We start from the raw sequence: 55,270 nt of genomic DNA, 5'->3' as shown, positions 1-55,270 counted from the left end.
ACTATTATCAGAAAGGGCGCTCGCGGGCTGGGAGGCGGGGCGTAACGGCATGTCGTTGGCTTCCTTTTTTATCGATGTCTGTTGAAAGGCCGCGGGCAGGCGGTGCGGTACACGCACCAGTGGTCTAGACGACTGTGGGGTTTTAGTCCGTAACCTGACAATTTGCAACCATGCAATACCGTTTGGATACTAAGTGGGTGGATGGCCCCGCGCAGCGATGTGGCGTGCCGTTTGAGGCTTCCGCGTGGCGGCCGTGCATCGACTTGTCAGAAGGCACCCCGCTTTCAGCGCCACTACGCGCGCACGGTGGTGTGGGACGATGCCCAGGAAAGGGAACAGGTGCCGGCGGCACGGCGGGCAGGTAAATAGGGGGTGACCCGGTTTCGCGAGGCCTTGGTTTCGAAGACAATGTCGCGTTCGCGAAGTGTCGCGGCCTGCAATGGCCGGCCGCTACAGGAATTCCCGCTTGAAACTTCCCCTGTCCGACATCACCGCCTTGCCGTGCCCGGCCGCTAGCCTGTCGCGCGGCAGCGCACGCCGGGCCGGGCGCGCGATGGTTGGCCGCGTGGCGCCGCCGGCGCCCGGCATCTTGCCGTTTTGCCAGAGGCTGCTGTGCTGCGCCTAGTGCTGGTCGACGATGAAGCGCCTGCACGGCGCTATCTGCGCCGCATGCTCGAGTCGCTGGATGGCCCTCGGGTCGTGGCGGAAGCCGACTGCATTCATGGCGCGATCGAAGCGATCAATCAGCAGAAACCTGATGCGGTATTTCTCGATATCGAGTTGACGCGAGGCACCTCGTTCGACGTTCTCGAATCGCTGGCATGCCAGCCCTGCCTGGTGTTTGTGACGGCACACCCACCCTACGCGACACGGGCGTTCGAGGTCGACGCCGTTGACTATCTGCTGAAGCCGGTCGGTATCGAGCGGCTGCGCCATACGGTCCAGCGGTTGTATACGCGCCTGAACCGACCCTGGGGCGACAATGCGTTTCTCACCGTGCGACATCAGGGGCAGAGCCAGATCATTCGTGCACAAGCCGTTGCGGCGCTGGTGGCCCAGCGCGATTACGTCAAGCTGCATGTCGCCGAGGGGCAGTCGTTCCTGATGTATGCCACGCTCAAGGGCCTGTTGCCCCAGCTGGGCAGCCTGCCTTTCGTGCAAGTGTCGCGCTCGGTCGTGGTGAACCTGGAGCAGGTCGGACGCGTCGTGGTCGAAGGCGGCCTGACGGCGCAGGTGGAATTCGTGAATGATGCGCCGCCGCTGCAGCTGGGGCGCACCGCGTACGTGCGGCTGCGCGAGGCGCTGGAGGAGCGGCGCCGAGCGGCATAGGCCCGCAGTCGCCAGGCTGCTGCCGCGCCGGCAGAGGCGCGTGCGAAGCGGACATCGGGAAGCCGTACGCAGGTGCGCTTGTGGTTTACCGGCCCGGGTTTTTCAGATGCGAGGTGTCGAGCACGTCGTCCTCGGGCTTGATCACGCCGGGGTCCCCGGGTTCGGACACGGCCCGACCCTGTCGCGAACGCCCGGCCACATCAGGCGCATCGTCGGGCATCGGCATTTCACGCGTGCCATGATCGGCTTGCGTGCGCGTTCGGCTCGGTCGTTGGTCCGGCTTGTCGGCGGGCTGGTTCTCTCTGGCAGTTTTGTTCATGACGGTCTCCAGCAGGGCAGGGCGCATAATGCGCGCTGCGGCAGGATTCATCTTAGGCCGCCCGTGGCTGCTCGGGGTTGACGGCATGTGTCGATTGCAAGGGGCTGTTGCAACGTATCGGCTCTTATAATCCAGGCTTCGCCACTGTTCGCTGCGCGCCGCTTTGACCGACCCTATTGAACGCTCCGTTTCCACCGAACTTGTCGCCGTGCTGGTGGCCGTCAACCAGGGCCAGCCGCGCGTGCTGACCACCGAAGACGCCAGCGCGCTTCCCGCAGGGCCGTTCGAACTGGAACACCGAACGTTGCAAGCCGGACTGCGGGCGTGGGTGGAAACCCAGACGCATCATCCCCTGGGTTATATCGAGCAGCTCTATACCTTCGCCGACCGCGATCGCTCAGACGACGAGGGCCACCGCACCATTTCGGTCAGCTATCTGGGGCTCACTCGCGAAGCCGGCGAGACCGGCGTGGCGCAGGTCGGCTGGCAAGACTGGTATCGTTATTTCCCGTGGGAAGATTTCCGCGAGGGGCCCCCCTCGCTGATCGGTGATCTGATCGCGCCCCGCCTGATGGCGTGGGCCCGCGCGGCGAGCGACCGCGCGACCCAGGCACACCGACGGCAACGCGCCGCGCTGACCTTCGGCCTCGAGGGCGCGGCCTGGAACGAGGACCTGGTGCTGCAGCGCTACGAACTGTTGTTCGAAGCCGGGCTGGTTCCCGAGGCAACGCGCGGTTCGGGCGGCGCAGGGCGCGCGCAGGGCGCAGGCCCGACAGCCCAGTCCGGCGCGATCTTGCCCGGGCAGGCCATGCGCCATGACCATCGGCGCATACTCGCCACCGGCATGGCGCGGCTGCGCGCCAAGATCAAGTATCGGCCGGTGGTTTTCGAGCTGATGCCTCCTGAATTCACGCTGCTGCAATTGCAGACTGCCGTCGAGGCCCTGGCCGGCCGGGGCCTGCACAAACAGAATTTCCGCCGCCTCATCGAACAGCACGCGCTGGTGGAAGAAACGGGAGACATGGCCACAGGCACCACCGGACGGCCCGCCAAACTGTTTCGCTTCCGCCGCGACGTGCTGCTTGAGCGTGCCATCGCTGGCAGCAAGCTGCCCCTGGCGCGCCACACCGAATAGCCGCCGGCCGTTAAAGGGCCAGCAGCAAGCCATGGCCAGGGATGGCGTTCGGGTGACCCCCCACCTGACTCTGCAGAGGCCATTGACGGCGATTGGGTGGCAAGGTGATTCTGCCCTTCTTGACACTCGTTATGCTCAGTATTAGCATAAGTGCTCGGCCATCGCGCCGTGTTTTTTGTCCCACAAATACTCGATGTGAGCATAAAAATGGCCAATGCCTCTTCGTCTGACCATGCCCTGCCCGTGGCGCCGCTACCCCTCGTGATGCTCGAGCCGCTGGTGCGCGCGGCGCTGCTCGAAGACCTGGGGCGAGCCGGCGACATCACTACTGACGCGATCGTGCCCGCCGACGCACAGACGCGTACGCGGCTGGTTGCACGACAGGCGGGCGTGCTCGCCGGGCTGGACCTCGCCCGCCTGGCGTTCCGCATGATGGACCCGGCGATCGAGTTCAACGCCGTACTGGCCGATGGCGCGCGCCTGCAGCCGGGCTCGGAAATCGCCGTCATCAGCGGCCCGGCCAGGGGGATGCTGACCGCCGAGCGCACGGCGCTGAATTTCCTGTGCCACCTGAGCGGCGTGGCCACGGCCACAGCCTCGATCGCCGACGCCATCCGGCCCCACGGCGCCAAAGTCACCTGCACGCGCAAGACGATGCCCGGGCTGCGGGCGGTGCAGAAATATGCGGTGCGGGTGGGCGGCGGCAGCAATCACCGCCACGGCCTGGACGATGCCGTACTGATCAAAGACAACCATGTGGCGGTGGCCGGCGGAGTGCGCCAGGCCGTGCTGCGCGCCAGGGCGGCCATCGGGCACCTGGTCAAGATCGAACTGGAAGTCGATACCCTGGACCAGCTGGACGAGGCCCTGGAAACCGGTGTTGACGTGGTGCTGCTGGACAATATGGACCTGCCCACGCTGCGCGAAGCCGTGCGGCGTGCGCAAGGCCGGGCCGTCACCGAGGCCTCGGGCGGCATTACGCCGGAAACGGCGCCAGAGGTGGCGGCCACCGGCGTGGACCTGATCGCGGTAGGCTGGCTCACGCACAGCGCACGCGTGCTGGATATCGGCCTGGACAGCTGAGGCGCCTCTTGTGACCGCCGGCTCGCGGGCGTGCCGGCGGTCACAGGGCCAAGCCGGCGGCAGTGTGGCCTCAGGCCGCCGTTCTGACCTGGGACTCGAGCTGCGCCTTCAGGTCGGGCGGCAGCTTCAGCTGGCGGGCAAGCTCATCGAGATAGGCGCGTTCCATAAAGCTTTCTTCGTCGATCACCAGCAGGCTCGCCAGGTACATTTCGGCCGCCATCTCGGGGGTCTGCGCAGCGGCGGCCACAGCCACCGGATCCACGGGCCGGCTCAATTCGGTTTCGAGCCAGTTGCGGTCGGATGCGTCGCCCAGCTTGCCCAATTCGGTTTCCAGCAGCTGCCTTTCTTCGGGGCCGATATGGCCGTCGGCCTTGGCCGCGCCGATCATGGCCGAGAGAATGGCGCTACTGTGCTGCTCGGCCTGGGCCGGAGGCAGCCGGTCGAGCGTCTGCGGAGGCTGCGCGGGTGACTGCGCCTGCTGGCGCTGCCAATCGCCGTAGGCGCGGTAGGCCAGGGCACCCAGGGCCGCCATTCCCCCGTACATGGCCACCTTGCCGCCGATCTTGCGGGCCTTTTTGCTGCCCAGCAGCAGCCCCAGCGCACCCGCGCCCAGGGCGCCGCCGCCCAGGCCAGTGAGAAACGACGGGCCGTGGGTGCCGGCCGCGGCCGACTGGGCGCGCGTGCTGGCGTCTCGAGCCAGGCTCTGGCCGGATTGCAGAAGTTGATCAAGTAGCTGGCGGGCGCTCATGGGGTGCTCCAATCGGTGTTCAGACTTCGTCTGACAACCGCCGGGCTTCAGAGTTCACCGGGAAGGGCGGATCGGCGCGCGGCGCGCGGCGTGCGGCACTGTCGAAGGCGCCCACGCCTGGATAGGGAAGTGCTACAAAGATGCACGGCCTGCGAGGCCGCAACGCCGGAGATCCAGATGACCATACGCATACGCCAGAACGCTCCCAGCAGCGTGCAGTTCACCGCCACGGCCGAGGGCCACGCTTTGCCGCTCGATATGCCGCAACCGCAGGGGGCGGGCCCGGACCCGCACGACTATTTCGATACGGCCCTGGGGGGATGCAAGGCCATGACGGTCATGCTGTATGCGCAGCGCAAGGAAATTCCGCTGGAGTCGGTCGACGTGGATGTGGTGCGGGATGCCGGCGAAGAACGCAAGGGCGTGTATCGGCTGACCGCCAAGCTGACACTGCACGGACCGCTCAGCGACGAGCAGATCGACCAATTGTTTGCCGTGGCGGAAAAGTGCCCGATTCACAGGCTGATGACGGCGGTGGATGTGCAGGTGTCCACGCTGGTGGTGCGCCCGGCCTGAGCGCCTGGGGCGGCGCCGACGAGATTTCGCCGGCAAAGCCGCGTGCGCGCGGCGCCTGCGATGGCAGGACGCCGCCGCGCGTTTCAGCCTTCCATGCCAGCCGTGACAGTGGAAAACCCGGCGTCGACGTGCGTGATTTCGCCGGTGACGCCGGCCGCCAGATCGGACAGCAGGAAGGCGGCCACGTTGCCGACTTCTTCGATGGTGACATTACGGCGCAGGGGCGCCTGGCTTTCGACGAACTTGAGAATCGCCGAGAAGTCCTTGATGCCGCTGGCAGCCAGCGTCTTGATGGGCCCCGCCGAAATGCCATTGGCACGAATGCCGCGCGGGCCCAGGGCCGAAGCCAGGTAGCGCACGCTGGCTTCAAGCGAGGCCTTGGCCAGGCCCATGGTGTTGTAGTTGGGCACCACGCGTTCCGCGCCCAGGTACGTGAGCGTCAGTACCGAGGCGGCGCGGCCCTGCATCAGCGGCAGCGCGGCCTTGGCCATGGCCGGGAAGCTGTAGGCCGAGATGTCGTGGGCAATGCGGAAGCCTTCGCGTGACAGCCCGTCGAGGAAGTTGCCGGCGATGGCTTCGCGCGGTGCAAAGCCGATGGAGTGCACCAGGCCATCGAGGCCGTCCCACCGCTGGCCCAGCTCGGTGAATGCGTTTTCGATCTGGCTGTCTTCGGCGACGTCACAGGGCAGCACGATGTCGCTGCCGAATTCCGTGGCGAACTCGCTGACACGGTCTTTGAAGCGGTCGCCCACATAGGTGAAAGCCAGTTCGGCGCCCTGCTGGTGGCAGGCTTGCGCAATGCCGTAGGCAATGGATCGGTTGGAAAGCACCCCGGTGACCAGGATGCGCTTGCCTGCGAGAAAACCCATGTGTCGTGTCCTTGAAATTCCGTGCGGAAGGCCGCTATTTTAGAGCGTAACGGGCCGGGCCGGGCCGGCCGGGCCGGCCCCCGCCGGGGCTCAGCCCCGTGCGCCAGTGCCCGGAATGCGCAGTTGCGAACCGACCTTCAGGTTGTTGCCCTTCAGGTTGTTCAAAGCGCGCAGATTCTCCACCGACGTGCCGTAGCGTTGCGCCAGCCGGTACAAGGTGTCGCCGGCCTGTACCTTGTGGGTGCGGACATTGGGGCGGCGGCTGTTGGTGCGCGTGGCGGGCGTGGCGCGAGCCGGTGCCGAGTCGAGCGCACCCGCCGGAGTCGACAGCGATGCCAGTTGCACGCCGCCTGTCTGCGCTGCAGCGGGCACCAGCAGGGTGCCACCGCTGGCTACCTTGCTGCGGCGGGGCACGTCGTTGGCGCGCCGCAGTTCGGCTTCGGACACGCCGAAGCGTTTGGCGATCGAGGCGTACGATTCGCCACGGCGCGGCTGGTATACCTTCCAGGAGCTCAGGTCGCCCTTGTAGGCCATCAGGTTGGCATTGAACGTGGCCACGCGGTCGGTGGGCAGCAACAGGGTGGGCCGGTGTTCGCCGCGTATGACCGGGCGATTGAACGAGGGGTTGAGCGCCTTGAACTCTTCCAGCGGCATTTCGGCCAGGCGGGCTGCGACTTCGAGGTCGATGTCGCGGTTCTTGCGCACCATGGCGAAATACGGCGTGTTGTCGACGGGCGGCAACGCTACCGCATACTTGCGCGGATTGGCGATGATGTTCTTGATGGCCTGCAGCTTCGGCACATAGTTGCGCGTCTCGTCGGGCATGTCCAGCGACAGGTAGTCGGTGGGCAGGCCCGCCGCTTCATTGCGCGCCATGGCGCGCTGTACCGAGCCTTCGCCCCAGTTGTACGAAGCCAGCGCCAGGTACCAGTCGCCCTGCATTTCGAAGAGCTTTTCCAGGTAGTCGAGTGCGGCGTAGGTCGAGGCAATGGGATCGCGGCGCTCATCGCGCCACCAGTCCTGCTTCAGTTTGAAATACTGGCCCGTCGTAGGAATGAACTGCCATAGTCCGGACGCTTGAGACCGCGACAGGGCCGTGGGGTTGTAGGCACTTTCCACGAACGGCAGCAGAGCCAATTCAGTGGGCAGGCCGCGACGATTGATTTCTTCGACGATGAAGTACAGATACTTGCCGGCCCGTTCGGCCATGCGCTGCACCGATTCCGGGTGGGCCGCATAGTATTCGGTCCATTCCTGGGCCAGCTGGGTGTTCAGGTTGGGTACCGCAAAGCCGCGGCGGATGCGGTCCCAGGCGTCGGCCGGGGGGCTGGTGAGGTCAACCGTGCGGGAAGTGTCCTGGGCGACGTAGGGTTGTTCGGCGGTGTCGGCTGTCTGTACCGGTTGGCGCGTAGTGCCGGCGCAGCCGGCGAGCATGGCAAGAACAAGGGGTATCAGGAGTCGGAAAAGGGTCATCGGAGGGCGGTCACTTGAAATCGTTCTTCCATAGGCGCAAGGCTGCAAACACGGCAGCGGGCGTGTGCAGGGCACGTCCGGCATGTACTGCTGCAGCCTGGGCAACTTCGGCTTGCTGTGTACGCAAGAACGGATTCGTGTCCCGCTCTTGCCGCAGGGTGGACGGCAGCGTGGGACGCTCTTGTTCGCGCAACTGCCGGGCCCGCTGATACCACTGTTGCAGGGTGCGGTTGGCGGGTTCGACCGCCATGGCCCAGCGCAAGTTCGCTAGAGTGTACTCGTGTGCGCAGCAAACCTGTGTATCGGCCGGTAATGCGGCGAATTTCTCCAGCGATTCATGCATCTGTTCGGGCGTGCCCTCGAACAGCCGGCCGCAGCCTCCGGCAAACAGGGTGTCACCGCAGAAAAGCAGGGGCGATTGGCCTGCCGCCCTGCCGTGGTAGGCGATATGCCCGGCCGTATGGCCCGGCACGTCGAGCACCGCGAGGTCCAGGTCGAGCTCGGGCAGGGTCACGCGGTCGCCTTCGGACATTCGCACATCGCAGTGCGGCAGGGTTTCGCGGGCGGGCCCATAGACCGTCACCGGGGTATGTTGCAGCAATTCAAGCACGCCGCCGACATGGTCGCCGTGGTGATGGGTGAGTAGAATGGCGCGCAACTGCAGCCCGTGTCGGTCCAGCAGGTCGAGCACCGGCCCTGCCTCGCCCGGGTCGACCACGGCGGCCATCCCGTGGCGCACAATGGCCCATATATAGTTGTCGGAGAAAGCCGGCAGGGGTACGACGGCGCCTTCGCCGTCGAAGGCGGGCATGGCTGGCATCATTTCAGGAACTCACCTTGACCGAAGAAACTCCGCCGATTGTAGAACTGGCCGAATGGTTTCAGACCCCCCCCGGCGAATATGTGCTGGCTTGGGAGCGCGCCCAGTTCGACGCCATGGTGGCGGATGTCTTCGGATATTACGCCTGGCAGGCCGGTCTGGCCGAAACCAACCTGCTGCAGGCGAATCGCATGCCGTTCAAGGGCTGGGTGGGAACCGAGATGCCCACGCCGGGGCAGGCGGCGGCCTGGCAGGGCTGCGTGATCGCACGCCCCGATGCGCTGCCCTTCGAAACCCAGAGCGTCGATCTGTTGGTGCTGCCGCATGCGTTCGAATGTACCGATGCGCCGCACGACGTGCTGCGCGAAGCCGAACGCGTGCTGGTGCCCGAAGGTCGGCTGGTGATCTCGGGCTTCAACCCTTGGAGCCTCTGGGGGGCGCGCAACCGCATGCCGGCCATGGAACAGTGGCTGCCGCACCCGCCTTCGGCTCAGGTATCCTTGCCGCGCCTGAAAGACTGGCTGAAGCTGATGTCGTTCGACGTCGGCCCCGGCCGGTTCGGCTGCTACAGTCCCGCGTGCCGCACCGAAAAATGGCTGCGGCGGTGGAATTTCATGGAAACCTACGGGCGGCGCTGGTGGGCCGTGGGCGGCGCGGTCTACGTGGTGTCCGCAGTCAAGCGGGTGGCCGGCATGCGCCTCATCGGCCCGGCCTGGAAGAAATCCCGGCGCAGACGGGCCCGGGCGGCGTCCGTGGCGGTCAACCGCCAGGCCGGGCCCGGCAAACCATGACGAACGGCGGCGCCCTGGGCGCCGTCACGTCCACAACATACCAAGACGATGCAATCTGACAGCAACAACGACGGCCAGCAGGTCGATATGTGGACCGACGGCGCCTGCAAGGGAAACCCGGGGCCGGGCGGCTGGGGCGTGCTGATGCGCGCCGGCGCGCACGAGAAAACGCTGCATGGCGGCGAGCCCAGCACCACCAATAACCGCATGGAACTCCTGGCGGTCATCGAAGGGCTGCGCACGCTGAAGCGGCCGTGCCGGGTGGTCATCCATACCGACTCCCAGTACGTCATGAAAGGCATGACCGAATGGCTGGCAAACTGGAAGCGGCGCGGCTGGCTCACCGCCGATAAAAAGCCGGTAAAGAATGCCGAGCTATGGCAGGCGCTGGACGAGCAGGTGGCCCGGCACACGGTTGCGTGGCGCTGGGTGCGCGGGCATGCCGGCGACCCCGGAAACGAGCGGGCCGACGCGCTGGCCAACCAGGGCGTGGAAGTCGCGCGCAAGAGCATGCGGTAGCCGCGGGCTCGGCCGCCGCGCCGGCCGCCAGCCGGGGCCGGGCGGCAAGCCCGAAGGTCTGACGACTTGGAAGAACACGGATTCCTCGGGGTATACCCGGAAAGCCGGTCACCGGGCGCACCGGCGGCCCGGTATTTGTGCCAGTATGTAAAGAGCTGGTGCTACAGTGCCAGGCCACGTATTTCTTCTTCCGAATGCGTCCGGAACGTCCCCCCCGGGCGGCGGCTCCGATGCATTGCCACCAATACGCATGAAAAAAGTTGTTCTGCTGGCCGCTGCGGCGGCCGGGCTCGCCGCGGGTGCAGCCCTGGGTTTCTGGGCGCCGCGCTGGCTGGGCCCTGCCGGCGACCCTGTTTCTCCAGCCCCCGTGGCCACTGTTGCAGCGCCGTCCGCCATTCGCGTCGAGGTCGCGGATGTGCAGCAACTGACGTTCACGCGCGGCATTTCCGCGGTGGGCAGTCTGCGTTCGGACGAGTCCGTCGTGTTGCGGCCCGAAGTCGCGGGCCGAATTCAGCAGATCGACTTCAAGGAAGGTCAGCCCGTTGAGCAGGGCCAGGTGTTGATCCGCCTGGATGCCTCGGTGCCACGCGCCGAACTGGACCAGGCGCGCGCCAACCTGGCGCTGGCGCAGAGCCACTACCGGCGAGCGGTGGAATTGCAGGGCCGCGGCTTCGTCAGCCAGCAGGCGCGCGACGAGGCGGCCAGCAATCTGAAGGTGCAGCAGGCCGCCGCGGCGCTGGCCCAGGCACGGCTCGACAAGATGACCATACGCGCACCCTTTGCCGGCATCGTCGGCCTGCGCACCATGTCGGTGGGCGACTATGTCGACCAGGGGCAGGACCTGGCGCCGCTCGAAGCCATCGATCCGCTGAAGGTCGATTTCCGGGTGCCGGAAATGTACTTCGGCAAGGTGCGGGTCGGACAGGCCCTGACCGTGCGGCTCGACGCCCTGCCGGGCGAAGAGCGCGAGGGTCGCGTGTATGCCGTGAGCCCGTTGGTCGACGCGGGCGGCCGATCGATCCTGTTGCGTGCCACGGTGCCCAACCCCGATTCTCGCCTGCGGCCGGGCATGTTCGCCAGGGTGCAACTGCTGTTCGGTGCCGATCAGGTGCTCGCCGTGCCCGAGGCCGCGCTGGCGCCGTCCGGCCAGAGCCAGTATGTATTCAACGTGCGCGACGGGCGTGCGCATCGGGCCGAAGTCACGCTGGGCGAGCGCCGCGATGGCAAGGTCGAGATCCTGACGGGCGTAGCGGCTGGCGACCAGGTGGTGGTGGCGGGCTTCCAGCGCCTGACCGATGGCGCGGCCGTCGATGTCGTTCGAGACGCGGCAAGCGCCGCAGGGCCGGGTCGATCATGATCCTGTCCGAGGTCTGCATCAAGCGCCCGGTGTTCGCATCGGTGCTGTCGCTGATCATCGTGCTGATCGGGCTGATCTCGTACAGCCGCCTGACGGTGCGCGAATACCCCAATATCGACGAACCGATCGTCTCGGTGAACACCACCTACAAGGGGGCGTCGCCGGAGGTCATCGAATCCCAGGTGACCAAGCCGCTCGAAGACCAGTTGGCGGGCATAGAAGGGGTCAACGTGATGACCTCGCGCAGCCGCACCGAGCGCAGCCAGATCAACATCAAATTCGATCTCACGCGCGACCCCGACGCAGCCGCAGCCGAGGTGCGCGACAAGGTGTCGCGCGCACGCCGCTACCTTCCCGACGAAATCGATGAGCCGATCATCGGCAAGGTCGAGGCCGATTCGCTGCCCATTATCTATATCGCCGTCGAATCCGGATCGCTGTCGGCCATCCAGACGTCGGACTACATCAACCGCTATATCAAGACGCGTCTTTCCGTGCTGCCCGGCGCGGCCGAGGTGCGGGTATATGGCGAACGACTTCCTTCCATGCGGGTCTACGTCGACCGCGACAAGCTGGCCGCCTACAACCTGACGGTGCAGGATGTCGAGACGGCGCTCGCCAGCCAGAACGTAGAGATTCCCGCCGGGCGCATCGAGTCGCGAGATCGCGAGTTTTCGGTAGTGTCGTCCACCGACCTGCAGACCCCGCCGCAGTTCGCCGCCATCGTCGTGGCCAACGTAAAGGGGTACCCGGTCCGTCTGGGCGACGTCGCCAAAGTCGAAATCGGCGCGGCCGAAGACCGCATATTGTCGCGTTTCAACGGGCGCCCGGCCATCAACATCGGCCTGACGCGCCAGTCCACCGCCAACCCGCTGGATCTGTCCAAGGCGGTGCGGGCCGAGGTGGCGCAGCTCAATGAGACCCTGCCGGCCGGCATGAAGCTGAACGTCGCCTACGATTCTTCGGTGTTCATCGAGAGGTCCATTCAATCGGTGTTCCAGACCATCGGCGAAGCCATCGTGCTCGTGGTGCTGGTGATTTTCTTTTTCCTGCGCAACCTGCGCGCGAGCATCATCCCCATCGTAACCATCCCGGTGTCGCTCATCGGCGCGTGCGGGCTCATGTACCTGTTCGGCTTTTCGGTCAACACGCTGACGCTGCTTGCGATGGTGCTGGCCATCGGCCTGGTGGTCGACGACGCCATCGTGGTGCTGGAAAACATATTCCGCCACATCGAAGAAGGCATGCCGCCACGGCAGGCGGCCTTCCGGGGCTCGAAAGAAATCGGTTTCGCGGTGGTGGCCATGACGCTGACCCTGGTCACGGTGTATGCGCCACTGGCGTTTGCCACGGGGCGCACGGGCCGGCTTTTCATCGAGTTCGCGCTGACGCTGGCCGGGGCAGTGCTCGTGTCGGGATTTGTGGCGCTGACGCTCACCCCCATGATGTGTTCTGCGCTGTTGCGGCATCAGCCGCGCCACAACCGGTGGTACAACCTGGTGGAAGGCTGGCTCGAGGCGCTGGGCCGCGGCTACCGGCGTTCGCTGGGCATGGCGCTGCGACATCGCGGCGCGGTGGTCGTGGCCGGATTGCTGGTAGCCGGGGCCAGCGGCGTGCTGTTTTCAGTGGTCAAGAGCGAACTCGCTCCCGTCGAAGACCGCGGTGTGATCTTCGGCACCGTAAGTGCGCCCGAAGGCGCCACACTGAACTACACGCTCGACAGCATGCTCGAGATCGAACAGTTCTACAGCCAGATTCCCGAGGGCGCGGCGCACCAGGTGTCGGTGGGGTTTCCCACCGTCAGCGACGGCACGGCCATCCTGCGCCTCAAGCCCTGGGAAGAGCGCGACCGCAAGCAGCAGGACATCGCGCGCGAACTGCAGCCGAAGTTCGCCAACCTGCCGGGCGTGCGCGCCTTCCCCACCAACCCTCCGTCGCTGGGGCAGTCGGCGCGGTCGAAACCCGTGGAGTTCGTGATCATGAGCCAGGCCTCGTATCCCGAACTGGCCACGATGGTCGAGGTGTTCCTGGCCGAGCTGCGCAAATATCCTGGCCTCGTCAACCTGGACACCGATCTGCGGCTGAATACACCCGAACTGCGCGTGCAGGTCGACCGCGACAAGATGGCCGACGTGGGGGCGGGCGTGGATGTGGTCGGCCGCACCCTGGAATCCATGCTTGGCGGGCGCCAGGTGACCCGCTACAAAGACCAGGGCGAGCAGTACGACGTCATCGTCCAGGTGCTGCCGCGCGATCGCGCCAACCCCGCCGATATCTCGGGCATCTACGTACGAACCCGCGACGGCAGCATGGTGCAGCTGGATAACCTGCTGTCCGTGCACGAAAGCGTGTCGCCTCAATCGCTCAATCACTTCAACCGCCTGCGCGCCGTCAAGGTCGAGGCCGCGGTCGCGCCCGGATACGCATTGGGCGAAGTGCTGGAGCACATGCAAGAAGTTGCACGGCGTGTCCTGCCGCACACGGTTGTCACTGATCTCGACGGGCAGTCGCGCGAATTCCGCGATTCGTCCGGCAGCATCTATCTGGTTTTCGCCATGGCCCTGGCTTTCATCTACCTGGTCATGGCGGCGCAGTTCGAGAGCTGGCGCAACCCGTTCGTCATCATGCTCTCGGTCCCCTTGTCCATGACCGGCGCGCTGCTGGCGTTGTGGGCCACCGGGGGCACACTGTCCATCTATAGCCAGATCGGGCTGATCACGCTGGTGGGGCTGATTACCAAGCACGGTATTCTTATCGTCGAGTTCGCCAACCAGCTGCGCGACGAAGGGCGCGAGCTATTCGAAGCCGTCACCGAAGCCAGCGTGCTGCGCCTGCGGCCCATCCTGATGACCACCGGCGCCATGGTGCTGGGAACGCTGCCGCTGGCGGTGTCGCAGGGCGCCGGCGCCGAGTCGCGGCAGCAGATCGGCTGGGTACTGGTCGGCGGGCTGACGCTGGGTACACTACTGACTTTGTTCGTCGTACCGGTGGCCTACACCCTGGTGGCGTCCGTGCGGCGCAAGCCAGGCCAGGCCGATATGGCGGCGGGCGCCACGCCGCCTCACGCCCCGGCCCCGGGCACGCACCACCCCATTACCAAATAGTCAGACATGCGCCAAATCATTTTCGACACAGAAACCACCGGCCTGGACCCCGCCCAGGGGCATCGCATCATCGAAATCGGCTGTGTCGAGATCATCAATCGTGTGGTTACCGGCAACACGCTGCATCTGTACCTGAACCCCGATCGCGAGAGCGACCCCGAGGCCCTGGCGGTGCACGGCCTGACCACCGAGTTCCTGGCCGACAAGCCGCATTTCCCCGATGTGGCCGACCAGTTCCTGCAGTTCATCGAAGGCGCAGAGCTCATCGCGCATAACGCGTCATTCGATGTCAAGTTCTTCAACGCCGAATTGGCCAGGATAGGGCGGGGCGACCTGTCGAAGCATTGCGGGCAGATCACCGATTCGCTGCTGCATGCGCGGACCTTGTACCCGGGCAAGCGCAATTCCCTCGACGCCCTGTGCGACCGCTACGGTATTTCGAACGCGCACCGCACGCTGCACGGCGCCTTGCTCGACTCGCAACTGCTGGCCGAGGTCTGGCTGGCCATGACCCGCGGCCAGGACGCTCTGCTGATCGATGTGGACGACGCCAGCCAACCTGGGGGCGCAGGCCTGGCGCTGGGCGCCTTCGACGGCACCGTGTTGCCCGTGCTCGCGGCCACACCCGAAGAGCTGGCCGAGCACGAGGAGTATCTGGCTGCGCTGGACAAGGCGGCGGGCGGCACCAGCGTATGGCGCGCCCTGACTGAACCGGTGGCGGCCGCCGCCTGACAGCCGCCGCCCGGGCCCGCCGTGGCCTAGCGTTTGCGATCCTTCTATGCGCGTGCTAGAATTTCGCCTCTTTGGGTGGTTAGCTCAGTGGTAGAGCACTGCCTTCACACGGCAGGGGTCACAAGTTCGAACCTTGTACCACCCACCAGTATCCAAAGAAAAATGCCGGCTGACGCCGGCATTTTTCTTTGTGTGGGACGATGCGCATTCCGCCCGCATCCATTGTCCCAGGGCGTGCCTGGCACGCCGCTGCGGCCTCTATTGCCGGGCCACATCGAATTCCGGCACCGGCCCTGGAACGCTCTGCGCGATATGCATTGCAACCGATGTGGCAACCGATACGGCAGCCAATGTGGCAGCCAATGTGGCAAGCGCGGCGGCACCCGATGCGTCTGACCGATTCCAGCTTGTGTGGTCATGACGCGCTGGCTGCCCGAACAGGGGCTGCGATTCGTGGCCGCCGGGGGCCTGTGGGGCGGTGTTGCGCCTGTCTCCTGCGGGGCCCGGGCGGGCGGGCCGTTTGATTCAGGATCCAGCATGAGTTTTGTTTGGCGCCCCACGACGGCAGGGGACATAGACGCCGTCATGGCCCTTTCCGATGAAGCGCACCCCGGGCTGCCGGAAAGCCGCCATACCCACGTTCAACGCCTGCGCATATTTCCCCAGGGGTGTCTTGTGCTGGCCGATGGCGCCGGCCCCGCGCGGGGCTATGCGTTCGCCCATCCGATCTTCCCGGATCAGCCGCCCAGGCTGGACTGTGCTCCCGAGGCGCTATATGGCTCGGAAAGCCACCTGTACCTGCACGATTTCGTGGTGTCGCCTGCGCTGCGCGGCGGCGGTTACGCGCGGGCAGGCGTGAACCTGATCCTGGCGTTGGGCAGCCATTACGAGGCGGTGTCCCTGATCTCGGTAAATGGCACGGCGGACTTCTGGGCGCAATTCGGATTCCGGGCGTGGCCATTTGCCGCGAAAGAAAAACTGGCCAGCTACGGCGCCGGTGCCCTGTTCATCGCGGCGCCGGCGCGAACGTTGAACCGGCGCCGGGAAAGGATCCCCGGCGCGTTTGGCGCGCAGCAGCATGAGCGGACGCCCCGTGCGGCCCCGGCTTGCGTTGCGGATGTGCGCCTGCATCCAAAGGGGCGCTCTCGATGATCCGGTATTGGTCAGTGCTGACCTGAAGCGGATTTCGCAGGCGCGTCCTCACGGCTTTTCGGGCTGTGGGTCACCCTGACGTATTCCCAGGACGCTTCGATCAGCGCGCGCGCGGCCTCTTCGCTGGCCCTGCTGTCTCGTGCCGCCACGGCTTTCGCCAGCGCCAGCCAATCCTGCGCGGATCGCTGGCGCCTTTCTTTGGAGGCGAACACGGCGTTCTTGCCACGCACCATGACCCGCCAAAGCGACTGATTGGATATCAGCTGGTACATATCGGCCAGCCAGTTGCTGCTCGCCATGCGTATCAGCTTCGCCTGAACCAGGAATGCCTCGCGCTGATAGATCGAGGCGCCCGCGTCGCCGTCGGCCAGCAGCGTCAGGCTGGAGGCCAGCTCCAGGAACTCCGCGACTTCGTCGTCGGTTGCCAGTCGCGCCGCGCGGGACGAGGCCAGACCCAGCAGCATCGCGCGCATTTCGTATAGCTCGGCGATCTCCCCCATGTCCACGCTCACCACCCGGCAACCGAAGCGGGGCAGTTTCTCTACAAAATGATGGCGCTCCAGTTGTGCCAGGGCATCCCTGATAGTCGCACGGCTGACCTTATGTTCTTCAGCAAGTGCGATTTCCGGCAATCGTGCGCCGGAAGGAATTTCCCCGTCAAGAATGGCTCTCAGCAGTCGTTCCGCGACCTGTTCAGCCAAGGACGGTGCCGTGTGGCCAATGGCATCGGAGCGTTTCGTGGATCTACGCAGGGCGTTGATTGCTTCGGTCATAGGCAATTTTGAATGGGCCGTTGGCCTCAGTGGAAGTCGCGGAATATTCGATAGGCGAATCTTAACGCCCGCGCCTGCAGGCACACGGCACGCTGGCCCGCGATCCGTGGCGGGCGGAGCCAGTCTGCCGGCCCCTCGCTGGCGACACGGTCAAGGGGAAATCCCTTATATGCCGAAATTGTCGACATGTCGACAATAGCGATGGCTTTGATCGGGTGCAAGACCAGCGGAGCCTGCTCTGCGCAGGGGTGGGCCGCCGGCAAGAACACCAATGACTTGGCAATCAGCAAGGGGAAACGCGTGAAACGCAGCAATTTCAAAAGCACCACATTTTTCGGATGTCTTGTTGCGCTGTTCGCCAGCGCAGGCGCGCTCGTGCCGAGCGCCGCGCCAGCTGCGGACATCTGTCCGAATGGCCCAATCCAGCTCGTCGTACCCTGGCCTGCCGGCGGGGGAACCGACCTGCAGGCCCGGACGATCGCCGGGCCGCTGGGTCAACGCCTGGACAAGCAGATTGTTGTAGTCAACCGGCCGGGGGCCGGCGGAGTGGTCGGCACCAATAGCTTTGTGCACAGCGCCGCGGCAGATGGATGCACATTGCTGCTGGCGACCGGGGCCACGAACGCGGCGGCGCCCTTCCTGTTCAAGGACCTGCGGTTCAAGCCTCTGGCGGATTTCACTCCCGTGGCTTTCGTGGCCGCCGCACCCAATGTGCTGTACGTGAACAGCAAGTCGCCTTACCGCACTGCCGAAGAATTCATCGCCGAGGCCCGTGCACACCCCGGGAAATTCACGTATGCATCGGGGGGCATCGGCGCGTCCAGTCATCTTGCGGGAACGCTGTTCGTAAAAAGGGCAGGGCTCGATATGGTGCATGTGCCCTTTCAGGGGGCCGCTCCTGCTCTATCGGCATTGCTCGCCGGGCAGGTAGACATCGCCGTCGATACGGCCGCGCAGATCGGGCATGTGCGCTCGGGGGGATTGCGTGCACTTGCCGTGGCGTCGGCCGCGCGTCTGGAAGCACTTCCGGATGTGCCGACGTTTGATGAGCTGGGTTTTTCCGGGTTGCACTACGCCTTCTGGGGCGGGATTGCCGGTCCGAAGGATTTTCCGGCCGATCTGGTGGCGCAGCTCAACGACGCCGTGAACGACGTACTTCGCCTGCCTGCAGTGCGAGATTATTTTGTGAACAACGGCGGGCAGCTCAGGCAGATGACACCCGCTGAGTTCGCTTCGTTCTGGTCGGCCGAACTCCAGCGAAATAAAGAGATCGTGGCGGCGGCGGGCATCAGCGCCGACTGATCGAGGCCGCTCACAGGGGCCGACGCGGAGGCTCGTCCGCCCGCCCGCAAGTCGTCGCATCGGCACGAATCTCCAGCATTCCCCGACTTCAAGGAAAAACGGGTTTATCGGTGAAGGAAATATCAATGAAACAGATCTATGTAGTGGTCACCATGGATTGCGAGCCGAAGAAGCAGGCGGCACATCCAGAGGCAACGGGTCCGGCGGACTGGGACCTGGGACGGCGCGCCGTGGAAGGCTACGCCAGCATTGCCACCCGCCACGGACTGCCTGTCACCTACTTCATCCACCCGGAAACCGCGCTGGAACAGGCTTCGATGTTCGACCGCTTGCGTAGCCAGGGCGCCTGCCTGGGGTTGCACGTGCACGCGTGGAAGTACGCGATGGCGTATCACGGCGGAGCGCGCTATATGTCGCATTACGGAGCCCTGTCCGATGAGCAGCAATATGGTGTTCTGGGCGAGACTGCCGCGCTCTGGAGGCACGCCCTGGGCGAATGGCCGCTGTATTTCCGGCCCGGCACATTCTCGGCCAATGACAGCATGTTCCGGATCCTGGCCGACATGGGATTTCGCGGGGGCTCGTGCTCCGTTCCCGGGCGGGTCATGCCTGCGATGCAGGCCGTCTGGGCAGGCGCGCATCCCGACGCGCACCGCGCCCACGCCCAGTTCCGCCAGATTCCGGGGGATCTCGACTTCGTGAACATGCCCTTGGCCGTGGACTTCTCGCGTTCGCTGCGCGCGCGAAATGGGTGGAGCATCCATCCCGACCTGCGTCCGGATATCGACTGGCATAATCAATATGGGCTGACATATGCCGACATCGCCAAGAGCCTCGTGAGCCAGGTGATCGAACGGGCTCCGCGGGTGCCGACCATCAGCCTGGTCTCGCACAACCACTTCGACTTCGGCGACGAGGGCGATCCCGCGCGGGTCCGCTTCGAGCAAGCGTTGAATGCTTTGCGCGAAGCGTGCGACACCGCAGGGGTACGCATGGTCGGGGCGACGCTGGAGCAGGTGGTGAATGACGTGCTGGCCTTGCCGCTGGAAATCGACCAGCCTGTCTTCGAGGGAAATGTGGTCGACAAGGCGCCGGCGCCCGATGCGCCGCGCAAGCCCGTACTCTGAGGAAGAAACATGCCATACGTCAGAATCGAAATGCTCGAAGGGCGCTCGACGGAGCAAAAGGCGGCGATCGCGGACGCGGTCACCCAGGCCCTGGTTCAGCACGCGGGTGCCTCGCCACAAAGCGTTTTCGTGGTGTTCGAATCGGTTCGCCGCGATGACTGGGCCGTGGGTGGGCAACTGATCGCCGATCGCTCACCGGCGGTGTCCTGAGCCGAGGCGCCAGCCTCGTCCGAAGCGGCCAGCAGTCGCTCGTTCATAGTGCAGAGGCGGCTGGGTGGCCACGCAAGGGGTTGCCCATGAGTGCAGACAGAGGGGTCATGAATGTCCGGGCGCTGGAAGCGTTCAGGGCCGTGATGCGCACAGGTTCGATGACCGGCGCCGCGCGCATCATCCATACCACGCAGCCCAATATCAGCCGCTTGATCTCCATGCTGGAAGCGGACCTCGATCTGCAGCTCTTCATACGCGAAGGGAACAAGCTGCATGTCACCGATGAGGGCGTCGCCTTCTTCAAAGAAGTCGAGCAGCATTACTCGGGCCTGCGGGCGCTGAAGGATGCCGCAAGGACGATCAGACAGCTAGGCGGCGGGCGCCTGCACATTGCCGTCGCGCCGGCATTGAGTCACGGTTTCCTGGCGGGTGTCGTCGCCGCCTTCACGCGCCGGCATCCACAGGTGACGGTGTCTATCCGTACCTGCAACTCACACATGGTCGAGCAGCTGGTAAGTTCGCAGCTGTGCGACCTGGGGCTCGCGGCCTTCATTGGCCAGCATGTGGTGGAGCCCGGGCTCGAGGCGGAGCGTATAGCCAGTATCAGGGGCGTATGCATCATGCGCGAAGATCATCCGCTGGCGCGACGCCCCGCCGTCCATGCACTGGATCTCGAGGGGGAGCCCTTCATATCCATCGCGCGCCAGAATGGCAGTCGCGAGCACGTGGATAGTCTGTTCGAACAGGCCAAGGTCACGCGCAAGATTGAAATAGAAGCCGAGAACGCCTCCACGATCTGCCATCTCGTCGCGCAGGGGCTGGGTGTGAGTGTGCTCAGCGCGCTCATTGCCGAAGACTTTTCATGTCACGGGCTGGTGGTCAAGGAGTTCCGTCCCGCGCTCGATTTCCCCATCACGCTTCTGAGGTCATGCCACCGGCCTCGCAGCCTGCTGGTCGCGGCGTTCATTGCATGTCTGTCGGAAGCATTGACCCAGCGCGTGGGGGCATCCCCACTGGCCCCCGTGGTGGAAGTGGTGCGCTAGCCGGGCAGGCGCGGCGGGGCATACGAAAAATATATGAAGCCCTTCTATTTATTGATTTGACGGCTCTCCGGCCCTGCAACACCATAGCTGCAGTACCCGAGATCGGCGCCTCGCCACGGCGCAAGCACCGGTCGAAGATGTTGTTGTTGACTTGCAGACAGCCCGGCGTCGACCCAGGTGCACACCTGAGACCTTTTGCCGGTCGCATACTGAACAGGACAAACATCATGCACACGGCAGCTCGGCGCACGTTTATCAAGAAAACCCTGGGCCTTGGCCTGGCAACCATTGGCGGCAGCTATCTGCGCACAGGCCGGGCTGCCGAAAAACATATCTACGTCACCAGTTCGGGCGGGTCGTTTCTCGAGAACGTCCGCAAACACATGGCCGAACCCTTCGAGAAGCTGTCGGGCGTGAAAGTGACGCTGGTGCCCGGAACGAATCCGGCGCATGCCTTGAAGATACTGTCCAGCCGTGGCACGCCGCCCTATGACGTGGCAGCGTTCGGCGGCATGGACATGTATCGTTTGATAAGGGCGAAAAAGCTGGTGCCCGTGGACGAGAAGAGCGTACCCAGCCTGGCCGACGTGCCCGACAAGTTCAAGGCTGACTGGGAAGGCTGCGGCGCCATGTATGACTACAGCAGTGTCGGTATCGCCTATCGGCCGGACAAGATACCGGGCGGGGTGAAGTCGTGGGATGAGTTCGTCCAACGCACCGCCAAGGGCGAATTCGGCAAACAGGTGTTTTTCAACAACCTGAGCTCCAATGTGCGAGGCGCTGAAGTCCTGTCGATGTTCGGCCGGATCTATGGAAATGGCTATAGCGACATCGAGGCGGCCATCTCGGCGCTCGAGAAGATGAAGCCTTACATCTTCAAGTTCTTTACGGCCTTCAATGATCCCGTCGTCTTGCTGACCAGCGGCGAAGGCGCGATCGGGCCTGGGTGGGACGGCCGCACGTTCATCGCCGAAGACTCGACGAACGGGCTGGTCAAGTGGGTCAACCCCGCCGAAGGCGCGGTATCAAGCGGACCGGTCATGGGCGTGGTCAAGGGCGGCAAGGAAGAACTGGCCAAGGAATTCATGAACTATGCCCTGGGCGAAGAAGCGCAGACGGCCTTCTGCGAAGCAATGCTGTACGGCGCGGTGAATCGCAAGGTGCAGTACAGCGAAAAACTCAAGCATCGCCTGCCCAGCATCGATTCTGTGCAGCTGGTCGACACCCCTGTACTGATGCAGAACATGAGTGCTCTGCTCGACCTCTGGAACAAGCGCATCGCGATCTGACGCAGTCTCGCCGCCGGCCGGGCGGCTCGCCAGGCCGGAATCTCCCGTACGCATGTATACCCTCGCGGCGCCAGCGCGCGGGCATGGAGTGTTCGCACAATGAAGCAAGGCGTGTTGTTCCTGACCCCGGCGCTATTGTTCATCACCCTGTTGCTGTTCGTGCCGTTCGCGTACCTGCTGTACCTGAGCTTTATGGACGCGGACTATCTTTACGGCGGCCCTGCGCTGCCGAGCGTGGACAACTACGTCGAGGCCTTCAGCAATCCGATCTACCTGGAAAGCATCTTCAATACGTTCCGAATTGGTACCACAGTCACCGTGGCGACCTTGATAATAGGCTTTCCGGTTGCCTACATTATTTCGGTGGCGGGCAAGACGCTTGCCGCCACGCTGACGGTGGTGACCGTGCTGCCGTTGTTCGTCAGCGTCGTCGTGCGCGGATTCGGCTGGATCATCGTATTTGGCCGGGAAGGGCCGTTCAACGCAACGCTGCTGTGGTTGGGGCTGATCGACGAACCCGTGCAGGTTCTCTATACCGAGTCGGCGGTCGTCATCGCATTGGCGCACCTTCTGCTGCCCTTCATGGTATTGCCCGTGCTGGCCAGCCTGCGTGCCATCGACAAGACCGTCATCGATGCCGCAATGGTGCTGGGGTCGCGTCGGCGCGATGTGTTCATGCGCGTGATCATCCCGCTGTGCGCGCCGGGATTCGTCGTGGGATCGCTGCTGGTGTTTCTCCATGTGCTGGCCACCTTCGTGCTGCCGGCGATGCTGGGTTCGATCAACATCAAGATGATCGCCACGCTGATCTACCAGCAGGTGATGATAGTGGGCAATGTTCCCGCAGGCGCGGCGCTGGCGGTCATTCTGTTTACGGTCACCATGCTGATTTTCGTTTTGATCGGAGCCATCAAGAACAGATTGACGTTCGAGGCGAAACCGCTGGGGAATGAAGGGAGCGCGCCATGAAGAAAGTACTGAGCGCGCTGTACATCATCTTTATGTGCAGCCCCCTGGTAATCGTGATCGGTGCCGCGTTCGAGCCTCAGGAAATCCTTCGGTTCCCGCCGCGCGGATTTTCGCTGACCTGGTTCGAACGCGTGATCCAGGATCCGGCTTTTCTCGATGCGGCCACAAACAGTCTGGTCATTGGAGCGTCGGCGATGGTGCTGTCGGTGGTGCTGGGCCTGCTTGCGGCGTACGCCCTGGCGCGGGGCGGCGGCCGGTATCGAGAAGCCATCCTCGGACTGCTGCTGTCTCCGCTGGTGATACCGGAATTGGTAATCGGCCTGGCGTTGTTGCAGATGCTGACCCTGATGAACGTGGCCACCGATCTGCTGGTGCTGGTATTGGCTCACACGGTGATCTGCCTGCCTTACACCGTGCGCCTGCTGTTCAACGGGGTCAGCGCCGTCAACGCCAACCTTGAAAGCGCCTCGCTGTTGCTGGGCGCAAGCCGCGCCGGGACCATTGCGCGTGTGACATTGCCCCTGATGAAGAATTCGATCGTGGCGGCTGCCCTGTTCGCATTCCTGGTCAGCTTCGACAACACCGTCATATCGCTGTTCCTGGTCGATGCCTCGACCATGACGCTGCCCATCACCATTTACAACTATGTGGAATTCAGCCTGGATCCGGCCATCGCCGCGCTATCCACGCTTCTGATCCTCATGTCGTGCGTCGTGGTGGGAGTGATCAGCAGGGTTTCCGGACTGGACAACGTGGGGCCAAGAAAATGACCGCAAGCGCAGACTATTCGATCGAGCTCAGGAACCTGGCGCTGGGCTACGGCGAACGCGACATTATCTCGGACCTGAACCTGCAGGTCAGGCGTGGAGAGATACTGTCGCTGCTCGGGCCGAGCGGTTGCGGCAAGACGACGACCCTGCACGCCATTGCGGGTCTGATAACGCCCCGAAAAGGCGAAGTCATTATCGACGGCGCCGATCAGACCAAAGTGCCGATCAACCGCCGAAATGTCGGCATGGTGTTCCAGGGGTATGCGCTGTTTCCCCACATGACGGTTTTCAATAACGTTGCTTACGGCCTGCGAATCAAGTCGGTGCCCAAAGACCAGGTGCATGACCGGGTTGCCCGCGCTTTGAAGCTGGTGGGAATGCAAAGTTTTGCACACCGGAGGCCTAAAGAACTTTCGGGAGGCCAGCAGCAGCGGGTCGCAATTGCCCGCACGATGGTATTGGAACCGCGGGTGCTGCTGCTCGACGAGCCTCTTTCCAATCTGGATGCAAAGCTGCGCCAGGAAATCCGCGGAGATCTGAAGCGCATTCTGCGCGAGCTGTCGATTACATCGGTGTTCGTCACGCACGACCAAGAAGAAGCGATGTTTCTATCAGACCGTATCGTGCTGATGAAAGATGGCGCCATTTCTCAACTGTCGTCGCCGCGCGAAATCTACAACCATCCGGCCAACTCGTTCGCGGCGGCGTTCCTGGGACATACGAACTTTATCGCGGCAACGCTCTTGAGCCAGGCCGAAGATCACACCCGTTGCGAGGTTGGCTCGCTGGAAACCGGCCAGGTCTTCAGGGGGCGGTCGGCCTTGCGCTTCGATGTCGGGCAGCGGGTTCACCTTTCCGTGAAGCACGACCGAGTCGGGTACACGCTCGACCGTGAGGAGTTCCTGGACCTGCAACGCCAGGTCGGAATTTCCACGATGGAATGCCGCGTGTCGGACGTGCACTTTCTGGGTCATGTCACAAAGATCGATTGTGTCGCCGGCGAACAGATGATGACCGTGTTGCAGCCGTCCTCGGCGGTGACGGCGGATCTCTTGGCTGGAACCGATATTTACCTGCATTGGCCGGAGGACGAAAGTCTGGTGCTGGCGTAATGAAGTCCATGGTCGCCACGTCTCCCTGCATGGCGCCGACCCCAACTAAACCGGAGGGCACGCATATGAGCAACACATTTGGGCTGGAACTTTCCGAATCTGAACAGGAACGGGTAGCACGCATCCGCAAGGAGGCTGTGTACTGGAATCTATGCGATTCCACCACGCGCGAGTGCGGAGACGACATCTATCTCGAGCAGGTCAAGGCGTCCAACGTCACGGCGATCAACCACACGGTTTGCTATACCGTGGATTTTGCCGAGGGCATCAAGAATATTGCCCACTGGACCCGGCTCTACGATTCACGGCCCGATGTGGGCTTTATTGCGAAGTCCTATGCCGACATCGCCCGCGCCCAGCGGGAAGGCCGCACCGCCATCTTCATGGGCTTCCAGGACGTCACCGCACTCGAGGGTGATATCGACAGGATGGAGGTGTTCTACAACCTGGGCATTCGCTTCGTGCAGCCTACCTACCAGGATCGCAACCTTTTCGGCGACGGCTGTGGCGAACGCTTCCAGTCCGGCCTCAGCAATCTGGGTATCAAGTTCATCAAGACTCTGGACGATCTGGGTATCGTCATCGACACCTCTCATGTGGGCGCGGGCACCACGATCGACTGCGCCAATATGTCGGTCAATCCCATCATGGCTACGCACACGGCGGCGCGCGGCATTGTCGATACACCGCGGAACAAGTACGACGATGAAATCAAGGCCATTGCCGCCAAGGGAGGCGTCATCGGCATCGCGGGAAAGTCGGGCTTTCTGAAGCCCGACGGGCTGGCCACGGGCAGCACCATTAACGACATGATCGATCACGTCGTCTATATCGCCAATCTGGTCGGCATCGAGCATGTGGGCATCGGCACCGACGTGGGCGATCTGCGCAAGTACAGCCCCGACAGAATGGCGGAATTCCATTCGAGGCACCCTGAAGTCGCGATCATTGGTCCTGATCTGCGCACCGATCTGATGCATCCCAAAGACGTCGGGCCCGGAACCTTGCACTACGTCATCGCCTATCTGGTGAAGCGGGAATTCAGTGACCAGGAGATCCGCATGGTGCTTGGCGAAAATGCCAATCGAGTGGTCAGGGCGGTCTTCAAAGACTGATGCAACGCGGGGTGGAGACAGTCATGCCTAATACTGCTGCGGCGGGCTCGGCGACCGGCCCGGCGCCGGTTCCCCGGCATTCCGCCTACGACGCCATCGTGGTCGGGGGGGGACTGGTTGGCTCGGCGCTGGCGTACGGCCTGCGAAGCCGGATGGATCGTATCGCGGTGCTGGACGAGGACGATGTCGCCTATCGGGCATCCCGCGGCAATTTCGGCCTGATATGGGTGCAGAGCAAGGGTATGGGCATGCCGCAATATGGGGTGTGGACCATGAACTCGCAGCGGGCCTGGCCGGAACTGGCACGCCGGCTGCAGGAAGAGTCGGGAATCGACGTGCATCTGGAACAGCGCGGCGGCTTGCATGTGCTGCTATCCGATGAAGAGGTCGAGGCGCGCGTGACGTTCATGACGAGTCTGCTGGCGCAGCCCGGGATGAGCCGTTACGACTGGAAGCTGCTCGACCGCCATGAACTGGCCAGCCTGGTGCCCGGCATCGGCCCCGAGGTCAGGGGCGCCAGCTGGACAGCCGTCGATGGCATCGCGAACCCCCTCAAGCTGCTGCGCGCTTTCCATGTCACTTTCGGGCGCAATGGGGTGGACTATCTTCCGCGCTGCCCGGCGCGGAAGATCGACTACAGGTCCGACGGTACGTTCGTGGTCGATACCCCGCGTGGGGCACTGCACACGCAGCGCCTGGTTCTGGCCTGCGGCTTGGGCAACAGGGCGCTGGGCGCGCAGGTCGGATTGGATGTGCCAGTCCGTCCGCAGCGCGGCCAGATCGTCGTGCTGGAGCGCACTCGCAGAGTTCTGGATACGCCGATCAGTACCTTGCGGCAAATGGACGAAGGCAGCTGGCTGATCGGCGACTCTCAGGAAGAGGCCGGTTACGCCGACAACGCCGTCAGCTTGCCGGTACTGGGAACGCTTGCTGACCGCGCAGTGCGCACATTGCCGGCGTTGCGTGACGTTAACGTCGTTCGTACCTGGTCTGCGTTGCGCGTCATGTCGCAAGATGGTTTTCCAATCTATGCGCAGTCAGGGAAGTGCCCGGGCGCATTTGTGGCCACCTGCCACAGCGGCGTCACCCTGGCCGGGGCGCACGCCCTGGTGCTGGCCCCAATGATTGCAAACGGCGCACTGAGCGAAGAAATGGCGCCGTTCGCGCCCGGGAGGTTTCATGTTCAAGCGGCTTGAGTCGGAGGCTGGGCAGGTCGCCGAGCAGGAAGTCCACATCGACTTCGACGGACAGACCATTCTTTGCCGGCGGGGCGACAGCGTCGCCGCAGCCTTGCTGGCGTGCGGCCTGGACGCCTGTCGAGACACCGTGGCGGGCGGGGTTCCGCGCGGGCCGTATTGCCTGATGGGAGTCTGCTATGACTGTCTGGTGATGATCGACGGGCAGCCCAATCGCCAGGCGTGCATGACGCCGGTGCGCGATGGGATGCGTGTGCAACGACAGAACCGGGCCCGGGAGGTGCTTTGATGTCGCGCAGCTGCGAGTTGTTGATCGTGGGCGCCGGCCCGGCCGGCCTGGCCGCGGGCTGCCAGGCGGCCAGACTGGGCGTGGATACGCTGGTGCTTGACGAGCAGAACGCCCCCGGGGGCCAGATATATCGAGCCATCACGTCCACGCCGTTGACCGATCAGAGCATTCTGGGCGCTGACTACTGGCACGGCGCCAGCCTGGTCGAGCCGCTGCGAACCAGCGGGGCGGCGTATGTGCCGGGCGCCACAGTATGGGCGGTGGCGCGCCCGCCGGAAAGCGGATCCGGATTCGAGGTGGCGTATTCTGTCCAGGGCAAGACCGACATGCTGCGCGCGCGCCACATCTTGCTTGCGACGGGCGCTCTCGAACGGCCTTTCCCTATCCCGGGTTGGACGCTGCCCGGTGTGGTTTCCGCCGGGGCGGCGCAGATTCTGTTGAAGTCGTCCGGCCTCGTGCCCGACGAGCCCGCCGTTCTGGCCGGATGTGGGCCGTTGATGTACCTCGTCGCGTGGCAGTATCTGAATGCCGGCGTCCGGTTGGCCGGGCTGCTCGAGACCACGCCGCCAGGCCAATTCGCCCGGGCGTTGCCGCATGCGCTGGACTTTCTCCGCTCGCCTTACCTGGCCAAGGGGCTCAAACTCATGCGTGCGGTGCGAGCAAGCGTGCCCATCACCCGGCACGTCCGGGATCTGCGGGCACATGGAACCGACCGGTTGGAGTCCATCAGCTACCACGCCGGCGGACGCGAACACCGGCTGCCGGTCGGCCATCTCCTGTTGCATCAGGGCGTAGTGCCCAATGTGAACCTGACGCGCGCGCTGGGGGTGGAGCACGCCTGGAACGAGTCGCTGGCGTGCTGGCAGCCACGCACGGATGAATGGGGCTCCACCTCTCTGCCGGGTATCGGCATCGCCGGCGATGGAGCGGGTATCGCGGGGGCTCACGCCGCCGAACATCGCGGTCGCCTGGCTGCCCTGCAGGCGGCGACGGTGCTGGGACGCATCGACACTGCACGACGCGACCGTGAGTCCCGGGTGCCGCGCCGGGCGCTTGCCCGTGCGATACGTGGGCGGGCGTTTTTCGATGCGCTTTATCGTCCGCCGAAGTCTTACCGACTTGCGCACGGCGACACCATCGTGTGCCGTTGCGAAGAGGTGACGGCCCGCCAGGTGCGCGATACGGTGCAGCTGGGCTGTTCCGGCCCCAACCAGATGAAAGCGTTCCTGCGCTGCGGCATGGGCCCGTGCCAGGGGCGGCTGTGCGGCTTGACGGTAAGCGAGGTCATTGCCGATGAGAGGGGCGTCTCTCCTGACGACGTGGGCTACTACCGGCTGCGTTTTCCGACCAAGCCCGTCACGCTGGGAGAACTCGCCTCTCTGCCGCAGACAGACGAATCGCGCGAGGCAGTGGTACGCCTGAAGAAGTAGGGCGCCCCGCGTCGACGGTCGTTCCCGGCCCGCAACAAACGGCCGAACAGGGCCGTGTTATGCCCGGTGTTCTCGCCGTTGCCCCGCGCGGGCGCGGCTACGCTGCTGTAGGCCGTCGCACACGTACGCACAGGAGCACGCATGCGCGCGCCGGGCGCGGGGCTGCCGCGATTCTCGCGATCGTCAGGGCGCAAGGTCTGCGCCGACCGGCCGCGTCTGAAAAATGCGACAAAATAAAATAATTACAAATAAATTTAAATATATTGTTTATTATTGACGCAAATAAGCGCCGGTCCCGAGGCTTGCACGCCTCCGGTATGGCTGCATGGCCCGTCTATCCGTGGAGTGCTAAATGCGCGTCAATCTGCCCGTCACTCAGAACAGCTATGCGTTCCCCCCGGACCAGACGCTGATCTCGATTACCGATCTCAAGGGGCGTATCACTTATTGCAACGCCAACTTTGTGGAGGTCAGCGGGTTTACGCGGGCCGAGTTGATCGGGCAGCCCCACAACCTGGTGCGTCATCCCGACATGCCGGAAGAAGCCTTCCGGGATTTGTGGACCACCATCCAGGCGGGCATGCCCTGGACGGCGCTCATCAAGAATCGGCGCAAGAATGGCGACTACTACTGGGTTCGGGCCAACGCGACGCCGGTGCGCAACGGCGAGAGCATTGTTGGCTACCTGTCGGTGCGCACCCATGCCCCCGAAGCCGAAATTCGCGCCGCCGAAGCGCTTTATGCCGCCATGCGCGACGAGGCCGAGCGTGGCCGTCGCGTGCACGTGCTGGAAGGCGGGGCAGTGCTCAACAACAGCCTGTACGGACGGCTCCGCCGGCTTTTTTCGATGGGCCTGCGCGGCCAGATCATTCTGGCGTCATTGTTCATGGCCGCGGTGCCGCCGCTGTCATATGTGGTCGGCAAGGCTTACGGGGCGCCGCAATGGATGCCCGCCGTGGCCGGCCTGGTGGGCGCCGTGCTGGCCGCCGGCCATCTCATCCGTATAGGTGTGCGGCCGCTGCGCGATGTCATTGCCACGGCCAACGTGCTCGCCGCCGGCGATCTGACCCAGCACGTGCAGGTCGATGGCAAGGCCGAGATCGCCCAGCTGCAATTGGCTCTGGCGCAACTGGCCGTCTCCATGCGCACTGTCGTGCGCGACGTGCGCGAGGAAGTCATCAATCTGCGTGGAGGCGCGCGCGAGATCGCCAGCGGCAACCACGATATGTCGGCCCGCACCGAGGCCCAGGCCGCAAGCCTCGAGGCCACCACGACGGCCATCGAAGAAATACATGGCACCGCGCGACAGACCACGGGTATGGCGGAATCGGGCGCCAGTCTGGCCCGCGAAACCGTCGGCGCGGCCCGACGCAGCCATGAGGCGGTGCAGAATGTCGTGACCACCATGCACGATATCTCGCAGGCGTCGCAGCGCATCGGCGACATCATTCAGGTGATCGAAGGCGTGGCGTTCCAGACCAACATTCTGGCCCTGAACGCCGCCGTCGAGGCGGCGCGTGCCGGTGACCAGGGCAAGGGGTTCGCCGTCGTCGCCAGCGAAGTGCGCGCGCTCGCCCAGCGCACCAGCCAGGCCGCCAAAGAGATACGGGTGCTCATCGAAGAATCGGGCCAGCGTGTGAATCAGGGCGAGCAGCGGGCTGACGAGGCTCGCACGCGCATGGACGAGGTGATGGCCGCCATTGAACGGGTCACCGATTCGCTGGAGCGCATCAATGAAGCCAGCCAGGAACAGTCGGCCGGAATCGGGCAGATCAATGCATCGATCGCCCAATTGGACGGCATTACGCAACAGAACGCCGCCATGGTGGAAGAGCTGGCGGCTGCGGCCAGTTCGCTGGATGATCAGGTCAGCGCCGTGCACGACACCATACGCGTGTTCCGCCTGACCGAGCAGGACGCCTCACTGGCGGAAGTCGATGCCGTTGCCCTGCGCAAGCAGCACCGGGCGCTGGCCGAGGCGCAAACCAGTGGCGAGCCGTCCCGGCTCGGGTTACTGGCCGCCTGAGGCGGCAGCTAGCGCAGCGCGGCCACGCTGCCCGTGGCGTCCTGATAGGCGCGGCTGGCGTCGCGGACAAAGTCGCGCACGGCGGCCTCATAGATCTGGCCGCTGCGTATCGACCCCGAGTGCGACGCGCCGTCGATTTTCACCAGGCGTTTCAGCTCGGGGGGCACCTTCAGCGCCGCCTCGAACAATTCATCGCTCATGGTGTGGGGCACCACCCGGTCTGCGGTGCCGTGCAGCAACAGCATGGGCGTGGTGAGCGTGGCCAGCTTCTCGACAGACGAGAACGGTTGCGTGACCAGCAGGCTGGCACCGGGCAGCTTGCCCCATTTCAGCGTGCCGAGCATGGCGGCAATGCTGGTAAAACTGGACTCGACAATCAACCCGGCGAAGGCCGGCAGCTCGGGGCGCGTGGCCAGGTCGATTGCGACGGCGCCGCCCAGGCTGTGGCCATACACGAAACGGCGCGCGGGGTCGGGCTGGCGGCGCGCCAGTTCGTTCAGCGCTGCGGCCGCGTCTTCGCTGGCAGTTTCTTCCGATGGCAGCAGCGGCGTGGATTCGCCGAAGCCGCGATAGTCGATGGCCAGCACCGAATAGCCCATGCGGGTCCAGCCTTCCATGCGGAAGGCGCTGCCATTCAGGTTCCAGCGGGCGCCGTGCAGGTACAGCACGGCGGGGGCATCGGCGTCGGGATGCTGCCAATACCACGCGTGGACTTTATGCCCATCGGGCAGGGCCAGGTCGAACATCTCGGTTCCGTCGGGGGGCTCGCGCCACCAGCGCTGCTGGTCGGTTTCGGGTGAAAAAATCGCCTGGCGCTGCCAGGCGTCCAGCTGCGTGCAGCCGACCACGCTGGCCGCGGCAAGCAGGCCGGCGCCCAGCAGGCGGCGTAGGGAAAGGCGAGGCAGCAGCGACATAAACCATGTGACCGGCCAGGCAGCGCCAGGTTCCCGGCGCCGATCAGGCCAGGCGCCAGAGATCCTCGGCGACCGGATACAGTGACGCCACCAGCAGCAAGGCCATGCCCACATTGAACATGCGGATGGCCCGCGGGCGGTGCAGCAGGCGTTGCAAGGCGGCGCCGAAGGCGGTCCATACGCCGATGCTCGGCAGGTTCACCACGCAGCATACTGCCGCCGCCATGGCCAGGTTCCAGTAGAAGTGGGTTTGCGGTGTATAGGTGGCGATCACGCCGACGGCCATGACCCAGGCCTTCGGGTTCACCCATTGGAACAACGCCGCCTGCAGGAACGTAAGCGGCCGGCCGCGCTCGCTGCCGCCATCGATGGGCCCCGACGACGCGATCTTCCACGCCAGGTAAAGCAGGTAGACCGCGCCCACGTATTTCAGCACGGTATATAGCCAGGGCAATTGCTGGAAAAGCGTCCCCAGGCCAAGGCCAACCAGCACCAGCATCAGGGTGAAGCCGAAATTGACGCCCAGCATGTGGGGTATGGTGCGCCAAAAGCCGAAAGTCAGGCCCGACGATGCCAGCATGATGTTATTGGGCCCTGGAGTGATCGAGCTGACCAGCGCAAACAGCGCCAGCGGACCCAGCAGAAGCCAGCTCGATTCTTGCAAGAGTGCGCTCATGGAGCTTTGCGTATGATGGCCTGGCGTCCGCCGGCGATGATGGCGATGACGGCAAGGGCGAACACATAGGTCAGGGGGTCTACCGTCTCATTGAAAAGCAGCGCGGCCGCGACGACAGTCAGGAACGGCTGCAGCAATTGCACTTGCCCCACCCGTGCGATGCCACCCACTGCCAGGCCACGATACCACGCGAAAAACCCCAGGAACATCGAGCCAAACGCCAGGTAGGCGAACGATGCGGCCACGGGCATCGAGGGCAAGGGGGCGCGGGCGGCCATCCACATGACCGGCGCAAAAATGAACGGTGCGCTGACCACCAGGGCCCAGCAGATGGTGCGGGCGCCCCCGAGCGTACGCGCTGCCCGGCCGCCCTCGGCGTATCCCATGCCGCCCAGCAATACCGCCAGCAGCAGCCACAGGTCGCCGGGTTGCAGGCTTCCGTGGCCCTGCCGCAATGCGTAGGCCATGACCAGTACGGCGCCGACCACGGCCCAGGCCCAGAATGTGGCCGAGGGACGTTCGCCGCTGCGCCAGGCGGCGAAGGCTGCCGTGGCCAGGGGCAGGAGCCCATTGAACACCGCACCGTGTGCCGCCGCTACTGTGGACATCGCCATGGTCGAGGCCAAGGGCCAGCCCACGACGATGCCCAGCGCGGCAAGCAGGACACCCGACCATTCCTGCCGGCGGGGCAGCCGGCTGCGTGTCATGCCGAGCAGCAGCGCCGCTGGAATCGCCGCCAGCAAGGCCCGGCCCAGGCCGATCAGGACGGGCGACAGTTCGGTGACGGCGACGCGCGTCATGGGCAGCGTCAACGAGAACACCAGCACGCCCAGCAGGCCGTAGCCATAGCCCTCCCAAAGCGTGGGAGCGACGGCGGAAGGGGGGGCCAAGGGGGCGGGGCGAGACATGGTGTCGGTTGGACGGAGCATCTTGCGCGGTAGCGCGATTCCTGCCACTCTACGCAAATTGGTCAGTACAGTACCGGTACACTTTTTCATATCAGCTTGAATACTGGCCTGGTAAAACCACCATGACAGTCACGACTTCCACAGAATCAACCGCGGCGTGGCGCCCGGTGCGGATGGCCGATGCCACCCTGGTGGCGCAGCTGGCCGACGATGTGGCGCGCCGCATCGACGACCAGGGCCTGCGCCCGGGGTCGCGCCTGCCATCCATACGCAAGATGGCCGAGCAGGCAGGGGTGAGCCGCTTTACCGTGGTCGAGGCATATGACCGGCTGGTCGCGCGCGGGTTGGTGCAGTCCCGCCGCGGCGCGGGGTTCTTCGTGCGTGCGCGACGCGGGGCGCTGGCCGCGGCGGCCGGCGAGCCGCCGGCTGGCCTGGCGCCGCCGGCACGCATCGATGTGTCCTGGCTGCTGCGCAGCATGTTCCGCGAATCGTCTGCGGCGTCTATGCCGGGCGGGGCGGGCCTGTTGCCCGCTGACTGGCTCGATCCCGAAATGGTGGCCGCCGCCGTGCGCGCCGTCGGGCGTTCCGTGCGGGGCCATCTGGTCACCTACGGGTCGGAACTCGGTTATGGCCCCCTGCGCCAGCAATTGGCTTCGCGCCTGCAGGCCGAGGGCGTGCCCGCCCACCCCGACCGCAATCTGCTGACTACCAATGGAGTCACCCATGGGCTTGACCTGGTGGCCCGCCACCTGGTGCGTCCGGGCGATGCCGTGCTCGTCGAAGATCCGGCATGGTTCGTTATTTTCGGACGGCTGGCGGCATTCGGTGCGCGGCTCATCGGCGTCCCGCGCGGTCCGGATGGCCCCGATCTCGAGCAGCTGGACCGATTGGCCGCATTGCACAAGCCGCGCCTGTTCATCGTCAATTCCGCCGTGCACAACCCTACCGGGCACACCCTGTCGGCGGGCGCCGCCTACGACATACTGCGCCTGGCTGAGCGCCACGATTTCCTGGTGGTCGAAGACGATACGTACGGGGAATTGCACCCGGGCGGCGCCACCAGGCTGGCCTCGCTCGACCGCCTGAACCGCGTCATTCTGGCGGGCGGGTTCTCCAAGACGCTGGCGGCCAGTCTGCGCGTCGGCTTCCTGGCCGCCAATACCGAGGTGCTGCGCAAACTGGCCGACCTCAAGATGCTGGCCGGGCTCACCACCCCCGAATTGAGCGAACGCGTGGTGCACCGCGTGCTGGCAGAAGGCCAGTACCGGCGCCATATCGAGCGCGTGCGGTCCCGGGTGAACGTGGCGCGACAGCAATGTGTGGAGGCGCTGGCAGAACTCGGTCTGTCTATCCCGCATGAGCCGCATGCAGGGATGTTCGTCTGGGCCGATTGTCACCGCGATTCGGAAAGCCTCGCGCGCACGGCCGCCGACCGGGGCCTGCTGCTCGCGCCGGGCAGCCTGTTTTCACCGTCGCAGGCGCCATCGACGATGATGCGGTTCTCGGTCGCGATGATCGATACGCCGGGAATCTGGAACGCCCTTGGCGATGTGCTGGCCGCGCCGGCCAACTGATACGCTTGCGGCGCAGGAGCCCTGCTTCACTGCCGACGCCACGGTGCGCGGCGCGAGATGCATTCCTGAGATGTCCGAGTCGATCGGAAGTCATATACTGTTCTTCTATCTATCAAGCTACATTTTTCAAGGAACAGCCATGGCCGACGTCACGATCAAACCTTTGACCGAACAATTTGCGGTCGCGCCGCAGCTCGGGCCCCAGGACATGGCGGCCGTCGCTGCGGCGGGCTACAAGAGCGTAATCATCAACCGCCCCGATTTCGAAGGCGGGCCCGATCAGCCCACGGCGGCCGACGTTTCGCGCGCGGCGCGCGAAGCGGGCCTGCAGGTGGAATACCAGCCCGTCATCGGCAGTGCCATGACCTCCGAAGACGTGGCCCGCTTCGCCGAGCTGCTCCGTACCATGCCGGGTCCTGTGCTGGCCTATTGCCGCACCGGCACGCGTTGCACTAATCTCTTCGTGGCATCGCAGCAGATGCCTTGATGGCTCGCAAGCTGCGGGAATTCCGCCATGCGCCACGCTGGCGATTCCTTTAGCATGGGCTTACCTAATCAGCAGACAGGAGCGCAAAACATGTTTAAAAAAGTCCTGATTCCCACCGACGGGTCTCCGCTATCGGCTCAGGCCGCCAACGCCGGCATCTGCTTTGCACGGTCGGTTGGCGCTGAAGTCGTCGCCCTGCATGTCACGCAGCCTTTCGCCGCCACCATCGGGTTCGATGGCATGGCCGCCGCATATGCCATCACCGACGAAGACTACGAAAAGGCCTCGTCCGAACAGGCCGAAAAATACCTGAAGCAAATCCTTGATCGCGCCGACACGGCTGGGGTCAAGGCGCAGTCGCGGGCGGTATCCAATTTCAACGTGGCCGATGGCATCGTGCAGGCCGCAGGCGAAAACGGCTGCGATCTCGTCTTCATCGGCAGTCATGGCCGCAGCGGCCTGTCCCGGCTGCTGTTGGGAAGCGTGACCGCCAAAGTGCTGTCCCTGGCGACCACCGCGGTGCTGGTCTACCGCGTCAAGGAAGACAAAGAAAAGAAATAACGGCCGTACAGGCTGTGGCGCCGGCCGGCCGCCCGATGGGTGGCCGGCCGGTGTCGTTTCCGCCCCATACCTGCGGCGAGGGCAGGGCTATATGGCGTTCGCTGACTCCGCGCGCGTAATATTCTTCCAGGCGTGGCCCCGCCGGGCGTTGCGCCATTCACCTCACCAGGGGGCGCCATGACTCGCAAGACGCGCATCGAACACTACCGCAACATAGGCATCAGTGCCCATATCGACGCGGGCAAGACCACAACCACCGAGCGCATCCTCTTCTATACCGGCATCACCCATAAACTGGGCGAAGTCCACGATGGCGCCGCCACCATGGACTGGATGGAACAAGAGCAAGAGCGAGGCATCACCATTACGTCGGCGGCCACCACGGCGTTCTGGCGCGGCATGGCCGGCAACTATCCCGAGCATCGCATCAACATCATCGATACGCCGGGCCACGTGGATTTCACGATCGAGGTCGAACGCTCGATGCGGGTGCTCGATGGGGCGTGCATGGTGTACGACGCCGTGGGCGGCGTGCAGCCGCAATCCGAAACGGTCTGGCGGCAGGCCAACAAGTACCAGGTACCGCGACTGGCCTTCGTCAACAAAATGGACCGGGTCGGCGCCGACTTTTTTCGCGTGCAGAAGCAGATCGCCGAGCGGCTGAAGGGCGATGCAGTGCCCATTCAGATTCCGGTGGGTGCCGAAGACAAGTTCCAGGGCGTGATCGACCTCGTGAAAATGAAAGCAATCATCTGGGACGATGCGAGCCAGGGGGTCCGGTTCGAGTACCGCGACATTCCCGACGAGCTCGCCGACCAGGCCAGGCAATGGCACGACCACATGGTCGAGAAGGCTGCCGAGGCTGACGAGGCGCTGCTCGACAAATACCTGTCGGGCCAGCCCCTGTCGGAAGCCGACATCAAGCGCGGGCTCAGACTGCGCACCATCGCCAATGAAATCGTGCCCATGCTGTGCGGCAGCGCCTTCAAGAACAAGGGCGTGCAGGCCATGCTCGACGCCGTTATCGACTACCTGCCGTCGCCCATAGACGTGCCAGCCATCAAGGGCCACGATCAGCACGATCAGGAAATCGAGCGTCATCCCGCCGACGACGAACCGTTTTCGGCGCTGGCCTTCAAGATCATGACCGACCCCTTCGTAGGCCAGCTGGTGTTCTTCAGGGTGTACTCGGGCGTGGTCAAGTCGGGCGATTCGGTCCTGAACCCGCTCAAGGACAAAAAAGAGCGGCTGGGCCGGCTGCTGCAGATGCACGCCAACGAGCGGCGCGAAATCAGTGAGGTCTACGCGGGAGATATCGCGGCGGCCGTAGGTATCAAAGACGTTACCACCGGCGATACGCTTACCGATGCGCAGCGCATCATCATTCTCGAACGCATGTCATTCCCGGAACCGGTCATCTCGCAGGCGGTCGAGCCCAAGACCAAGGCCGACCAGGAAAAAATGGGCGTGGCCTTGAATCGCCTGGCCCAGGAAGACCCGTCATTCCGCGTGCGCAGCGATGACGAATCCGGTCAGACCATCATATCGGGCATGGGCGAACTGCACCTTGAAATCCTGGTCGACCGCATGAAGCGCGAGTTCCATGTCGAGGCCACGGTCGGCAAGCCGCAAGTGGCCTATCGCGAGACCATACGCAAGACCTGTGATGAGGTCGAGGGCAAGTTCATCAAGCAGTCGGGCGGGCGCGGCCAGTACGGCCATGTCGTGCTCAAGATCGAGCCACAGCCGGCGGGGCAGGGCTTCGTGTTCGTCGACGCCATCAAAGGGGGGGTGGTGCCGCGCGAGTACATTCCGGCCGTCGAGCGCGGCGTGCGGGAAAGCCTCAACGCCGGGGTGCTGGCCGGCTATCCTGTCGTCGACGTCAAGGTCACCCTGGTGTTCGGTTCGTACCACGACGTGGATTCCAACGAGAATGCCTTCCGCATGGCGGGATCCATGGCGTTCAAAGAAGGCATGCGCCGGGCCCGTCCGGTCTTGCTGGAGCCCATGATGCACGTCGAAGTCGAAACGCCCGAAGACTACACCGGCCATGTGATGGGAGACCTGTCATCGCGGCGAGGCATGGTGCAGGGCATGGAAGACATCGCGGGGGGCGGTGGCAAGCTGGTCCGCGCCGAAGTGCCGCTGGCGGAAATGTTCGGATACTCGACCTCGCTGCGCTCGCTCACCCAGGGTCGCGCGACGTACACCATGGAATTCAAGCATTACGCCGAGGCGCCCGCCCAAGTGGCGGAGCAGGTGGTGGCAGCGCATGGGGACGGATCGCGTTAACAACAGGTTTCCAAGCCGCGGTTCAGCGCCGCGCGTGGATGGCTATGATGGGCATTCCCTCAGCCGGAGAGCCGCATGGACCAACTGATAGCGCTTACCCAGCAGCCTGCCGCCTGGGCGGCACTGGCCACTCTCATCGCCATGGAAGTGGTGCTGGGAATCGACAACCTCATCTTCATCTCCATCCTCACCAATAAGCTGCCGGTTCACCAGCAGGAGCGTGGACGGCGCATAGGCATCGGCGTGGCCTTGATACTGCGGCTGGCCTTGCTGGGCACGGTGGCCTTCATCGTGAAGCTCACCGAACCCGTCATCGCCCTGTTCGGGCATGGCTTTTCGTGGCGCGACATCATCCTGATCGCGGGTGGCCTGTTCCTGGTCTGGAAGGCAACCAAAGAAATCCATCACCACGTCGACGCCGTGCCCGAGGGCGACATGTTCGAGGGCAAGACCGCCACGCTGGGCTTTGCCGCCGCCATCGGCCAGATCCTCATGCTCGACCTGGTGTTTTCCATCGACAGCATCATCACTGCGGTGGGCATGACCGAACACGTGCCCATCATGTTCATTGCCGTCATCGTGGCGGTCACGGTCATGCTGGTGGCCGCGGGGCCGCTGGCAAGGTTCATTCAGCGCAATCCCACCATCGTGATGCTGGCGCTGGGCTTCCTGCTGATGATAGGCATGACGCTCATCGCCGAAGGGTTCGGCGCGCATGTGCCCAAAGGCTATATCTATGCCGCGATGGCGTTCTCGGCCCTGGTCGAGGCGCTCAACATGCTGGCACGTCGGGCCAAACGCGGGCAGGCACCCATCCCGGACTGAACGCCGCGACGCGGGGCGGCCCGGCTGCCAGGCCGGGCGCCCGGCGCATCGCAGGGCCGTTTTGCCGCCACCCATCTGCCCATGCCGGTGGGCGTCAGGCCAGGAAGTCTTCGATTGCAGCGTTGAATGCGCGTGGATTGCCCAGATTCATGCCGTGTGAAGAACCGGCGATTACCTCTTTGCGAGCCGCCGGCAACCACTGCGCCAGCATGTCCAGCACCGCCGGGTAGGGCGCCGGACTGAGCGCCCCGCCTATCAGCAGGGTAGGCAAGGCCAGCTGCTCCACGCTCTCCCGATCCACGAGCGGCAGGGTCTCTCTTGCCTGCCCGGCCAGCGTGGATGCATTGTCGCGCACCATCTCCTTGAACCATGGCACCATGCGGCGCCAGGTGTCGGCGCCCGACACAGTGTCGACGAACAGCGCCAGCCCCGCGTCCAGTTCGCCGGCCTCGATCAGCGCCAGCGCGCGCTGCCGGAACTGGTTGCGCGAGTCTGCGTCGCGGCCCGGCATGGGCAGGCCGGGATCTGCCAGGGTCAGCGAGCGCACCTGCCCGGTGCGCCGAAGCGCCGCCTCGAGCGCCACCCGGGCGCCGCGCGAATGACCCACCACATGGGCGGCGCCTTCGCCCACTTCGTCAATGAAGGCGAGCAGGTCATCGACGTGCTGGCGCATGGAAAACTCTCCGCCGTCCCACTGCTGCGGCCAGTAATGGCGCAGGCTGGGCGCCAATACCCGAAACGATCTGCCCAGCGGGTCCAGCTGCGACTTCCAGTAACGGCAGTCGCACAGCGACCCGTGAACCAGCACCAGGGGGGTGCCAGCCCCGTTCTCGGTATAAGTGAGGGCGTAGCCGTTCACACTGACGGTTTGCAGGGGCAATTGGGGTTCTGATCGCATGGGGTGGCGAGGCGTTGGATCCAGCCGCGATTCTAGCGCCCTGGCCCGCCGGCGCTGCTAAACTCGGTGGCCTTGTCCGGGGCGCCCTGGCGCCATTTCACCCCTGCAACCGTTGGATCCGCATGTCTGTTGAATCCGCCACTCCATTGCCCGAATCGGCGCAGCGGGTTGCCCGCCTGCTACAAGAGCTAGGTCACGAGCATTCCATCGTCATCCTGCCGCAAACCGGCAAGACTTCGGCCGAGGCCGCGCAAGGGCTGGGTTGCCAAGTGGCGCAGATCGCCAAGTCCATTATTTTCCGGCGGCGCGCCGACGATGCGCCGGTGCTGGTCGTGGCCAGCGGCGTCAACCGGGTCGACGAGGCCAAGGTGGCGGCACTGGTGGGCGAACTGGGCAAGGCCGACGCGCGCTTCGTGCGCGACATGACCGGCTATGCAATCGGCGGAGTCTGTCCCATCGGGCACGCGACCAAGCCCATCATGCTGATCGACCAGGATCTGCTGCAATTCGACACGCTGTGGGCCGCCGCCGGCCACCCCAACGCGGTTTTTCCTCTCAGCCCGAGGCAGTTGATCGACATGACCGGCGCACCGGTCGCCGACGTTGCCCAGCGCGCCTGACTAACAAAGAGATCTTATGGACTGGACCTGGGTCTGGATACCCGCCACCCTTGCCGCTGCGGCAGCGCAGGCGGGCCGCAACGCGGTGCAACGCAGCCTCACTGCCTCTTTGGGAACCCTGGGCGCAACGCAGGTGCGCTTCCTGTTCGGCTTTCCGTTCGCACTGTTGTTCCTGGCGATTGTGCTGTACGCGGACGGAAGCGGCGCCCCGAGCGGAGGCTTGGAGTTCATGCTGTTCCTGCTGGGCGGCGCGTCGGCTCAGATCACGGCCACCGCGTTGATGCTTGCGGCCATGCGCGAACGCTCGTTCATCGTGGTCACTGCCTGGACCAAGACCGAGCCCGTCCAGGTCGCATTGTTCGGATTTGTAGTGCTGGGGGACCCGCTGTCGCTGACGGGAATTGTTGCCGTCGTGCTGGCCACCCTGGGGGTCGTGCTGATGTCGGGCAATCCGGCAGCGTCCGCGGGGCCGGGCCAGCTGCGGCCGGCGCTGCTGGGCCTGGTATCGGGCGCGTTTTTCGCATTGTCCGCCATTGGTTTTCGCGGAGCCATCCTGGCCCTCGACGGCGGGGGCTTCGTGCTGCAGGCCACCTGGACGCTGGCCTGGTCGCTGGGCGTGCAAACGCTGCTGCTGGTGCTCTGGATGCTGCTGTTCAACCGTCCCTTGCTTGCCGCCTGCCTGGCGGCCTGGCGCGCGTCGATCTGGGGCGGCTTGCTAGGCGCCACGGCATCGCAGGGCTGGTTTCTGGGGTTCGCGCTCACGGCCGCCAGTAACGTGCGTACCCTGGGCCTGGTCGAAGTGCTGTTCGCGCAGTTGCTGTCGCGCCGCCTGTTTTCGCACGCAAGCACACGCACGGAGCTCGCCGGCATTGCCTTGATCGTGCTGGGCGTCGGCATGCTGCTGGCCTGGGCCAGCTAGGCAGCGTTGAAACGGGCTCGTCGAACGAGCCCGCGCCGATTACTGCAGCAACTGCAGGCGGCTCTTGGCCGTTTCGGCAGCCGGCGTGCCCGGGTAGTCTTTCACGATGCGTTCGAGCGACGCCTTCGCGCCTGCGCGGTTGTTCAGTTCGATCTGGCTGCCTGCGATCACCAGCAGGGCGTCGGGGGCGCGCGCGTTGTCGGGCGACTGCTGCACCAGCTGGTTCAGCTGCTCGATCGCGCCTTTGTAGTCCTTGGCGGCGTAGCGGCTGCTGCCCAGGTAAAACTGCGCCGTGGGGGCCAGCTGGCTGTTGGGATACAGCGCAATGAAGGCCGCCAGGGATTCGCCGGCTTCTTTGTACTCGCCCTTGCGGAACTGATCGATTGCGCCATCGTATGCCGCCTGTTCGCGCGGATCTGCGGCGGTGGCTCCGGGCGGGTTGTTCGCTCCCTGGCCCGGTTGCGTGTTGGGCTGATGGCGCGACACCAGTTCCAGTTGATCACGCAACTGGGTGATTTCCTGCTGCATGGCCTGAAGCTGGTCGGCCAGTTGCAGGCGGGCACGCTGGTGCTGCTCGTTTTGCTGCTGTACTTGCTTGCGCAGATCGAGGATGGCGCGGCGGGCCTCGTCATCGGAAAAAGCGTGGGCAGAGGTGGCGGCGGCCAATGCAGCCGTCAAGGCCAGAGTACGCAGGGGCAGAACGTAAGCGCGCATGAGAAATCCCAGAGTCTAGAAACAAAAACGTCGGAACGGCCGCTTGACCGTCCCGACGCGCGGCAGTGCTGATCCGCGGAAGTGCTTAGCGCTGATACTCGATGTCGGCGCGGCGGTTTTCCGCGAAGTCGGCTTCGGTGTTGCCAGTGGCGCGGGGCTTTTCCTTGCCGAAGCTGATGGTTTCGATCTGCGCGTCGCTGACGCCCAGGAGGGTCATCATGCGGCGTACAGCGTCGGCACGGCGCTGGCCCAAGGCCAGATTGTATTCGGCGCCGCCGCGTTCGTCAGTGTTGCCCTGGATCTGCACGCGCTGCTGCTGGTTCGAAGCCAGATAGCGCGCGTGCGTTTCGACCAGGCCGCGGTATTGGTCAGGCACGGTGTAGCTGTCGAAGTCGAAGTACACCGAGCGTTGCTGGGCCAGTACGCTCTGGGGGTTGAACGGGTCCATGATCTGGCCCGAAGCAGTGCCCTGACCCGTGGTGCTAGTACCACCCTGGCCGGCCTGGTCGTCAAGCGGTACGGAGCTGCAAGCTGCCAGGACAGCTGCCAGGGCTGCGATAGTAAAGCTTTTGGCAATGCGCATTTTCATGATTGTTCCTTTGCAAAGAGGGGCATACGTGTCTAGCGGGTAAAGGGTCCCCAGGTCGGTTCACGTATTTCCCCATTCAGTACCGAGAGCGTCTGGCGCACGCGCCCGTCACTGGATACGCCAGCCAGTACGCTGCGGCCGTTCTGGACCGCGGCATACAGGATTTGCATCCCGTTTGGCGCGAAACTCGGTGCCTGGTCATCACGACCGTCGGTCAGCAAAGTTTCAGTGCCGGTGGCTAGTTGCAGTGAGGCGATGCGAAACGCGCCGTCGCGTCTTGAAACGTACAGCAGCGTGGAACCGTCGGGGGAAATTCGGGGTGAGATGTTGTAACTACCGTTAAAAGTAAGCCGACGGGCATCGCCTCCGTCGAGGCTGGTTTGATAGATTTGCGGTCCACCGCTGCGATCACTGGTAAAGATAATGGAACGGCCATCGGGCGTAAAGGTGGGTTCCGTGTCTATGCCAGGAGAACGTGTCAGGCGACGTACATTCGAGCTTCCGTCAGCGCTGACGATGTAAATTTGCGACAGTCCATCACGCGTCAGGGCGACCGCCAGCTTGCTGCCGTCGGGCGACCAGGCGGGCGCGCTGTTGTTGCCCTTGAAGTTGGCGACCGGAGTGCGGGCGCTGGTGGCCAGGGTATGCACGTACACCACCGGCTTGCCGGACTCAAAACTCACGTAAGCCAGCTTGCTGCCGTCCGGCGACCACGACGGTGAAATGACCGGCTCGCGCGAACGCAGCGCCACCTGGGGGTTTTGCCCGTCGGCGTCCGCAACCTGCAGCTCATACGTGTTGCCACGCTTCAGGACATACGCAATGCGGGTGGAAAATACGCCGCGAACGCCGGTGATTTTTTCGTAGATCCGGTCGGCGATCTGATGGGCGACGCGACGCAGCTCGGCCTCGCTGCCCGAGAACGCCACACCGTCCAACTGGCCCTTCTTCACGGTATCGGCCAGGCGATACCGCACTTCGTAGCGGCCATCGCCGCCACGGCTGATGCTGCCATAAGCCAGAAAGTCGGCGCCTTTGGTGCGCCAGTCATCGTAGGCCACGGGCGAATCGACGTTCAGGCCGGCTCCCGCCGCGCTGATCAGGCGGAACTGGCCGGTACGGGTGAGGTCGGCGCGGATGACCTCGGCGATGGCGCGGCCCTGCACGTCGTCGACGGCAAAGTCTGCGATCGCCACGGGATACTGGGTAGCGCCGGTGCCGGAGATATCGACGCGCAACTGGGCGTGGGCCGGTTGCCAGACAAACAAGGCGGCGGCAACCGCCAGAACGGCGAACATCAGGCCCTGGATGCGCGCGAGCCCTGGCACGCGGGGGCGGCTGTAGGCGGGAGTCATGGTCAGCAATCTCCTGTCAGTCATACATTCGGTACACGACATCGATGACGGACTCATAGCGGCCCGTCGAGGGTTTGGGGAACGGGTTGCAGCGCCGGATGCCGGTTTCCACGGCCCGGTCGAAACCAGTGTTGCCCGACGAAGAGGTGAGGTTCACGCCGGTAACCTTGCCGTCCGAACTCAACTGTACCCGGTATTGCACCGTGGGGTTGGCAGAGCCGCTGCGCGGCGGCGTCGGATAGGCGACCCCGGGTCGGATGCAGGCCCGCACCTTGGCGCCATAGCCGTCGTCGCGTCCGCCACCTTGCTGGTTGCGGTCCGCCGTGCCGCCCGGAATTCCTGCCGCGCCCATCGCGTCGTTGCGGAATGCTTCGCGCAGGGCCTTCTCGGCGGCAGCCTTCTTGGCGGCAGCGGCCTTTTCTGCGGCCGCCTTCTTGGCCGCTTCTTCCTTGGCCTTTTTCTCGGCCGCGGCCTTTTCCGCCGCCTTCTTCTCGGCAGCGGCCTTCTCGGCGGCAGCCTTTTCGGCGGCCGCTTTTTCAGCAGCGGCTTTTTTCTCGGCAGCGGCCTTTTCGGCGGCTTTTTTCTCGGCGGCGGCCTTCTCCGCGGCAGCCTTTTCGGCAGCGGCTTTCTTTTCGGCCGCAGCTTTCTCGGCAGCGGCTTTCTCAGCCGCGGCTTTTTCCGCGGCGGCTTTCTCGGCCGCCTTGCGCTGCTCTTCCAGGCGCTGTTTCTCTTTAAGCTCGGCCTGCTGCCGTTCTTCTTCCAGGCGCGCTTTCTCCTTGGCCGCCTCGGCGGCCTGGCGCGCCTTCTCTTCCTCTTCGCGCTTCTTGCGCTCTTCTTCGAGGGCGATCTCGGGGTCGGGCTGCGCAGGCTGCGGCGTCTCGACCGGCGGCGGGGCCGGCTGCGGCGGCGGCTCGGGTTGCGGTTGCGGCTGCGGCTGCGGCGTAGGTTCGGGCTCCGGCGGTTCGGGCTGCGGCGCTGGTTGCGGAGGTTCCGGTTCGGGATCGTCCGGCTGCTCTTGGGGAGGCGGCGAATCAGGCGTGTCGCCGTCGGCCCAGAGTTCCACCTGTACCGGCCCCGGGTTTTCCGAGCGCCAGTTGACGCCGAAAACCAGTACGACCAGCAGCAGGATATGAACCAGGATGGCAAGACCGAATGCCTTGCGATTGTCCTGTGTCGCGGGAGTGGCCGGAGGCGTACCGTCGTGTTGGAAGAGGGGCGGGGTCATAGGCGTTGCAATAGCGGCAGGCGGCAGACCATCAGCGCTTTTGCGTTTCCTGCGCGGCCGCGCCCTGGTCGACGAGCAGGCCCAGGCGTGTGACGCCGTTGCTGCGCAGGTCGTCCATGACCTTCACCACGGTTTCATAAGGTACCTTGCCATCGGCCGCGATTACCACCGGCGTCTCGGCGGTGATCCGCTGGCGTACCTGGTCGACCAGCTGGTCTCGAGGAATGTCCTGTGGCGTGGCGCCGGCTTCGCGCATGCGCAGGGCCAATTGTCCATCCTCGGAGATCTGTACTTCCAGCGGGGTTGCCGGCACTTCGGACGCCTGGCCCACCGAGGGCAGGTTGATCAGGCCAGGGGTGATCAGCGGCGCGGTCACCATGAAAATGACCAGCAGCACCAGCATGACATCGATATAGGGCACGACGTTGATGTCGGCTTTCATGCGTCGGCCGGCGCGGCCGTTCGACCGGACAGATGGCATCAGCGTACCTGGCGTTGAAGAATGTTCAGGAATTCATCGACGAAACTGTCGAAGCGGATCGACAGGCGGTCGATGTCGTGCGTGAAGCGGTTGTACGCCACGACGGCGGGGATGGCCGCGAACAGGCCGATTGCCGTGGCAATGAGCGCTTCGGCGATGCCCGGGGCCACCGACGCCAGCGTGGCCTGCTGCATGTTCGACAGGCCGATGAACGCGTGCATGATGCCCCACACTGTGCCCAGCAACCCGATATACGGGCTCACCGAACCGGCCGAAGCAAGGAAGTTCAGGTGCGATTCAAGTGAGTCCATCTCGCGCTGGTAGGCGGCGCGCATGGCGCGGCGCGGGCCGTCAAGCAGGGCATTGATGTCGCCGTGGGCGCCGGTGCGGCGTGCTTTGAGGAATTCGGTCATGCCGGCGTCGAAGATGCGCGCCAGCGCACCTTGCTCGTCGCGGCGGCTGGCTACCGCCTGTTGCAGCATGGAGAGGTCGCCACCCGACCAGAAGTCGTCTTCGAACCGGCGCGTCTGGGCGTGCGCACGCTTGATCGCAAGGCGCTTGGCAAAGATGTAGGTCCAGGACAGGATTGAAATGCCCAGCAGCAGCAACATGATGAGCTGGACGGGGACGCTCGCGTGCGTGATCAGCGAAAGCAACGACATGTCGTTGGTGACTTGCATGGGTTATTCCTGAAGGGATTCCAGTTTGGCGCGAACGGTGGCGGGCAACGCCGCCGGTCGCAGATTCACGGCGTCGACACAGCAGACTTGGATGTTGCCTTGCGCGAGCAGTTCCCCACTGCGTTCGGCACGCTGCGCGAAGTGTATCGAAGCGCGGCCGATTCGTGTGACGCGGCTGTGTATCGTTAGTAAATCATCGAGACGCGCCGGCTTGCGGTACGACATGTCCAGTGAGTGGACAACGAATCGCACGTTGCTGCTTTCGGCCAGGGTTGATTGCTCGACGCCCAGCTGGCGCAACCATTCGGTGCGGGCGCGCTCGAGGAACTTCAGATAGTTCGCGTAGAACACGACGCCGCCCGCGTCCGTGTCTTCGTAATAGACACGGACGTTCATCACGGACTCTGGCGACTTCGGATCGGTCACAATGGGTAGGGCAGCCTCTAGGACGCCGGGCACGCAGGGCCGGGCAGTCTACAGTGTTTCGAGCTTCGTCAGTACCTGCTCGAGGGCAGACGCGACGGGAATTTTCGCCGCCTCGCTTTCGCGACGGGCCTGCAATTCCACCACACCGTCGTTAAGGCCGCGTTCTCCAACTGTTACGCGCAGCGGCACCCCGATCAGTTCCCATTCCGCAAACATTACGCCGGGCCGGGCATCGCGATCATCGAGGATGACGTCGACGCCCCGCGCCTTCAGTTCGTCATACAATTTCACACTTTCGTTACGTATTGTTTCATTTTTGCCCCAGCCTACGGGGCAGATTACGACCTCGAAGGGCGCGATGGCGCGTGGCCAGATGATGCCTCGCGCGTCGTGGTTCTGTTCGATGGCGGCTGCCGCGATGCGGGTGATGCCGATGCCGTAGCAGCCCATCTGCAGTGTGGCGGGCTTGCCGTTTTCGTCGAGGAAGGTGGCCTTGAGCGCTTCTGAATACTTGGTGCCCAGGAAGAACACGTGGCCCACCTCGATTCCGCGCTGGATGGCGAGCTGGCCGTTGCCGTCCGGAGCGGGGTCGCCCGCGACCACGTTGCGCAGGTCGGCTACCAGCTCGGGCTCGGGCAGGTCGCGGCCCCAGTTGGCGCCGGTGTAGTGGAAATCTTCCCGGTTGGCGCCGCACACGAAGTCAGCCATGTTGGCGACTGTGCGGTCCGCAATCACGCGGACGGGCAGGGCGGTGCCGATGGGCCCCAGATAACCGGGCTTGCAGTTGAAATGGGCCACGATCTCGTCTTCGGTGGCCATGCGAAAGCCCGCCAGGCCGGGCAGCTTGCCCGCCTTGATCTCGTTGAGCTCGTGGTCGCCGCGCAGCAGCAGGAGCCAGACCTGCACCTTGCCAGGTTCGGGCTCGGTAGCCAGCACGATGGACTTCAGGGTACGCGTCAGGGGAATGTCGAGCAGTCGGGCCACGTCGGAGCACTTGGCGGCGCCCGGCGTGGGCACCGCTTCCAGCGGCTGGGTCGCGGGCGCGCGTTCGGCGAGCAGCACCGGGGCCTCGGCCAGTTCGATGTTGGCGGCGTACTGGGTGTCGGGGTTGTACACCAGCAGGTCTTCACCTGTGTCGGCAATGACCTGGAATTCATGGCTGCGCGACCCGCCGATCGAGCCGGTATCCGCTACCACCGCGCGGAACTCGAGGCCCAGGCGCTCGAAAATACGCATGTAGGCGTCGAACATGCGGTCGTAGCTCTGCTGGGCGCCGGCTTCGTCGCGATCGAACGAATAGGCGTCTTTCATGGTGAATTCGCGGCCGCGCATCAGCCCGAAGCGCGGGCGCCGCTCGTCACGGAACTTGGTCTGGATGTGATAGAAATTCAGCGGCAGCTGACGATAGCTGTGGATCTCGTTGCGCGCGATATCGGTGATGACTTCTTCCGAGGTGGGCTGCAGCACGAAATCGCGTTGGTGCCGGTCTTTGATGCGCAACAGTTCTGCGCCGTATTGCACCCAGCGTCCCGATTCCTGCCACAGTTCGGCGGGTTGTACTACCGGCATCAGCAATTCGATGGCGCCGGCGGCATCCATTTCGGCGCGGACAATGGCCTCGATCTTGCGAATCACCTTCAGCCCCATCGGCATATAGGTATAGACGCCGCCAGCGAGCTTGCGGATCATGCCCGCGCGGGTCATCAGCCGGTGGCTGGCGACTTCCGCTTCGGCGGGGGCCTCTTTCAGAGTGTTCAGATGGTAGGTGGATGCGCGCATAGTTAAAGGTGGCTACAGATACGTATAATCAACTGTAATTGTATTGAATTCGGTGGGGGTGGCCCATGCTTGATCGTGAAGGCTACCGTCCCAATGTCGGCATCATTCTCGTCAACAGCAAAAACGAGGTCTTTTGGGGCAAGCGTATCCGGGAACACGCCTGGCAGTTCCCGCAGGGCGGCATCAAGTATGGCGAAAGCCCGGTGCAAGCCATGTATCGCGAGCTCCATGAAGAAGTGGGCTTGAAGCCCGAACATGTCCGAATCTTGGGGCGCACACGCGACTGGCTGCGCTATAACGTACCTGACCACTTCGTCAGGCGGGAATGGCGTGGCCACTATAAAGGGCAAAAGCAGATCTGGTTCCTGTTGCGGCTGGTTGGCCGTGACAGCGACGTATGCCTGCGCGCAACACAGCATCCTGAATTTGACGCCTGGCGCTGGAGCCAATACTGGGTGCCGCTGGATGCGGTCATCGAGTTCAAGCGCGAGGTCTACACCCTTGCACTGAACGAACTGTCGAGCATCCTGTTCCGTCGCCAGCACGAAACCCGTTATTTGCGACAGCGGGTCCACGGCCAGGGCCGTGCGGCCGATGGCATGCCCGCCGAACCCGACGGCCATGCGCATATTGCTGGTTGAAGACGAGCTCGAAATGGCGTCCTGGCTGGTTCGGGCGCTGGCGCAAAGTGGGTTCACGCCCGACCACGCGCCTGATGCGCGCACGGCCGAATCGCTCATGGCGGCCAACGAGTACGACGCCATCGTCATGGACTTGCGCCTGCCCGACAAGCATGGGCTGGTGGTGTTGCGCGACATGCGTGGCCGCGACGACCGCACGCCGGTGCTGCTGCTGACCGCCCAGGGGGCGTTGCAAGACCGCGTCCGCGGCCTCAACCTCGGCGCCGATGACTTCCTGACCAAGCCCTTCGCGCTCGAAGAACTCGAGGCGCGCGTGGCTGCCCTGGTGCGCCGAAGCCGTGGCCGGCAGGCTCCCCGCCTGCAGTGCGGTTCACTGGCGTACGACAGTCAGAGTCGCGCATTCACGCTCGATGGCAATCTGCTATTCCTTACCCCTCGCGAGCATGCCGCCCTGTTGGCGCTGCTGACGCGCGCGGGCTATCCGGTCGATAAAAACCAGTTGTTCGACAAGGTATTCACTCAGGACAGCGAGGCCAACCTAGATGCCATCGAAGTCGTGCTGCATCGCTTGCGCAAGAAGCTGGCCGGCAGCGATGTGCGTATTGTGACGGTGCGCGGCCTGGGCTACATGCTGGAATCCGCGGCCAGTGAACCTCTCAGAGCGTGAGCGCTTTCGCCTGCCGCTGGTGGGCATTCGCACCCTGCTGATCACGCTGCTGCTGCCAGGCGTGATCCTGCTGCTGGTGATCGACAGCTGGAACGACTACCGCACGCTGGCCGAGATCACGAACGAAGCCTACGACAGCGCGCTGCTCGAACCCGCGCGCGTCCTCGAAAGCAGCATCGAGTTCACCGAAGAGGGCACCTTGATGGTGGCCACGCCGGTCTACGCCCAGGTCATCCTCGAATCCACGGCCGGGCTGCGCAAGTACTTCCGCATCGAGGAAGTCTCGCCGCCCGTACCGGAAGGCTCCGAGTTGGTGCCTGCCACGGGCGCCACGGTGGCCGGTATGCCAGAGTTGCCTCGTCCGCCACAATGGCCGTCCGAACGCGGCGAGCCCATGTTCTTCAACAGCACCTATCGCAACGATCCGGTACGCGTGGTTGCCCTGGTGCGCGATCTTTACTATCGCGGCCAGCACCGCCAGGTGCTGGTGCTCGTCGCCGAAAGTATCGGCCGGCGGCTGCAGGTCGAAAGCGCGGCGCGTCGCCAGGAACTGCTGCGTGACGCGCGCATGCTGGCGCTCGTGGCGATTCTGGTGTGGTGGGGCGTGGCCTGGTCACTGCGACCGCTGAATCGGCTACGCAACGATATACGCGCGCGACGTCCGGACGACCTTACGCCGCTCGATGCCAGCCGCGTGCCCGGCGAAGTCATTCCTCTGGTCGAAGCCGTAAACCATCACGTCGAGCGCCACCGCCGCATGCTCGACGAGCAGTCGCAGTTCCTGGCGGATGCGTCCCATCAGCTGCGCACGCCGCTTGCCATCATGTCGACGCAGGCCGAATATGCGCTGCGCGAACCCGACCCCCAGCGTGCGCGTGAAGGCCTGCGCGCCATCGTGAGCCAATTGGGGCGCACGCGCCGCCTCACCGAACAATTGCTGTCGCTGGCTCACGCCAGCCAGGGCGAGCCCACGCCTCGCGAACTTTTGGACCTCAACGAACTCGCCCGCAACGTGGTCCTGCAGTATCTGCCGCTGTCCCACGAAAAACAGCAGGACCTGGGATGGTCGGCGGCCTGCCAGGACGGCCTCGAGCCAGGCAGCCCGGTCGTTCCGGTCATGGGCAGCAATGTCGAACTGCACGAAGCGCTGTCCAACCTGGTGCACAACGCCATCAACTACGCACCGGTGGGCGCGCATATCACCGTGGCGGTCAGGCGCCAAGGTGACCGCGCCGAAGTGGCGGTGTCCGACAACGGGCCGGGCATCGACGCCGCGGCGCGTGCCCGGGCGTTCGCGCGTTTCGACCGCCTGGGGCCCGGGAGGCCGGCCACGTCCTCTGGCTCAGGGCTGGGGCTGTCCATCGCGCGCGCTTACGCGCGGCGCAACGATGGCGATATCGAGCTGCGCGATGGTGAGCCCAACCTCCATGGCGGCAGAGGCCTTGCCGCCGTGTTGTGGGTGCCCCTGGCGCATCCTGCGTCCGCCGCGCCGGCGAGTTCGGCCTGATCCGGCCCGGGCGTGGCCAGCGGCCCCGGGTCGCATGCCCGCGCGCAGACGCGTACCGCATCCCTCGCGCTTGTCGGCAAGACGGTTTCAGTTCTTCGCGTGCGCTTGCACCCGCGCTAGGGCGCGTGCTGTTCCACCCGCGCATACATACTGGGCAGGCGGTCGGATATGAAGTCCAGCAATGCCCTCACCGCAGGCGCCATGCCTCGGCGCGACGGGTATATGCAATGCACGATGCCCGTAGGAGAACGCCAATCCGGCAATACCCGGACCAGCGTTCCGCGGCGCAATTCTTCATACGTGGCGACCGTCGGAAGCAGGGCCACGCCCCGGCCGCGCACGGCCGCTTCCGTCAGCACGATGAAATCGTTGCAGCACAGTTGAGGCTGCAGGGTCACGACCTGCTCTTCATCCTGTCTGTTGCGTAGTGCCCAGCGCACATCGGCCTGCGGTTCGCTGAAACTCAATATGGTATGGGCCAGCAGTTCTTGCGGCGTGGTGGGGGTGCCCTGGCGCTGCAGATAGGCAGGGCTGGCGACAATGCCGCTGCTCGCCACCCCCAGGTGCTTGACCACGAGCTCCGCATCGGTGTCCAGTCTGGTGCGGACGCGCAGAGCCAGGTCCACACCTTCCCGGATGAGGTCTATGCGGCGATTGGTCGCCAGCAACTGTACCGAGACGGCCGGCCAGGTGTCCAGGAATTCGGGCAGCACGGGCGCGAGCATCTGTTGGGCGATAGCCACGGGGCAACTGATCACTACGGGGCCGCTGGGCTGCGCCTGCAGCTGGCGCATGGCATCTTCGGCAGCGCGCGCCGATGCAGTCATCTCGCGACAGTAGTGCAGGTAACGCTCGCCCGCCAGGGTCAGGCGCAGCCGGCGGGTCGTCCGTTGCAGCAAGCGTACGCCCAGGGTCTCTTCCAGCTCTGAAATCCGGCGTGAAAGGCGCGATTTGGGAATATCCAGCGCCCGCGATGCCGCGCTGAACCCGCCGTGCTCGACAACTTGGGAAAAATAAAACAGGTCATTCAGGTCTTGCATTCCCGGGCTCCGGTAATTGTTCCGCTCATGGAACAAGCAGTTCATGATAACCGGGTTTATGGTGCGAATAATCGTCGGTACAGTGACGCCATGTTCTCAAGCCATCCGGCGAACCCTTGGAGCCCGATATGAAAACCCTCGTGATTCTTGCCTCTATTCTTGGCGACCGCTCGAACTCGCGCCAATTGGCCGATCACTTCATCGCGCGCTTGCGTCAGGATGACCCCGGCAGCGTCATCCGCATCCGCGACCTGGGCGCGGAACCCGTTCCCTATTTCGACGGTTCCACGGCCGGCGCCCTGTTTACGCCCGCTGAAAAGCGTACCCCCGAGCAGGCAGCGCTCGTGGGGCTGAGCGACACGCTGGTCGCAGAATTGTTCGAGGCCGACCGCATCGTCTTTGCCGTGCCGGTCTACAACTTCGGCATGCCGGCCCAGCTCAAGAGCTATATCGATTACATCGCCCGCGCCGGGGTCACGTTCCGTTATAACGAGCAGGGATTGTCTGAAGGCCTGATACGTGGCAAACAGGTCGTCATACTCGGCGCGCGGGGCGGCAAAGCCGAGGGCACGCCCGAGGATACCCTGTCCCCCTACCTGGCGCAGGTATTGAGCTTTGTGGGGCTGGCCGATCCCATTTTCATCTATGCCGAGGGCATGGCCATGGGCGAGGCGTCGGCACAGGCGGGCCTTGACCAGGCCCGGCAGCGCATCGACGCGCTGCTGGCGGCCGCGTCTGCGGAACGCTTGGCCGCCTGAGTCCGGGCGGCCGGGCGCCGCTGGGTCAGTCGCGCAGGCGCGCCACCAGGCTCGACGTGTCCCATCGGCCACCGCCCATCTTCTGTACATCGCCGTAGAACTGGTCGACCAGAGCCGTCAGGGGCAGGCGTGCACCGTTGTGCCGGGCTTCGGCCAGGACCAGGCCCAGGTCTTTGCGCATCCAGTCCACGGCGAAACCGAAGTCGAACTTGTTGTCGACCATGGTGCTGCCCCGGTTCTCCATTTGCCAGCTCTGGGCAGCCCCTTTGCTGATCACATCCAGCACCAACTTCATGTCCAGCTCGGCAGCCTGGCCAAAGGCAATCGCTTCCGACAGGCCCTGCACAATGCCGGCGATGCAAATCTGGTTGACCATCTTGGCCAGCTGGCCGGCGCCCGGGGCGCCGACGCGCGTCACGGCCCGGCCGTAGACCTGCGCCAGCGGCTTGATGGCTTCAAAAACCTCGGGTTCTCCGCCACACATCACGGTCAGCACACCGTTCACGGCGCCTGCCTGTCCACCCGACACCGGGGCGTCCACGAACTGCAGCCGCTGCTCGCGAGCCAGCGCGTACAGTTCGCGGGCCACGTCGGCCGATGCCGTGGTGTGGTCGACGAAGATGGCGCCTGGCGCCATGCCGGCGAACGCGCCGTCTTCGCCAAGCACGACGCTGCGCAGATCGTCATCGTTCCCGACGCAGGCAAACACTACCTGGGCCCCGGCAGCCGCCTCGCGCGGCGTCGCCGCACGCTGTCCGCCGAACTCCTCGACCCAGGCCTGGGCCTTCGCCGGCGTGCGGTTGTACACCGTAACCTGGTGGCCCGCCCGCGCCAGGTGGCCCGCCATGGGCAGTCCCATTACCCCCAGGCCGAGGAAAGCAACTTTCTGGGACACGACCTTTTCGTAGTCCCGCGTACCGATCGATGCCATACAGTGTCTCCGGTAGTGCACGTAAAACCTGAACGTTACCGCAATCCTCATCGGGTCGCGTCAAAAATGCGCGATGGGTGCCGGATGCCGATCGGGGGGGCGCTGGTGTGATGCCCCGCTTCCGGTCTGCCGCGAGGCGCCCGGCGCGCGGAGTCAGCTGGCCGTTATGCAGAGGCGGCAGGGCCGCGCCCGGGCGCACGACAAAAAAACCTGGGGCCCTCCCGGGCGCCAGGTTTGCATCGGTCTATATCGGAAGGCCGCGGTGTTCGGGGATCCGTCTGGCGGCATGCCCGCGGCTACCTGTCACGGGGCCGGCAGCGCCGCGGCGCTTTCCGCGGACGGTGCTGCGGGCCGTTGCTCAAAGACGCCGGAGCCCAAGGGGCCCCGGCACCGGGCGCTCAGTCTTCCTCTACGAACGTTTCTTCGCGCTTCTTGCGTATCGAGGGCAGGGCCACCAGCACCACGAGCCCGATCGCCAGAGCCAGCAGCGACGCCGACAGGGGCCGCTCGACGAAGGTGAGGAAGTCGCCGCGCGACAGCAGCAGGGCACGGCGGAAGTTTTCTTCCATCATGGGCCCGAGCACCAGGCCCAGCAGCAGCGGGGCGCCTTCGCATTTCAGCTTGGCCCACACGTACCCCACGACGCCGAAGGCCGCGGTGGTAAAGATGTCGAAGGTGTTGTAGTTCAGCGAATACACCCCGATCGTGCAGAACACCAGAATGGCCGGGAACAGGATGCGATAGGGCACCTTCAGCAACTTGACCCACAAGCCGATCAGCGGCAGGTTCAGCACCACCAGCATCAGGTTGCCGATCCACATCGAAGCGATCAGGCCCCAGAAGAGGTCCGGGTGGCTGGTCATGACCTGCGGGCCGGGCTGGATGTTGTGGATGGTCATGGCGCCGACCATCAGCGCCATCACGGCGTTGCCCGGAATGCCCAGCGTCAGCAGCGGAATGAATGAAGTCTGCGCGGCCGCATTATTGGCCGACTCCGGGCCGCCCAGGCCCGCCGGGTGTCCCTTGCCGAAGCGATGAGGTTCTTTCGACAGCTTCTTTTCCAGCGTGTACGACGCGAACGACGACAGTACGGCGCCGCCACCCGGCAGAATGCCCAGCATCGAACCCAGCATCGTGCCACGCAC

At 64.6% G+C, this 55,270-nt stretch carries 55 protein-coding genes and 1 tRNA gene (1 of these 56 only partly in view); 35 read left to right on the top strand and 21 right to left on the bottom strand.

All coding sequences use genetic code 11. The annotated features are described in order from the left end of the window. Positions 1-612: 612 nt before the first annotated feature. Positions 613-1,329, top strand: a complete 717-nt coding sequence (locus ACV17W_RS10095) for a LytR/AlgR family response regulator transcription factor (RefSeq protein ID WP_462596280.1) — start codon at positions 613-615, stop codon at positions 1,327-1,329. An 85-nt stretch (positions 1,330-1,414) separates the two neighbouring features. On the opposite strand, the gene ACV17W_RS10090 is transcribed toward ACV17W_RS10095, so the two are convergent. Next, positions 1,415-1,648 (bottom strand): hypothetical protein, encoded by a 234-nt coding sequence (locus ACV17W_RS10090; protein ID WP_462596279.1) that lies wholly within the window; start codon positions 1,646-1,648, stop codon positions 1,415-1,417. Between the two features lie 163 nt (positions 1,649-1,811). Between ACV17W_RS10090 and ACV17W_RS10085 the strand changes: the two genes are divergently transcribed. Both ACV17W_RS10085 and nadC read left to right on the top strand, forming a co-directional pair. Next, positions 1,812-2,783, top strand: a complete 972-nt coding sequence (locus tag ACV17W_RS10085) for an NUDIX hydrolase (protein ID WP_462596278.1) — start codon at positions 1,812-1,814, stop codon at positions 2,781-2,783. A 207-nt stretch (positions 2,784-2,990) separates the two neighbouring features. After that, the gene (gene nadC / locus ACV17W_RS10080) at positions 2,991-3,866 is read left to right on the top strand and encodes a carboxylating nicotinate-nucleotide diphosphorylase (RefSeq protein WP_462596277.1); all 876 of its coding nucleotides are present in this window, start codon (positions 2,991-2,993) and stop codon (positions 3,864-3,866) included. A 70-nt stretch (positions 3,867-3,936) separates the two neighbouring features. On the opposite strand, the gene ACV17W_RS10075 is transcribed toward nadC, so the two are convergent. Next, on the bottom strand, positions 3,937-4,614 hold the full coding sequence (locus tag ACV17W_RS10075) for a tellurite resistance TerB family protein (RefSeq protein ID WP_462596276.1): 678 nt from the start codon (positions 4,612-4,614) through the stop codon (positions 3,937-3,939). A gap of 177 nt (positions 4,615-4,791) precedes the next feature. Here ACV17W_RS10075 and ACV17W_RS10070 point away from each other — a divergent pair, with 177 nt between their 5' ends. Further along, positions 4,792-5,190 (top strand): OsmC family protein, encoded by a 399-nt coding sequence (locus tag ACV17W_RS10070; protein ID WP_462596275.1) that lies wholly within the window; start codon positions 4,792-4,794, stop codon positions 5,188-5,190. Between the two features lie 83 nt (positions 5,191-5,273). On the opposite strand, the gene fabI is transcribed toward ACV17W_RS10070, so the two are convergent. From fabI to gloB, 3 genes are all read right to left on the bottom strand, one after another. Continuing rightward, on the bottom strand, positions 5,274-6,059 hold the full coding sequence (gene fabI / locus ACV17W_RS10065) for an enoyl-ACP reductase FabI (RefSeq protein WP_462596273.1): 786 nt from the start codon (positions 6,057-6,059) through the stop codon (positions 5,274-5,276). Between the two features lie 90 nt (positions 6,060-6,149). Continuing rightward, the gene (locus tag ACV17W_RS10060; RefSeq protein ID WP_462596272.1) at positions 6,150-7,532 is read right to left on the bottom strand and encodes a transglycosylase SLT domain-containing protein; all 1,383 of its coding nucleotides are present in this window, start codon (positions 7,530-7,532) and stop codon (positions 6,150-6,152) included. A 10-nt stretch (positions 7,533-7,542) separates the two neighbouring features. After that, positions 7,543-8,352: a hydroxyacylglutathione hydrolase gene (gloB, locus tag ACV17W_RS10055; protein WP_462596516.1), complete on the bottom strand. Its 810-nt coding sequence runs from the start codon at positions 8,350-8,352 to the stop codon at positions 7,543-7,545. Between the two features lie 17 nt (positions 8,353-8,369). Between gloB and ACV17W_RS10050 the strand changes: the two genes are divergently transcribed. The 7 genes from ACV17W_RS10050 to ACV17W_RS10020 all read left to right on the top strand — a co-directional run bounded on the left by ACV17W_RS10050 (position 8,370) and on the right by ACV17W_RS10020 (position 16,007). Next, on the top strand, positions 8,370-9,143 hold the full coding sequence (locus ACV17W_RS10050; protein WP_462596271.1) for a methyltransferase domain-containing protein: 774 nt from the start codon (positions 8,370-8,372) through the stop codon (positions 9,141-9,143). A gap of 48 nt (positions 9,144-9,191) precedes the next feature. Further along, the gene (rnhA, locus tag ACV17W_RS10045) at positions 9,192-9,662 is read left to right on the top strand and encodes a ribonuclease HI (protein WP_462596270.1); all 471 of its coding nucleotides are present in this window, start codon (positions 9,192-9,194) and stop codon (positions 9,660-9,662) included. Positions 9,663-9,912: 250 nt separating this feature from the next. Then, complete coding sequence (locus ACV17W_RS10040; protein WP_462596269.1) at positions 9,913-11,019, top strand: efflux RND transporter periplasmic adaptor subunit; 1,107 nt, start codon at positions 9,913-9,915, stop codon at positions 11,017-11,019. Then, positions 11,016-14,123, top strand: a complete 3,108-nt coding sequence (locus ACV17W_RS10035) for an efflux RND transporter permease subunit (RefSeq protein WP_462596268.1) — start codon at positions 11,016-11,018, stop codon at positions 14,121-14,123. Before ACV17W_RS10040 ends, ACV17W_RS10035 begins: the two co-directional genes overlap by 4 nt. 6 nt (positions 14,124-14,129) lie before the next feature. Beyond that, positions 14,130-14,855 carry a DNA polymerase III subunit epsilon gene (gene dnaQ / locus ACV17W_RS10030; protein ID WP_462596267.1) on the top strand — a complete coding sequence of 242 codons (726 nt, stop codon included), beginning with the start codon at positions 14,130-14,132 and terminating at the stop codon, positions 14,853-14,855. A 73-nt stretch (positions 14,856-14,928) separates the two neighbouring features. Beyond that, a tRNA-Val gene (locus tag ACV17W_RS10025) sits at positions 14,929-15,003 on the top strand. A 389-nt stretch (positions 15,004-15,392) separates the two neighbouring features. Beyond that, the gene (locus ACV17W_RS10020) at positions 15,393-16,007 is read left to right on the top strand and encodes a GNAT family N-acetyltransferase (RefSeq protein ID WP_462596265.1); all 615 of its coding nucleotides are present in this window, start codon (positions 15,393-15,395) and stop codon (positions 16,005-16,007) included. A gap of 11 nt (positions 16,008-16,018) precedes the next feature. Here ACV17W_RS10020 and ACV17W_RS10015 read toward each other — a convergent pair whose 3' ends face one another. After that, positions 16,019-16,780 (bottom strand): GntR family transcriptional regulator, encoded by a 762-nt coding sequence (locus ACV17W_RS10015; RefSeq protein ID WP_462596264.1) that lies wholly within the window; start codon positions 16,778-16,780, stop codon positions 16,019-16,021. Between the two features lie 300 nt (positions 16,781-17,080). Between ACV17W_RS10015 and ACV17W_RS10010 the strand changes: the two genes are divergently transcribed. The 13 genes from ACV17W_RS10010 (at position 17,081) to ACV17W_RS09950 (ending at position 30,658) form a co-directional block, all read left to right on the top strand. Continuing rightward, positions 17,081-18,082 (top strand): Bug family tripartite tricarboxylate transporter substrate binding protein, encoded by a 1,002-nt coding sequence (locus ACV17W_RS10010; RefSeq protein ID WP_462596263.1) that lies wholly within the window; start codon positions 17,081-17,083, stop codon positions 18,080-18,082. Positions 18,083-18,207: 125 nt separating this feature from the next. Beyond that, positions 18,208-19,209, top strand: coding sequence for a polysaccharide deacetylase family protein (locus ACV17W_RS10005; RefSeq protein WP_462596262.1), 1,002 nt, complete (start codon positions 18,208-18,210; stop codon positions 19,207-19,209). A 9-nt stretch (positions 19,210-19,218) separates the two neighbouring features. Continuing rightward, entirely contained in the window at positions 19,219-19,419 is a 201-nt protein-coding gene (locus ACV17W_RS10000; protein WP_462596261.1) for a 2-hydroxymuconate tautomerase, read from the top strand. A gap of 86 nt (positions 19,420-19,505) precedes the next feature. Further along, positions 19,506-20,462, top strand: coding sequence for a LysR family transcriptional regulator (locus ACV17W_RS09995; RefSeq protein ID WP_462596260.1), 957 nt, complete (start codon positions 19,506-19,508; stop codon positions 20,460-20,462). A gap of 227 nt (positions 20,463-20,689) precedes the next feature. Continuing rightward, positions 20,690-21,751 (top strand): ABC transporter substrate-binding protein, encoded by a 1,062-nt coding sequence (locus ACV17W_RS09990; RefSeq protein WP_462596259.1) that lies wholly within the window; start codon positions 20,690-20,692, stop codon positions 21,749-21,751. A gap of 99 nt (positions 21,752-21,850) precedes the next feature. Next, positions 21,851-22,720 (top strand): ABC transporter permease, encoded by an 870-nt coding sequence (locus ACV17W_RS09985; protein WP_462596258.1) that lies wholly within the window; start codon positions 21,851-21,853, stop codon positions 22,718-22,720. Continuing rightward, on the top strand, positions 22,717-23,490 hold the full coding sequence (locus ACV17W_RS09980; protein WP_462596257.1) for an ABC transporter permease: 774 nt from the start codon (positions 22,717-22,719) through the stop codon (positions 23,488-23,490). Before ACV17W_RS09985 ends, ACV17W_RS09980 begins: the two co-directional genes overlap by 4 nt. Beyond that, complete coding sequence (locus ACV17W_RS09975; RefSeq protein WP_462596256.1) at positions 23,487-24,602, top strand: ABC transporter ATP-binding protein; 1,116 nt, start codon at positions 23,487-23,489, stop codon at positions 24,600-24,602. The genes ACV17W_RS09980 and ACV17W_RS09975 overlap by 4 nt, the downstream gene beginning before the upstream one ends. A gap of 65 nt (positions 24,603-24,667) precedes the next feature. Beyond that, on the top strand, positions 24,668-25,717 hold the full coding sequence (locus tag ACV17W_RS09970; RefSeq protein ID WP_462596255.1) for a dipeptidase: 1,050 nt from the start codon (positions 24,668-24,670) through the stop codon (positions 25,715-25,717). A 23-nt stretch (positions 25,718-25,740) separates the two neighbouring features. After that, positions 25,741-26,913, top strand: a complete 1,173-nt coding sequence (locus tag ACV17W_RS09965; RefSeq protein WP_462596254.1) for an NAD(P)/FAD-dependent oxidoreductase — start codon at positions 25,741-25,743, stop codon at positions 26,911-26,913. Then, positions 26,897-27,202 carry a (2Fe-2S)-binding protein gene (locus ACV17W_RS09960; RefSeq protein ID WP_462596253.1) on the top strand — a complete coding sequence of 102 codons (306 nt, stop codon included), beginning with the start codon at positions 26,897-26,899 and terminating at the stop codon, positions 27,200-27,202. Before ACV17W_RS09965 ends, ACV17W_RS09960 begins: the two co-directional genes overlap by 17 nt. Continuing rightward, complete coding sequence (locus ACV17W_RS09955; protein WP_462596252.1) at positions 27,202-28,632, top strand: FAD-dependent oxidoreductase; 1,431 nt, start codon at positions 27,202-27,204, stop codon at positions 28,630-28,632. The genes ACV17W_RS09960 and ACV17W_RS09955 overlap by 1 nt, the downstream gene beginning before the upstream one ends. Positions 28,633-28,984: 352 nt before the next feature. Then, entirely contained in the window at positions 28,985-30,658 is a 1,674-nt protein-coding gene (locus ACV17W_RS09950; protein ID WP_462596251.1) for a methyl-accepting chemotaxis protein, read from the top strand. A gap of 8 nt (positions 30,659-30,666) precedes the next feature. Here ACV17W_RS09950 and ACV17W_RS09945 read toward each other — a convergent pair whose 3' ends face one another. The 3 genes from ACV17W_RS09945 to ACV17W_RS09935 are packed head-to-tail and all read right to left on the bottom strand — an operon-like array spanning position 30,667 to position 33,156. Further along, a complete protein-coding gene (locus ACV17W_RS09945) occupies positions 30,667-31,572 on the bottom strand; it encodes an alpha/beta hydrolase (protein ID WP_462596250.1) in 906 nt (301 codons plus the stop codon). Between the two features lie 43 nt (positions 31,573-31,615). Continuing rightward, positions 31,616-32,248 (bottom strand): LysE family translocator, encoded by a 633-nt coding sequence (locus tag ACV17W_RS09940; RefSeq protein ID WP_462596249.1) that lies wholly within the window; start codon positions 32,246-32,248, stop codon positions 31,616-31,618. Beyond that, entirely contained in the window at positions 32,245-33,156 is a 912-nt protein-coding gene (locus tag ACV17W_RS09935) for a DMT family transporter (RefSeq protein ID WP_462596248.1), read from the bottom strand. The genes ACV17W_RS09940 and ACV17W_RS09935 overlap by 4 nt, the downstream gene beginning before the upstream one ends. Before the next feature lie 167 nt (positions 33,157-33,323). Here ACV17W_RS09935 and ACV17W_RS09930 point away from each other — a divergent pair, with 167 nt between their 5' ends. From ACV17W_RS09930 to ACV17W_RS09910, 5 genes are all read left to right on the top strand, one after another. Further along, a complete protein-coding gene (locus ACV17W_RS09930) occupies positions 33,324-34,730 on the top strand; it encodes an aminotransferase-like domain-containing protein (RefSeq protein WP_462596515.1) in 1,407 nt (468 codons plus the stop codon). A gap of 139 nt (positions 34,731-34,869) precedes the next feature. Beyond that, a complete protein-coding gene (locus ACV17W_RS09925) occupies positions 34,870-35,217 on the top strand; it encodes a protein tyrosine phosphatase family protein (protein ID WP_462596247.1) in 348 nt (115 codons plus the stop codon). A 90-nt stretch (positions 35,218-35,307) separates the two neighbouring features. Beyond that, complete coding sequence (locus tag ACV17W_RS09920) at positions 35,308-35,778, top strand: universal stress protein (RefSeq protein ID WP_462596246.1); 471 nt, start codon at positions 35,308-35,310, stop codon at positions 35,776-35,778. 177 nt (positions 35,779-35,955) lie between these two features. Further along, entirely contained in the window at positions 35,956-38,070 is a 2,115-nt protein-coding gene (gene fusA, locus ACV17W_RS09915) for an elongation factor G (protein ID WP_462596245.1), read from the top strand. A 75-nt stretch (positions 38,071-38,145) separates the two neighbouring features. Continuing rightward, positions 38,146-38,895 (top strand): TerC family protein, encoded by a 750-nt coding sequence (locus ACV17W_RS09910; RefSeq protein ID WP_462596244.1) that lies wholly within the window; start codon positions 38,146-38,148, stop codon positions 38,893-38,895. Positions 38,896-38,989: 94 nt separating this feature from the next. Here the strand turns inward: ACV17W_RS09910 and ACV17W_RS09905 are convergent, their stop codons facing one another. Further along, entirely contained in the window at positions 38,990-39,793 is an 804-nt protein-coding gene (locus tag ACV17W_RS09905; RefSeq protein WP_462596243.1) for an alpha/beta fold hydrolase, read from the bottom strand. A gap of 122 nt (positions 39,794-39,915) precedes the next feature. Here ACV17W_RS09905 and ACV17W_RS09900 point away from each other — a divergent pair, with 122 nt between their 5' ends. Both ACV17W_RS09900 and ACV17W_RS09895 read left to right on the top strand, forming a co-directional pair. Beyond that, positions 39,916-40,413, top strand: coding sequence for a YbaK/EbsC family protein (locus ACV17W_RS09900; protein ID WP_462596242.1), 498 nt, complete (start codon positions 39,916-39,918; stop codon positions 40,411-40,413). Between the two features lie 16 nt (positions 40,414-40,429). Then, positions 40,430-41,332, top strand: coding sequence for an EamA family transporter (locus ACV17W_RS09895; RefSeq protein ID WP_462596241.1), 903 nt, complete (start codon positions 40,430-40,432; stop codon positions 41,330-41,332). A 39-nt stretch (positions 41,333-41,371) separates the two neighbouring features. Here the strand turns inward: ACV17W_RS09895 and ybgF are convergent, their stop codons facing one another. The 8 genes from ybgF to ACV17W_RS09855 form a co-directional block, all read right to left on the bottom strand. Beyond that, a complete protein-coding gene (gene ybgF / locus ACV17W_RS09890) occupies positions 41,372-42,046 on the bottom strand; it encodes a tol-pal system protein YbgF (RefSeq protein ID WP_462596240.1) in 675 nt (224 codons plus the stop codon). Between the two features lie 85 nt (positions 42,047-42,131). After that, positions 42,132-42,635 carry a peptidoglycan-associated lipoprotein Pal gene (gene pal, locus ACV17W_RS09885; RefSeq protein ID WP_462596239.1) on the bottom strand — a complete coding sequence of 168 codons (504 nt, stop codon included), beginning with the start codon at positions 42,633-42,635 and terminating at the stop codon, positions 42,132-42,134. 32 nt (positions 42,636-42,667) lie between these two features. Continuing rightward, complete coding sequence (gene tolB, locus ACV17W_RS09880; protein WP_462596238.1) at positions 42,668-43,990, bottom strand: Tol-Pal system beta propeller repeat protein TolB; 1,323 nt, start codon at positions 43,988-43,990, stop codon at positions 42,668-42,670. Positions 43,991-44,006: 16 nt separating this feature from the next. Further along, complete coding sequence (gene tolA, locus ACV17W_RS09875; protein WP_462596237.1) at positions 44,007-45,215, bottom strand: cell envelope integrity protein TolA; 1,209 nt, start codon at positions 45,213-45,215, stop codon at positions 44,007-44,009. A 31-nt stretch (positions 45,216-45,246) separates the two neighbouring features. Then, positions 45,247-45,696 carry a protein TolR gene (tolR, locus tag ACV17W_RS09870; protein WP_462596235.1) on the bottom strand — a complete coding sequence of 150 codons (450 nt, stop codon included), beginning with the start codon at positions 45,694-45,696 and terminating at the stop codon, positions 45,247-45,249. Next, on the bottom strand, positions 45,696-46,376 hold the full coding sequence (gene tolQ / locus ACV17W_RS09865) for a protein TolQ (RefSeq protein WP_462596234.1): 681 nt from the start codon (positions 46,374-46,376) through the stop codon (positions 45,696-45,698). The genes tolR and tolQ overlap by 1 nt, the downstream gene beginning before the upstream one ends. 3 nt (positions 46,377-46,379) lie before the next feature. Beyond that, positions 46,380-46,802, bottom strand: a complete 423-nt coding sequence (ybgC, locus tag ACV17W_RS09860) for a tol-pal system-associated acyl-CoA thioesterase (protein ID WP_462596233.1) — start codon at positions 46,800-46,802, stop codon at positions 46,380-46,382. 48 nt (positions 46,803-46,850) lie between these two features. Then, positions 46,851-48,581 carry a proline--tRNA ligase gene (locus ACV17W_RS09855; RefSeq protein WP_462596232.1) on the bottom strand — a complete coding sequence of 577 codons (1,731 nt, stop codon included), beginning with the start codon at positions 48,579-48,581 and terminating at the stop codon, positions 46,851-46,853. Between the two features lie 65 nt (positions 48,582-48,646). Here ACV17W_RS09855 and ACV17W_RS09850 point away from each other — a divergent pair, with 65 nt between their 5' ends. Genes ACV17W_RS09850 through ACV17W_RS09840 form a run of 3 tightly spaced genes read left to right on the top strand, consistent with a single transcriptional unit; the run spans position 48,647 to position 51,396 of the window. Then, positions 48,647-49,222, top strand: a complete 576-nt coding sequence (locus ACV17W_RS09850; protein ID WP_462596231.1) for an RNA pyrophosphohydrolase — start codon at positions 48,647-48,649, stop codon at positions 49,220-49,222. Continuing rightward, a complete protein-coding gene (locus ACV17W_RS09845; protein ID WP_462596230.1) occupies positions 49,203-49,889 on the top strand; it encodes a response regulator in 687 nt (228 codons plus the stop codon). Before ACV17W_RS09850 ends, ACV17W_RS09845 begins: the two co-directional genes overlap by 20 nt. Positions 49,890-49,908: 19 nt before the next feature. Then, positions 49,909-51,396, top strand: coding sequence for a sensor histidine kinase (locus tag ACV17W_RS09840; RefSeq protein WP_462596514.1), 1,488 nt, complete (start codon positions 49,909-49,911; stop codon positions 51,394-51,396). Positions 51,397-51,512: 116 nt separating this feature from the next. Here ACV17W_RS09840 and ACV17W_RS09835 read toward each other — a convergent pair whose 3' ends face one another. Further along, the gene (locus ACV17W_RS09835; RefSeq protein WP_462596229.1) at positions 51,513-52,436 is read right to left on the bottom strand and encodes a LysR substrate-binding domain-containing protein; all 924 of its coding nucleotides are present in this window, start codon (positions 52,434-52,436) and stop codon (positions 51,513-51,515) included. Between the two features lie 128 nt (positions 52,437-52,564). On the opposite strand from ACV17W_RS09835, the gene ACV17W_RS09830 reads away from it, so the two are divergent. Then, entirely contained in the window at positions 52,565-53,194 is a 630-nt protein-coding gene (locus ACV17W_RS09830) for an FMN-dependent NADH-azoreductase (RefSeq protein ID WP_462596228.1), read from the top strand. A gap of 25 nt (positions 53,195-53,219) precedes the next feature. Here ACV17W_RS09830 and ACV17W_RS09825 read toward each other — a convergent pair whose 3' ends face one another. After that, positions 53,220-54,125 (bottom strand): NAD(P)-dependent oxidoreductase, encoded by a 906-nt coding sequence (locus ACV17W_RS09825; RefSeq protein ID WP_462596227.1) that lies wholly within the window; start codon positions 54,123-54,125, stop codon positions 53,220-53,222. A 398-nt stretch (positions 54,126-54,523) separates the two neighbouring features. Then, positions 54,524-55,270, bottom strand: the end of a protein-coding gene (locus tag ACV17W_RS09820; protein ID WP_462596226.1) for a tripartite tricarboxylate transporter permease. Its footprint extends 759 nt past the window's final position; the window shows 747 of its 1,506 coding nt (coding positions 760-1,506); its start codon lies beyond the right edge, outside the window; it ends in the stop codon at positions 54,524-54,526.

This window comes from Bordetella sp. MIP270_01_BMS (assembly GCF_054958705.1).
The sequence above is the reverse complement of the archived record's forward strand: the minus strand, read 5'-3'. Positions and strand labels throughout refer to the sequence as shown.

What these genes read in the sequence shown, in the direction of transcription:
- ACV17W_RS10090 (WP_462596279.1), bottom strand. Translation starts at nt 1,648, where the DNA reads ATGAACAAAACTGCCAGAGAGAACCAGCCCGCCGACAAGCCGGACCAA.
- nadC (WP_462596277.1), top strand. Translation starts at nt 2,991, where the DNA reads ATGGCCAATGCCTCTTCGTCTGACCATGCCCTGCCCGTGGCGCCGCTA.
- ACV17W_RS10075 (WP_462596276.1), bottom strand. Translation starts at nt 4,614, where the DNA reads ATGAGCGCCCGCCAGCTACTTGATCAACTTCTGCAATCCGGCCAGAGC.
- ACV17W_RS10070 (WP_462596275.1), top strand. Translation starts at nt 4,792, where the DNA reads ATGACCATACGCATACGCCAGAACGCTCCCAGCAGCGTGCAGTTCACC.
- fabI (WP_462596273.1), bottom strand. Translation starts at nt 6,059, where the DNA reads ATGGGTTTTCTCGCAGGCAAGCGCATCCTGGTCACCGGGGTGCTTTCC.
- ACV17W_RS10060 (WP_462596272.1), bottom strand. Translation starts at nt 7,532, where the DNA reads ATGACCCTTTTCCGACTCCTGATACCCCTTGTTCTTGCCATGCTCGCC.
- gloB (WP_462596516.1), bottom strand. Translation starts at nt 8,352, where the DNA reads ATGCCAGCCATGCCCGCCTTCGACGGCGAAGGCGCCGTCGTACCCCTG.
- rnhA (WP_462596270.1), top strand. Translation starts at nt 9,192, where the DNA reads ATGCAATCTGACAGCAACAACGACGGCCAGCAGGTCGATATGTGGACC.
- ACV17W_RS10040 (WP_462596269.1), top strand. Translation starts at nt 9,913, where the DNA reads ATGAAAAAAGTTGTTCTGCTGGCCGCTGCGGCGGCCGGGCTCGCCGCG.
- ACV17W_RS10035 (WP_462596268.1), top strand. Translation starts at nt 11,016, where the DNA reads ATGATCCTGTCCGAGGTCTGCATCAAGCGCCCGGTGTTCGCATCGGTG.
- dnaQ (WP_462596267.1), top strand. Translation starts at nt 14,130, where the DNA reads ATGCGCCAAATCATTTTCGACACAGAAACCACCGGCCTGGACCCCGCC.
- ACV17W_RS10020 (WP_462596265.1), top strand. Translation starts at nt 15,393, where the DNA reads ATGAGTTTTGTTTGGCGCCCCACGACGGCAGGGGACATAGACGCCGTC.
- ACV17W_RS10015 (WP_462596264.1), bottom strand. Translation starts at nt 16,780, where the DNA reads ATGACCGAAGCAATCAACGCCCTGCGTAGATCCACGAAACGCTCCGAT.
- ACV17W_RS10005 (WP_462596262.1), top strand. Translation starts at nt 18,208, where the DNA reads ATGAAACAGATCTATGTAGTGGTCACCATGGATTGCGAGCCGAAGAAG.
- ACV17W_RS10000 (WP_462596261.1), top strand. Translation starts at nt 19,219, where the DNA reads ATGCCATACGTCAGAATCGAAATGCTCGAAGGGCGCTCGACGGAGCAA.
- ACV17W_RS09995 (WP_462596260.1), top strand. Translation starts at nt 19,506, where the DNA reads ATGAGTGCAGACAGAGGGGTCATGAATGTCCGGGCGCTGGAAGCGTTC.
- ACV17W_RS09990 (WP_462596259.1), top strand. Translation starts at nt 20,690, where the DNA reads ATGCACACGGCAGCTCGGCGCACGTTTATCAAGAAAACCCTGGGCCTT.
- ACV17W_RS09985 (WP_462596258.1), top strand. Translation starts at nt 21,851, where the DNA reads ATGAAGCAAGGCGTGTTGTTCCTGACCCCGGCGCTATTGTTCATCACC.
- ACV17W_RS09980 (WP_462596257.1), top strand. Translation starts at nt 22,717, where the DNA reads ATGAAGAAAGTACTGAGCGCGCTGTACATCATCTTTATGTGCAGCCCC.
- ACV17W_RS09975 (WP_462596256.1), top strand. Translation starts at nt 23,487, where the DNA reads ATGACCGCAAGCGCAGACTATTCGATCGAGCTCAGGAACCTGGCGCTG.
- ACV17W_RS09970 (WP_462596255.1), top strand. Translation starts at nt 24,668, where the DNA reads ATGAGCAACACATTTGGGCTGGAACTTTCCGAATCTGAACAGGAACGG.
- ACV17W_RS09965 (WP_462596254.1), top strand. Translation starts at nt 25,741, where the DNA reads ATGCCTAATACTGCTGCGGCGGGCTCGGCGACCGGCCCGGCGCCGGTT.
- ACV17W_RS09960 (WP_462596253.1), top strand. Translation starts at nt 26,897, where the DNA reads ATGTTCAAGCGGCTTGAGTCGGAGGCTGGGCAGGTCGCCGAGCAGGAA.
- ACV17W_RS09955 (WP_462596252.1), top strand. Translation starts at nt 27,202, where the DNA reads ATGTCGCGCAGCTGCGAGTTGTTGATCGTGGGCGCCGGCCCGGCCGGC.
- ACV17W_RS09950 (WP_462596251.1), top strand. Translation starts at nt 28,985, where the DNA reads ATGCGCGTCAATCTGCCCGTCACTCAGAACAGCTATGCGTTCCCCCCG.
- ACV17W_RS09945 (WP_462596250.1), bottom strand. Translation starts at nt 31,572, where the DNA reads ATGTCGCTGCTGCCTCGCCTTTCCCTACGCCGCCTGCTGGGCGCCGGC.
- ACV17W_RS09940 (WP_462596249.1), bottom strand. Translation starts at nt 32,248, where the DNA reads ATGAGCGCACTCTTGCAAGAATCGAGCTGGCTTCTGCTGGGTCCGCTG.
- ACV17W_RS09935 (WP_462596248.1), bottom strand. Translation starts at nt 33,156, where the DNA reads ATGTCTCGCCCCGCCCCCTTGGCCCCCCCTTCCGCCGTCGCTCCCACG.
- ACV17W_RS09925 (WP_462596247.1), top strand. Translation starts at nt 34,870, where the DNA reads ATGGCCGACGTCACGATCAAACCTTTGACCGAACAATTTGCGGTCGCG.
- ACV17W_RS09920 (WP_462596246.1), top strand. Translation starts at nt 35,308, where the DNA reads ATGTTTAAAAAAGTCCTGATTCCCACCGACGGGTCTCCGCTATCGGCT.
- fusA (WP_462596245.1), top strand. Translation starts at nt 35,956, where the DNA reads ATGACTCGCAAGACGCGCATCGAACACTACCGCAACATAGGCATCAGT.
- ACV17W_RS09910 (WP_462596244.1), top strand. Translation starts at nt 38,146, where the DNA reads ATGGACCAACTGATAGCGCTTACCCAGCAGCCTGCCGCCTGGGCGGCA.
- ACV17W_RS09905 (WP_462596243.1), bottom strand. Translation starts at nt 39,793, where the DNA reads ATGCGATCAGAACCCCAATTGCCCCTGCAAACCGTCAGTGTGAACGGC.
- ACV17W_RS09900 (WP_462596242.1), top strand. Translation starts at nt 39,916, where the DNA reads ATGTCTGTTGAATCCGCCACTCCATTGCCCGAATCGGCGCAGCGGGTT.
- ACV17W_RS09895 (WP_462596241.1), top strand. Translation starts at nt 40,430, where the DNA reads ATGGACTGGACCTGGGTCTGGATACCCGCCACCCTTGCCGCTGCGGCA.
- ybgF (WP_462596240.1), bottom strand. Translation starts at nt 42,046, where the DNA reads ATGCGCGCTTACGTTCTGCCCCTGCGTACTCTGGCCTTGACGGCTGCA.
- pal (WP_462596239.1), bottom strand. Translation starts at nt 42,635, where the DNA reads ATGAAAATGCGCATTGCCAAAAGCTTTACTATCGCAGCCCTGGCAGCT.
- tolB (WP_462596238.1), bottom strand. Translation starts at nt 43,990, where the DNA reads ATGACTCCCGCCTACAGCCGCCCCCGCGTGCCAGGGCTCGCGCGCATC.
- tolA (WP_462596237.1), bottom strand. Translation starts at nt 45,215, where the DNA reads ATGACCCCGCCCCTCTTCCAACACGACGGTACGCCTCCGGCCACTCCC.
- tolR (WP_462596235.1), bottom strand. Translation starts at nt 45,696, where the DNA reads ATGCCATCTGTCCGGTCGAACGGCCGCGCCGGCCGACGCATGAAAGCC.
- tolQ (WP_462596234.1), bottom strand. Translation starts at nt 46,376, where the DNA reads ATGCAAGTCACCAACGACATGTCGTTGCTTTCGCTGATCACGCACGCG.
- ACV17W_RS09855 (WP_462596232.1), bottom strand. Translation starts at nt 48,581, where the DNA reads ATGCGCGCATCCACCTACCATCTGAACACTCTGAAAGAGGCCCCCGCC.
- ACV17W_RS09850 (WP_462596231.1), top strand. Translation starts at nt 48,647, where the DNA reads ATGCTTGATCGTGAAGGCTACCGTCCCAATGTCGGCATCATTCTCGTC.
- ACV17W_RS09845 (WP_462596230.1), top strand. Translation starts at nt 49,203, where the DNA reads ATGCGCATATTGCTGGTTGAAGACGAGCTCGAAATGGCGTCCTGGCTG.
- ACV17W_RS09835 (WP_462596229.1), bottom strand. Translation starts at nt 52,436, where the DNA reads ATGCAAGACCTGAATGACCTGTTTTATTTTTCCCAAGTTGTCGAGCAC.
- ACV17W_RS09830 (WP_462596228.1), top strand. Translation starts at nt 52,565, where the DNA reads ATGAAAACCCTCGTGATTCTTGCCTCTATTCTTGGCGACCGCTCGAAC.
- ACV17W_RS09825 (WP_462596227.1), bottom strand. Translation starts at nt 54,125, where the DNA reads ATGGCATCGATCGGTACGCGGGACTACGAAAAGGTCGTGTCCCAGAAA.